Annotated in this window: 50 protein-coding genes and 2 tRNA genes; 18 read left to right on the forward strand and 34 right to left on the reverse strand. The window is 63.5% G+C overall.

All coding sequences use genetic code 11. From position 1 onward, the window contains the following. Positions 1 to 2: 2 nt before the first annotated feature. Positions 3 to 78: transfer RNA gene (locus U1E69_RS11005), tRNA-Thr, on the reverse strand. A 42-nt stretch (positions 79 to 120) separates the two neighbouring features. After that, positions 121 to 1,773, reverse strand: a complete 1,653-nt coding sequence (locus U1E69_RS11010) for an iron ABC transporter permease (RefSeq protein ID WP_322244424.1) — start codon at positions 1,771 to 1,773, stop codon at positions 121 to 123. Between the two features lie 99 nt (positions 1,774 to 1,872). Here U1E69_RS11010 and U1E69_RS11015 point away from each other — a divergent pair, with 99 nt between their 5' ends. Beyond that, positions 1,873 to 2,745, forward strand: a complete 873-nt coding sequence (locus U1E69_RS11015; protein WP_322244425.1) for a hypothetical protein — start codon at positions 1,873 to 1,875, stop codon at positions 2,743 to 2,745. Here the strand turns inward: U1E69_RS11015 and U1E69_RS11020 are convergent, their stop codons facing one another. Further along, complete coding sequence (locus tag U1E69_RS11020; protein WP_322244426.1) at positions 2,746 to 3,000, reverse strand: DUF2312 domain-containing protein; 255 nt, start codon at positions 2,998 to 3,000, stop codon at positions 2,746 to 2,748. It abuts the gene before it with no gap. 145 nt (positions 3,001 to 3,145) lie between these two features. Between U1E69_RS11020 and U1E69_RS11025 the strand changes: the two genes are divergently transcribed. Then, on the forward strand, positions 3,146 to 3,361 hold the full coding sequence (locus U1E69_RS11025; protein ID WP_322244427.1) for a hypothetical protein: 216 nt from the start codon (positions 3,146 to 3,148) through the stop codon (positions 3,359 to 3,361). A gap of 12 nt (positions 3,362 to 3,373) precedes the next feature. Here U1E69_RS11025 and U1E69_RS11030 read toward each other — a convergent pair whose 3' ends face one another. Beyond that, positions 3,374 to 3,586 (reverse strand): hypothetical protein, encoded by a 213-nt coding sequence (locus U1E69_RS11030; RefSeq protein WP_322244428.1) that lies wholly within the window; start codon positions 3,584 to 3,586, stop codon positions 3,374 to 3,376. Then, on the reverse strand, positions 3,583 to 3,915 hold the full coding sequence (locus tag U1E69_RS11035; RefSeq protein WP_322244429.1) for a TraR/DksA family transcriptional regulator: 333 nt from the start codon (positions 3,913 to 3,915) through the stop codon (positions 3,583 to 3,585). The genes U1E69_RS11030 and U1E69_RS11035 overlap by 4 nt, the downstream gene beginning before the upstream one ends. Before the next feature lie 137 nt (positions 3,916 to 4,052). On the opposite strand from U1E69_RS11035, the gene U1E69_RS11040 reads away from it, so the two are divergent. Next, positions 4,053 to 4,478 carry a TIGR01244 family sulfur transferase gene (locus U1E69_RS11040; RefSeq protein ID WP_322244430.1) on the forward strand — a complete coding sequence of 142 codons (426 nt, stop codon included), beginning with the start codon at positions 4,053 to 4,055 and terminating at the stop codon, positions 4,476 to 4,478. Positions 4,479 to 4,481: 3 nt separating this feature from the next. Here the strand turns inward: U1E69_RS11040 and U1E69_RS11045 are convergent, their stop codons facing one another. From U1E69_RS11045 to U1E69_RS11100, 12 genes are all read right to left on the reverse strand, one after another. Then, positions 4,482 to 5,432, reverse strand: coding sequence for a FliM/FliN family flagellar motor switch protein (locus U1E69_RS11045; protein ID WP_322244431.1), 951 nt, complete (start codon positions 5,430 to 5,432; stop codon positions 4,482 to 4,484). Between the two features lie 68 nt (positions 5,433 to 5,500). Next, positions 5,501 to 8,182: an ATP-binding protein gene (locus U1E69_RS11050; protein WP_322244432.1), complete on the reverse strand. Its 2,682-nt coding sequence runs from the start codon at positions 8,180 to 8,182 to the stop codon at positions 5,501 to 5,503. Position 8,183: 1 nt separating this feature from the next. Then, positions 8,184 to 8,444, reverse strand: coding sequence for a hypothetical protein (locus U1E69_RS11055; RefSeq protein ID WP_322244433.1), 261 nt, complete (start codon positions 8,442 to 8,444; stop codon positions 8,184 to 8,186). Next, positions 8,444 to 8,821, reverse strand: a complete 378-nt coding sequence (locus tag U1E69_RS11060; RefSeq protein ID WP_322244434.1) for a response regulator transcription factor — start codon at positions 8,819 to 8,821, stop codon at positions 8,444 to 8,446. Before U1E69_RS11060 ends, U1E69_RS11055 begins: the two co-directional genes overlap by 1 nt. Before the next feature lie 97 nt (positions 8,822 to 8,918). After that, positions 8,919 to 10,196 carry a short-chain fatty acyl-CoA regulator family protein gene (locus U1E69_RS11065; RefSeq protein WP_322244435.1) on the reverse strand — a complete coding sequence of 426 codons (1,278 nt, stop codon included), beginning with the start codon at positions 10,194 to 10,196 and terminating at the stop codon, positions 8,919 to 8,921. Positions 10,197 to 10,276: 80 nt separating this feature from the next. After that, positions 10,277 to 10,660: a hypothetical protein gene (locus U1E69_RS11070; protein WP_322244436.1), complete on the reverse strand. Its 384-nt coding sequence runs from the start codon at positions 10,658 to 10,660 to the stop codon at positions 10,277 to 10,279. Between the two features lie 204 nt (positions 10,661 to 10,864). Beyond that, a complete protein-coding gene (locus tag U1E69_RS11075; RefSeq protein ID WP_322244437.1) occupies positions 10,865 to 11,302 on the reverse strand; it encodes an outer membrane protein in 438 nt (145 codons plus the stop codon). A 284-nt stretch (positions 11,303 to 11,586) separates the two neighbouring features. Beyond that, complete coding sequence (locus U1E69_RS11080; protein WP_322244438.1) at positions 11,587 to 12,567, reverse strand: ABC transporter substrate-binding protein; 981 nt, start codon at positions 12,565 to 12,567, stop codon at positions 11,587 to 11,589. Between the two features lie 41 nt (positions 12,568 to 12,608). Continuing rightward, positions 12,609 to 13,454, reverse strand: coding sequence for an ABC transporter permease (locus U1E69_RS11085; RefSeq protein WP_322244439.1), 846 nt, complete (start codon positions 13,452 to 13,454; stop codon positions 12,609 to 12,611). Then, positions 13,451 to 14,317 carry an ABC transporter permease gene (locus U1E69_RS11090; protein ID WP_322244440.1) on the reverse strand — a complete coding sequence of 289 codons (867 nt, stop codon included), beginning with the start codon at positions 14,315 to 14,317 and terminating at the stop codon, positions 13,451 to 13,453. The genes U1E69_RS11085 and U1E69_RS11090 overlap by 4 nt, the downstream gene beginning before the upstream one ends. Beyond that, positions 14,314 to 14,649 carry a hypothetical protein gene (locus tag U1E69_RS11095; protein WP_322244441.1) on the reverse strand — a complete coding sequence of 112 codons (336 nt, stop codon included), beginning with the start codon at positions 14,647 to 14,649 and terminating at the stop codon, positions 14,314 to 14,316. The genes U1E69_RS11090 and U1E69_RS11095 overlap by 4 nt, the downstream gene beginning before the upstream one ends. A gap of 69 nt (positions 14,650 to 14,718) precedes the next feature. Then, on the reverse strand, positions 14,719 to 15,498 hold the full coding sequence (locus U1E69_RS11100; protein ID WP_322244442.1) for an ABC transporter ATP-binding protein: 780 nt from the start codon (positions 15,496 to 15,498) through the stop codon (positions 14,719 to 14,721). 104 nt (positions 15,499 to 15,602) lie between these two features. Between U1E69_RS11100 and U1E69_RS11105 the strand changes: the two genes are divergently transcribed. Then, a complete protein-coding gene (locus U1E69_RS11105) occupies positions 15,603 to 15,743 on the forward strand; it encodes a hypothetical protein (RefSeq protein WP_322244443.1) in 141 nt (46 codons plus the stop codon). Between the two features lie 5 nt (positions 15,744 to 15,748). On the opposite strand, the gene hydA is transcribed toward U1E69_RS11105, so the two are convergent. Together hydA and U1E69_RS11115 are read right to left on the reverse strand one after the other, a co-directional pair. Continuing rightward, positions 15,749 to 17,200 carry a dihydropyrimidinase gene (hydA, locus tag U1E69_RS11110; protein ID WP_322244444.1) on the reverse strand — a complete coding sequence of 484 codons (1,452 nt, stop codon included), beginning with the start codon at positions 17,198 to 17,200 and terminating at the stop codon, positions 15,749 to 15,751. 408 nt (positions 17,201 to 17,608) lie between these two features. Then, on the reverse strand, positions 17,609 to 18,859 hold the full coding sequence (locus tag U1E69_RS11115; RefSeq protein WP_322244445.1) for a Zn-dependent hydrolase: 1,251 nt from the start codon (positions 18,857 to 18,859) through the stop codon (positions 17,609 to 17,611). Between the two features lie 123 nt (positions 18,860 to 18,982). Between U1E69_RS11115 and U1E69_RS11120 the strand changes: the two genes are divergently transcribed. From U1E69_RS11120 to U1E69_RS11135, 4 genes are all read left to right on the forward strand, one after another. Next, positions 18,983 to 19,630 (forward strand): TetR/AcrR family transcriptional regulator, encoded by a 648-nt coding sequence (locus U1E69_RS11120; RefSeq protein ID WP_322244446.1) that lies wholly within the window; start codon positions 18,983 to 18,985, stop codon positions 19,628 to 19,630. 9 nt (positions 19,631 to 19,639) lie between these two features. Further along, complete coding sequence (locus U1E69_RS11125) at positions 19,640 to 20,092, forward strand: heme-binding protein (RefSeq protein ID WP_322244447.1); 453 nt, start codon at positions 19,640 to 19,642, stop codon at positions 20,090 to 20,092. A gap of 331 nt (positions 20,093 to 20,423) precedes the next feature. Then, on the forward strand, positions 20,424 to 21,038 hold the full coding sequence (locus tag U1E69_RS11130; protein ID WP_322244448.1) for a TetR family transcriptional regulator C-terminal domain-containing protein: 615 nt from the start codon (positions 20,424 to 20,426) through the stop codon (positions 21,036 to 21,038). Positions 21,039 to 21,208: 170 nt separating this feature from the next. Continuing rightward, a complete protein-coding gene (locus tag U1E69_RS11135) occupies positions 21,209 to 21,511 on the forward strand; it encodes a hypothetical protein (RefSeq protein WP_322244449.1) in 303 nt (100 codons plus the stop codon). Between the two features lie 7 nt (positions 21,512 to 21,518). On the opposite strand, the gene U1E69_RS11140 is transcribed toward U1E69_RS11135, so the two are convergent. From U1E69_RS11140 to U1E69_RS11155, 4 genes are all read right to left on the reverse strand, one after another. Next, positions 21,519 to 22,106, reverse strand: coding sequence for an AAA family ATPase (locus U1E69_RS11140; RefSeq protein ID WP_322244450.1), 588 nt, complete (start codon positions 22,104 to 22,106; stop codon positions 21,519 to 21,521). Continuing rightward, positions 22,103 to 23,401 (reverse strand): NAD-dependent dihydropyrimidine dehydrogenase subunit PreA, encoded by a 1,299-nt coding sequence (gene preA / locus U1E69_RS11145; protein WP_322244451.1) that lies wholly within the window; start codon positions 23,399 to 23,401, stop codon positions 22,103 to 22,105. The genes U1E69_RS11140 and preA overlap by 4 nt, the downstream gene beginning before the upstream one ends. A gap of 87 nt (positions 23,402 to 23,488) precedes the next feature. After that, on the reverse strand, positions 23,489 to 23,911 hold the full coding sequence (locus tag U1E69_RS11150) for a DedA family protein (RefSeq protein ID WP_322244452.1): 423 nt from the start codon (positions 23,909 to 23,911) through the stop codon (positions 23,489 to 23,491). Positions 23,912 to 24,085: 174 nt separating this feature from the next. Next, positions 24,086 to 25,405: an NAD(P)-dependent oxidoreductase gene (locus tag U1E69_RS11155; RefSeq protein ID WP_322244453.1), complete on the reverse strand. Its 1,320-nt coding sequence runs from the start codon at positions 25,403 to 25,405 to the stop codon at positions 24,086 to 24,088. Between the two features lie 252 nt (positions 25,406 to 25,657). Between U1E69_RS11155 and accB the strand changes: the two genes are divergently transcribed. The 3 genes from accB to aat are packed head-to-tail and all read left to right on the forward strand — an operon-like array spanning position 25,658 to position 28,251. Further along, the gene (accB, locus tag U1E69_RS11160) at positions 25,658 to 26,146 is read left to right on the forward strand and encodes an acetyl-CoA carboxylase biotin carboxyl carrier protein (protein WP_322244454.1); all 489 of its coding nucleotides are present in this window, start codon (positions 25,658 to 25,660) and stop codon (positions 26,144 to 26,146) included. A 12-nt stretch (positions 26,147 to 26,158) separates the two neighbouring features. Beyond that, positions 26,159 to 27,505 carry an acetyl-CoA carboxylase biotin carboxylase subunit gene (gene accC, locus U1E69_RS11165; protein WP_322244455.1) on the forward strand — a complete coding sequence of 449 codons (1,347 nt, stop codon included), beginning with the start codon at positions 26,159 to 26,161 and terminating at the stop codon, positions 27,503 to 27,505. A gap of 50 nt (positions 27,506 to 27,555) precedes the next feature. Next, entirely contained in the window at positions 27,556 to 28,251 is a 696-nt protein-coding gene (aat, locus tag U1E69_RS11170) for a leucyl/phenylalanyl-tRNA--protein transferase (RefSeq protein ID WP_322244456.1), read from the forward strand. On the opposite strand, the gene U1E69_RS11175 is transcribed toward aat, so the two are convergent. The 5 genes from U1E69_RS11175 to U1E69_RS11195 form a co-directional block, all read right to left on the reverse strand. Next, on the reverse strand, positions 28,161 to 28,592 hold the full coding sequence (locus tag U1E69_RS11175) for a DUF2155 domain-containing protein (protein ID WP_322244457.1): 432 nt from the start codon (positions 28,590 to 28,592) through the stop codon (positions 28,161 to 28,163). The two genes, aat and U1E69_RS11175, sit on opposite strands and share 91 nt — an antisense overlap. Further along, the gene (gene mlaD, locus U1E69_RS11180; protein ID WP_322244458.1) at positions 28,589 to 29,068 is read right to left on the reverse strand and encodes an outer membrane lipid asymmetry maintenance protein MlaD; all 480 of its coding nucleotides are present in this window, start codon (positions 29,066 to 29,068) and stop codon (positions 28,589 to 28,591) included. Before mlaD ends, U1E69_RS11175 begins: the two co-directional genes overlap by 4 nt. Beyond that, a complete protein-coding gene (locus U1E69_RS11185) occupies positions 29,068 to 29,442 on the reverse strand; it encodes an NADH:ubiquinone oxidoreductase subunit NDUFA12 (protein WP_305544072.1) in 375 nt (124 codons plus the stop codon). The genes mlaD and U1E69_RS11185 overlap by 1 nt, the downstream gene beginning before the upstream one ends. Positions 29,443 to 29,591: 149 nt before the next feature. Then, positions 29,592 to 30,854, reverse strand: a complete 1,263-nt coding sequence (gene clpX / locus U1E69_RS11190) for an ATP-dependent Clp protease ATP-binding subunit ClpX (RefSeq protein WP_322244459.1) — start codon at positions 30,852 to 30,854, stop codon at positions 29,592 to 29,594. Positions 30,855 to 30,973: 119 nt separating this feature from the next. Beyond that, entirely contained in the window at positions 30,974 to 31,606 is a 633-nt protein-coding gene (locus U1E69_RS11195; RefSeq protein WP_295078817.1) for an ATP-dependent Clp protease proteolytic subunit, read from the reverse strand. Positions 31,607 to 31,763: 157 nt separating this feature from the next. Here U1E69_RS11195 and U1E69_RS11200 point away from each other — a divergent pair, with 157 nt between their 5' ends. Both U1E69_RS11200 and U1E69_RS11205 read left to right on the forward strand, forming a co-directional pair. After that, positions 31,764 to 32,147, forward strand: a complete 384-nt coding sequence (locus tag U1E69_RS11200) for a hypothetical protein (RefSeq protein WP_322244460.1) — start codon at positions 31,764 to 31,766, stop codon at positions 32,145 to 32,147. After that, positions 32,116 to 32,928: an FAD-binding domain-containing protein gene (locus U1E69_RS11205; protein WP_322244461.1), complete on the forward strand. Its 813-nt coding sequence runs from the start codon at positions 32,116 to 32,118 to the stop codon at positions 32,926 to 32,928. Before U1E69_RS11200 ends, U1E69_RS11205 begins: the two co-directional genes overlap by 32 nt. On the opposite strand, the gene U1E69_RS11210 is transcribed toward U1E69_RS11205, so the two are convergent. After that, positions 32,925 to 33,533: a CDP-alcohol phosphatidyltransferase family protein gene (locus U1E69_RS11210; protein ID WP_322244462.1), complete on the reverse strand. Its 609-nt coding sequence runs from the start codon at positions 33,531 to 33,533 to the stop codon at positions 32,925 to 32,927. The two genes, U1E69_RS11205 and U1E69_RS11210, sit on opposite strands and share 4 nt — an antisense overlap. A gap of 210 nt (positions 33,534 to 33,743) precedes the next feature. Here U1E69_RS11210 and U1E69_RS11215 point away from each other — a divergent pair, with 210 nt between their 5' ends. Next, the gene (locus U1E69_RS11215; protein ID WP_322244463.1) at positions 33,744 to 34,232 is read left to right on the forward strand and encodes a CAP domain-containing protein; all 489 of its coding nucleotides are present in this window, start codon (positions 33,744 to 33,746) and stop codon (positions 34,230 to 34,232) included. A gap of 1 nt (position 34,233) precedes the next feature. Here the strand turns inward: U1E69_RS11215 and U1E69_RS11220 are convergent, their stop codons facing one another. Further along, positions 34,234 to 35,547 (reverse strand): ATP-binding protein, encoded by a 1,314-nt coding sequence (locus U1E69_RS11220; RefSeq protein WP_322244464.1) that lies wholly within the window; start codon positions 35,545 to 35,547, stop codon positions 34,234 to 34,236. Between the two features lie 47 nt (positions 35,548 to 35,594). Between U1E69_RS11220 and U1E69_RS11225 the strand changes: the two genes are divergently transcribed. Together U1E69_RS11225 and U1E69_RS11230 are read left to right on the forward strand one after the other, a co-directional pair. Beyond that, the gene (locus tag U1E69_RS11225) at positions 35,595 to 36,461 is read left to right on the forward strand and encodes an MBL fold metallo-hydrolase (RefSeq protein WP_322244465.1); all 867 of its coding nucleotides are present in this window, start codon (positions 35,595 to 35,597) and stop codon (positions 36,459 to 36,461) included. Between the two features lie 70 nt (positions 36,462 to 36,531). Beyond that, positions 36,532 to 36,606: transfer RNA gene (locus tag U1E69_RS11230), tRNA-Asn, on the forward strand. Positions 36,607 to 37,053: 447 nt separating this feature from the next. On the opposite strand, the gene U1E69_RS11235 is transcribed toward U1E69_RS11230, so the two are convergent. The 4 genes from U1E69_RS11235 to U1E69_RS11250 form a co-directional block, all read right to left on the reverse strand. Next, the gene (locus U1E69_RS11235) at positions 37,054 to 40,881 is read right to left on the reverse strand and encodes a hypothetical protein (protein ID WP_322244466.1); all 3,828 of its coding nucleotides are present in this window, start codon (positions 40,879 to 40,881) and stop codon (positions 37,054 to 37,056) included. Between the two features lie 197 nt (positions 40,882 to 41,078). Next, positions 41,079 to 42,059 carry a tyrosine-type recombinase/integrase gene (locus U1E69_RS11240; protein ID WP_322244467.1) on the reverse strand — a complete coding sequence of 327 codons (981 nt, stop codon included), beginning with the start codon at positions 42,057 to 42,059 and terminating at the stop codon, positions 41,079 to 41,081. A 341-nt stretch (positions 42,060 to 42,400) separates the two neighbouring features. After that, positions 42,401 to 42,958, reverse strand: coding sequence for a DUF488 domain-containing protein (locus U1E69_RS11245; protein ID WP_322244468.1), 558 nt, complete (start codon positions 42,956 to 42,958; stop codon positions 42,401 to 42,403). Positions 42,959 to 43,134: 176 nt separating this feature from the next. After that, positions 43,135 to 43,884 carry a nuclease-related domain-containing protein gene (locus U1E69_RS11250; RefSeq protein ID WP_322244469.1) on the reverse strand — a complete coding sequence of 250 codons (750 nt, stop codon included), beginning with the start codon at positions 43,882 to 43,884 and terminating at the stop codon, positions 43,135 to 43,137. A 380-nt stretch (positions 43,885 to 44,264) separates the two neighbouring features. Here U1E69_RS11250 and U1E69_RS11255 point away from each other — a divergent pair, with 380 nt between their 5' ends. Together U1E69_RS11255 and U1E69_RS11260 are read left to right on the forward strand one after the other, a co-directional pair. After that, positions 44,265 to 44,966: a tetratricopeptide repeat protein gene (locus tag U1E69_RS11255; protein ID WP_322244470.1), complete on the forward strand. Its 702-nt coding sequence runs from the start codon at positions 44,265 to 44,267 to the stop codon at positions 44,964 to 44,966. A 42-nt stretch (positions 44,967 to 45,008) separates the two neighbouring features. Continuing rightward, positions 45,009 to 45,470: an HNH endonuclease signature motif containing protein gene (locus U1E69_RS11260; protein WP_322244471.1), complete on the forward strand. Its 462-nt coding sequence runs from the start codon at positions 45,009 to 45,011 to the stop codon at positions 45,468 to 45,470. Positions 45,471 to 46,097: the final 627 nt, after the last annotated feature.

The following is a 46,097-nucleotide window of genomic DNA, read 5'->3' on the forward strand; positions in this document are numbered from 1 at the left end:
TGTGGTGCCCCCAGAGAGACTCGAACTCCCGACCCTCTGATTACAAATCAGATGCTCTACCAGCTGAGCTATAGGGGCCACGCCCTTCAGATACCCTTGCCGTCCGCCCCGCGCAAGGGTTCAGTCCTGGCGGCGGGCGACGACGACCACGGCCAGAAGCCCCACGGCCATCACCAGCAGGGCTGCCGGGGCGGCTTCGGACAGACGTTCAAGGCTGGCAAGCTCGAAGACGCGGGTGGACAGCGTGTTGTAGTTGAACGGGCGCAAGAGCAGCGTCGCGGGCAGCTCCTTGACGCAATCGACGAAGACCACCAGAAGTGCGGTCAGGATCGACCCGCGCATCAGGGGCAGATAGACCGAACCCAGCGTCCCCGAAGCCGAGCGGCCAAGCGACCGCGCCGCCATCGACAGCGAGGGCGAGACCCGCCCGAAGGCCGCATCGACCGCGCCCTGCGCGATGCCGAAAAAACGCACCACATAGGCCAGACCCAGCGCAAAGGCCGTTCCAGTGATCATCAGGCCGGGGTCCCAGCCGGTCAGCGCCAGCACGCCGTCCGCCAGCCGGTGATCCAGCGCGGCCAGCGGCAACAGAAGCCCCAGCGCCAGCACGGCCCCGGGTGCCGCGTAGCCGATCAGCGTCATGGGCAGCAGCCACTGCGCCGCGCGTGAGCCTTTCATCCGCAGCGCATAGACCAGGAAGATGGCGGCCCCGACCGTGGCCAGCGCCGCCAGCCCTCCGACGACCAGCGTGTTCACCAGCGCCTGCAGAAGTCCGGGCGCCAGCCAGCCCTGGGGTGCCGCGGCGGAATGGACCAGCATCACGCCGACGGGCAAAAGGAAGCCTCCGGCAAAGGGGATCAGGCACAGAACCGTGGCATACCAGCGTTTGGCCCCGACAATCTGGGTCGGCTCATGCGGCTGCGCGCTCCGGCCCAGGCGGTGGAAGCGCGCGCCGCCGCGCCCTGCCCTCTCGAAACCGACCAGCAGCAGGATCAGCAGCAGGATCACTCCGGCGATCTGCGCCGCCCCCCCGGCATTGCCGCCGTTCAGCCAGGTGGAAAAGACCCCCGTGGTCAGCGTCTGCACCCCGAAATGCAGGACCGTGCCATAATCGGCCACCGTCTCCATCAGCGCCAGCGCCACGCCCGCGGCGATGGCCGGACGGGCCAGCGGCCAGCCGATCCGCTGGAACATGCTCCAGGGCCCGCAGCCAAGCGCGCGGGCGACCTCATAGGCGCGGCCCGATTGCTCGCGATAGGCCGACCGTGCGAGGAGGTAGACGTAAGGATAAAGCGCAAAGGACAGGACCAGAATCGCCATCGGCAGCGACCGCGTCTCGGGGAACCAGTAGTCGCGGGCCGTGGTCCAGCCGAAGGTTGCGCGCAGGGCCGATTGCAGCGGACCGGCATAGTCCAGGAGGTCAACCAGCGCATAGGCCCCGACATAGGCCGGGATCGCCAGCGGAAAGAGCAGCGCGTGGGCCAGCCAGTCGCGGCCGGGAAAGCGGTACTGGCTGACCAGCCAGGCCGCCCCGGTGCCCATCGCGGCGGTCAGAACAGCGACTCCGCCCATCAGCAGCAGCGTCGTCACCAGATAGCGCGGCAGGACGGTCGCCATCAGGTGCGGCCAGATATTCTCGGTCGGATTGAACGCGATCCAGGCGATCGACACGATCGGCGCAAGCACCACAACCGCGATCAGCACAGCACCGATCGTCCAGAGATCGGGCCGGAACTGGGGGCGGCGGGCAAGTTGAGTGAAACGGTCGGACATCCTGCGCCCCGGTTACAGGAAACCGGTTTAACTGTCCAGAAAAGCCCGTATAGTCGCGCCGCCGGGCCAGGGGATGCCCGCGCCGAAAAGTCAGGCCCGATGCGCATCGTCTACCACCTGGGTGTTCATTGCACCGACGAGGACCGGCTGGTCCGCTGCTTGCTGAAGAACCGCGCGATCCTTGCCGACCAGGGCATTTCCGTCCCCTCGCCCACCCGCTACCGCAATCTGCTGCGCGCCACTGCGACGCAGTTGCGGGGTCGTCGCGCCTCGGATGATACGGCGACGATGATCCTGGACCAGATCACCGACGATCCGCAGGCCGAGCGGATGATCCTGTCCTGGAACAGTTTCATGAGCTTTCCCGCCTATGCGGTCAGCGACATGCTGTATGGCCAGGGCGGCGAGCGGATGCAGGGCTTCACCCAGATCTTTCCCGACCATGAGGCCGAGTTCCACATGGCGATCCGCAACCCCGCGTCCTTCCTGCCGGACCTGCGGCTGCGGGCGCAAGGCAAGGGGCACGAGGATATCCTGCGCGGCGTCAATCCCACGGGTTTGCGCTGGTCCGACACGATCCGCGCCATCAAGGCGGCCGTCCCAGGGGTGCCGCTGACCGTCTGGTGCGACGAAGACACGCCCCTGATATGGCCCGAGGTGCTGCAGGCCATTTCGGGCCATGCAGTCGAGACGGTGCTTGAGGATGACGAGGAACTGCTGTCCGATCTGATCACCGAAGCCGGGTTCGTCCGGTATCAGACCTACTGCCGCGAGCATCCGCCGCAAAGCGTCTCGCAGCGGCGGCGTATCGTCACGGCCTTCCTGGAAAAGTTCGGCCGCCCCGAAAAGCTGGTGGCCGACGCCGGTGTACCGGGCTGGTCCGAGGATCTGGTCGAAGATCTGACCCGGTCCTACCTGCGCGATCTTGACCGCATCGCCAGAACCCCTGGCGTGCGGATCATCGAGCCCTGATCAGCTCATCCCCAGCGCGGCCTTGTACAGCTCCAGCACGGCTTCTTCTTCGGCGATCTCGTCGGGCTTGCGCTTGCGCAGCGCGATCACCTTGCGCATGACCTTGGTGTCGTAACCCCGGCCCTTCGCCTCGGCCATCAGCTCTTTCTGCTGTTCGGTCACGTCCTTCTTTTCGGACTCCAGCTGCTCGTAGCGTTCGATGAACTGGCGAAGCTCGTCGGCAGTGACGGCATAGGGATCGTTCGCATCGGGCATGGCGGTCCTCCGGGCTGGCGGGTGATCCGGGTTCCTACCCCGCCGGGGCCGTCGGGTTCAAGGCAGGATCGGCGGGGTGGTGGCGTTTGCTTGCGCGGAGGCACAAGACGGGCTAGCAGAACGCCAACCATAGGGAGAGGCAGTGATGCAGCCAGTGATCTGGGCAGGGGCGGCGCTGACCGTCGCGGGACTGGCGGGCCTGATCTATTGCATCCTGCGCGCCACCAAGGCCAAGCGCTTGGGGCTGGACGACGCCGCGATGCGGGCAGAATTGCAGCGCGTGGTCATGATCAACCTTGCGGCGGTCGGCGTGTCCGCCCTGGGCCTTGGGGTCGTGGTGACGGGTATCGTGCTGGGCTGACCGCGGGCCGATCTAGACCGGCATGTTGTCGAAGCCGGCTTCCACCTCGGCGTCGGTCGGCGTGTGCGGGTCCTCGCCCGGCAACAGCGCGGCCAGAGCCTGCATTTCTGCCAGCAAAAGCGCGATACCCTGCTGCTGCAGGTCCATGCCGGCGGCCAGAAGCCTGGCCTCTTCCTGGATCAGGTCAGCGGGGAGGATGGGTGCGGCGGGTGTCCGGGCGGTCATTGGGCGCAGCTCCTGCAAAGGGGGGTCCAGGGAAGAAGATCAAGCCGGGCTTCGGCGATGGGCTCGCCACAGCGGGCGCAGGTGCCGTAGCTGCCGTCGGCAATCCGGGCCAAGGCAATGCGGATCTGGGTGATCTCGGCCTTGCCCGCGTTGCCGGTGGCTTCCAGCACTTCGTCGCCCTCCCGCTCGGTCGCAAGCTCCTCCCAGTCGCGGTTCTGGTGCGAATCAAGCTCTTCCTCGATGGCTTCCAGCCTGGCGCCAAGTTCGATCAGCCGCTTTTCCAGTGTGGCCTTGCGGGTGGCGTGCGGTGTGGTCAGATTGGCCTGCATCAGGTCCCTCCTTGTTCAGCCCAAGTCTAGGCAGTCGCGGTGGGGGCCACCTTGACCCAAGTCAACGGCTTTGCGCTTTTCGTGCAAGCTGGCTATGGTCGGGCGGATTTCCTGCAGGCGCTGAACTGGAGAGACAGATGGATATCCGCGCGATCACCCCCGACTACGCCGTCTCGCCACAGATCGAGCCGGGCGATCTGCCCGCGATCAAGGCGGCAGGCTATGTGACGGTGATCGACAACCGCCCCGACGGCGAGATCCCGCCGCATCTGCACACCGCCCAGATGCGCGCAGCAGCCGAGGCCTTGGGGCTGACTTTCGTCGCCAACCCCGTGATCGGCGGGGCGATGACGATGGACAACGTGACGGCGCAGGGTGCGGCCATCGCGGCCTCGTCCGGGCCGGTCTTCGCCTATTGCGCCAGTGGCAACCGGTCCTCGGTGGTCTGGGCGCTGGCGCATGCGGGCAAGCGTCCGGCGGATGAGTTGATCGGCCTGCCCGCCCGCTTTGGCTACCAGCTGGAGCATTTGCGGCCACAGATCGAAGCCCTGGCCCGCGGCTAGGGCCTATCCGGCGGCGCGCAGTTCGGTCGGTTGCGCGTCGCCCGTCGGGGCGGGCCTTGGGGAAAAGGATGCCTCGTCCCGCGTCGTCATTGCCTCGTTCAGTTTCAGGGCCCGCATGCCGCGGTGCTGGCCAAGCCGCGCCCTGGCGACGCGCTGCCCCTCGATCGTTTCCAGCGAGACGGCATCAAGGGCGGCCCTGGGCAGGGCCAGCGTCTCGCCCACCTGCAGCGTCATGACCTGCTTCAATGACAGGGTCAGCCGCCCGATCACCGCGTCCAACCGGCAATCGGCCTGCATCACCTGGGCCGAAAGCGCCGCCGTGAAATGCGGCGCCTCGGCTTCGACGGGGTTTTGGGGGACAGCTGGCGCTTCGCCCCTGCCGATGGCAGGCAGCACCAGAAGCACCTGCCCTGTCCTGCCATCGACCCCCAGCGCCACCTCGGCAGACAGGACGCGGTAGGCGTCCTCCTCCAGCAGAAGGCCAAGCGGGCGCACATCTTCAAGATAGCTGGCATAGCGAAAACCGCCGGCCCAGCTGAAATCAGCCTCCTCGGCCAGGGTTTCGTCCAGACCGACCAGAGCGCGGTCGATCACGCCGGCCACCATGGCGGCATCAATCCGGCTGGCGCGGCGCGGCGGGGGCGTCTGGGACCCAAGCCGACCCAGCGTCTGCTTTTCGATGAACGAGGCGGTCACGGTCGGGGCCAGCATGATGACACCCAGCCCGCCGCGGGGCCCATCCAGAAGCGCGATCAGCGCCAGGTCTGGGGCCTGTTCCAGGATTTCGGCCAGGCTTTGCCGGGAAATGGTCAGACTGCGGAATTCAAGGTCCAGCCCCATCGCATCGCGCGCCGCACGGGCAAGCGCCAGCCGCCAGCCCCGGTCGGCACCCGGGGCCCCTTCCGCCTGGGTCGGGCGGGCGCGGTCGATCTTGCGGCGGATCACGTCGGTCATGGCGGCCCTGTCCCTCGCCCGCAACCCTAGCGCAGGCTTCCCTTACAAAGGATTAACGCCTGCCGGGCTTATGCTGCCTGACGCTCCAGCCGCAAGGGGACCGACACGCGGAATGCGGCCCCTTTCTGGCCGGGAAGGTAGGCCACCGCCCCCCCGAGGTTGGTCATGATCTCGCGGCAGATCGCCAGGCCCAGACCCGCCCCGCCTGCCCGGTTGGCGTCCGTCAGACGGGCGAACTTCTCGAAGATCAGGGTCTGGCTGTCCTTCGGGATGCCCTTGCCATTGTCGATGAAGTCCACCGTCACCCGCCCCGCCCGCTGGCGGACCACGATCCGCAATTCGGGCCGGGCGGCGTCGCAATATTTCCGGGCGTTCGAGATCAGGTTGATGAAGACCTGGGTCAGCCGGTCGGCATCGGTCTTCAGATAGATCGCCTCGGACGGCAGGTCGCGGATCACCAGGAACTCGCGGTCCGGCCTTGTCTGGCGCGCGGCCGTCAGCGCCGTGTCGATCATCCCCTGCAGGCTGGCCAGCCCCAGGTTCAGCTGCACCGAGCCGTTTTCCAGCACCGACAGGTCCAGAAGATCATCCAGAAGCCGCGTCAGCCGCTTGGCCTCGTCATGGATGATCTTGCCATAGCGCATCACCTGGTCAGGCGGCAGGTCGCCCTCGGTCAGGATCTCGGAGAAGGCGCGGATCGAGGTCATCGGCGTGCGCAACTCGTGGCTGATCTGGGACAGGAAGGCATCCTTTTGCAGCGACAGCTGGGTCAGCTTTTCATTGGCCTCGCGCAGCGCCCCGGCAGTGCGGGTCAGTTCCGCCTCGCGCGCTTCCAGCTGGGTGGAATACTCCAGAAGCTGCGCGGATTCCGAGGCGACCGCCATCAGATCCTCGACCGTCACCGTCGCGCGCCCGACCAGCTGGCTGATCATCGCATGGGCCGTTGCCGCCCCGACGGACCCCGAAAGGCGCGTCTCAAGCTGGTCAAGGAACGTCGGGGTCGGATCGGGCAGGAAGCCTTCCTTGCCCTGGGCCCGGGCGGCACTCTGAAAGAGGCTGAGCGCTGGCTCTTCGCCCAGGATGCGCTGCGCCATGCCGAGAAGGTCTTCGGGGTCCACCTGCCCCCGCGCCCAGCGTTGCGGCCCGACGGCCCCTTCGAAGACGTTGACGAAGGCCGCGCCCTGCAGCCGTTCCACCGGGCCGGGAAAGGTGAAGAGCGAGCCCAGGCAGAAGGCCAGCACGTTCAGCGCCAGCGACCAGAAAAGCGCATGGGTGATCGGGTCCATCGCCGTGCCGAACAGCGCCTGGGGTCGCAGCCAGCTAAGGCCGAACAGCCCGTTGGCAAAGACCGCCTCGGAAAGGGCCGCTCCGGGTCCGAAGGACGGCAGGAACGAGGTGTAGGCCCAGACCACCAGCCCGGTGACCAGACCAAGCAGCGCGCCGGTCCGCGTGGCACCGCGCCAGAAGATGCCACCCAGCATAGCCGGCAGCACCTGCGCCACGCCGAGAAAGGCGATAAGCCCGATGGCCGCCAGCGCCGCCGATCCGCCCGAGACATGGTAATAGCCATAGCCCAGGGCCAGGACGACCGCGATGGCCAGCCGGCGCGCCATCAGGACGACCGACCGCAGGTCATCCGCCGCCGCCGCCCCCGGCCGCAGCCGCAGCCAAAGCGGGATCATCACATGGTTCGAGATCATCGTCGCCAGCGCGATGGATTCGACGATCACCATCGAGGTCGCCGACGAGAACCCGCCCAGAAACACCAGCATCGCAAGCGCCCCCTGCCCCTCGGCCAAAGGCAGGGTCAGGACGAACATGTCAGGGTTCGATCCTGCGGGCATCCGCTCCAGCCCGACGACGGCGATGGGCACTATGAAGAGGCTCATCGCCAGAAGGTACAGCGGGAACGCCCAGCTTGCGCGGGCCAGGTGGCCCTCGTCCTCGTTCTCGACGACCATGACCTGGAACATGCGCGGCAGCGTGATGACGGCGGCGGCGGACAGGAAGATCAGGCCGGTCCAGCGCCCCGGCTCGACCTGCCAGGCTGAAAGGTCGGCCGCATCTATCTTGGCGATCACGTCGGCGACGCCCCCCGCGATGCCCCAGACGACGAAGCTGCCGACGGCGAGAAGGGCCACCAGCTTGACCACCGCCTCGACTGCAATCGCCGTGACGATGCCGTGGTGCTGCTCGCGCGCATCCAGGTTGCGCGTGCCAAAAAGGATGGTGAAGAACGCCAGCCCAACCGCCACCCAGACCGCCGTCTGCCCGGGGTCCAGCGGGCGCGATCCGTCGGGGGCAGCGCTGGCGAAGACGCCAAAGGACAGGACCACCGATTGCAGCTGCAAGGCGATGTAGGGCGTCGCGGCGATCACCGCGATCAGGGTCACGATCACGCCAAGGAGGTTGGACTTGCCATAGCGCGACGAGATCAGATCCGCGATCGAGGTGACATGATACTGCCGACCGATCCGCACCAGCTTGCGCAGCAGCCACCACCAGCCGATGAAGACCAGCGTCGGGCCGAAGTAGATCGTCAGAAACTCCAGCCCCGAGCGCGCGGCATAGCCGACGGCTCCGTAGAAGGTCCAGGCGGTGCAGTAGATCGACAGCGACAAGGTATAGACCAGGGGCGAGCGCAGCCAGCCCAGGCGCCCCCGCGCGGCCCGCCGTTCGACCACAAAGGCCACGGCGAAAAGGAAGGCCACGTAAAGCAGGCAGGACAGGACCAGAAGGTTGAAGGGCACCTTAGTCCTCCTCGTCGTCCGTGCCGTCCCCGCCCCGCAGACCGGGGGCGAAGGCAGCGGCGACGCCGATCAGCCCCAGCCAGACCAGGAAGAAGTAGATCACGTCGCCCGACCGCAGCGCCACGCGCGTATCGGCCGTCCACAGGAGCGGCAAGAGAAGAAGGAAGATGCCGACCACCGGCAAAAGCCGTGCCGCGTCACGCAGCCTGCGGCGGCGATAGGGCGCGCGGGCCAGGAACAGCGGCTGCTTCGGGCGGCGCATCAGCCGGCCCGTCGCGGCTGGCTCAGCATGGCCCGGACCTCGGCCAGGATCTCGGCGTTGGAAAAGGGCTTGGTCATGAAGCAGTCCGCCCCGGCCTTTTCAGCCATCTCGCGGTCGCGGCCGCGCGCGGTCAGCATCATCACCGGCACGTCGCGGCTTTTGGGGTCGGCCCGGACCGCCGTCAGGATCTCCAGTCCCGACATCCCGGGCAGCATGTGGTCAAGGATCATCAGGTCCGGTGGGTCCTGCCGGACCATCCTTAGGGCCGAGGCCCCCTCGGCGGCATGGCTGACCCGCAACCCGTCACGGGTCAGCAGGAAGCGGATCGCCTCGGCGATGTTGGGTTCGTCCTCGATGAGGAGCACATGCTGTGTCAATGGTTTCCCCGGGGGTCTCGCGCCCCTTGGGGTTAGTATCGGCGCAAAGGCGGTCGCCTGTCAAAGCCTAGGGAGGGCTTGGGTGCAGCGGATGCGGCTAGGCGACGACCTCGGCCGCAAGGATCGAGGGTTCGCGCCGGGCCGGACAGTCGCCCCGGGCACAGACCCGGCAGCTTGACCCCACGGGCAGGACCGGCCCTGCCCCGTCGTCCGGCAGGATCAGCATCGCCGCCTCGCGCAGTTCGGGCCCGCGCAGCCCCTGCGGGTGCCGGGTCTCGGCCCAGGCGATGACCCGGTGGCGACGGTCGTTCTGCCCGGCCATCTGCACCCGCGCCTCGAAAGGCTGCATCGGTCGGCCAAGGGCTGCATAAAGCGGCCAAAGCGGACAGGCAGACCCAAAGCGTGGCAGCGGAAAGCCGGTGGCGGGCTTGCGAAAGGTCAAGGTGCCCGAGCCGTCGCAGCTGACCAGCCCGGTCTGCAGGCCAGCCACCCCGGCCAGCCGCCGCATCACCACCAGTGGCGAGGTGCCAAAGCGGTCGGCCAGGGCGATGGGGTCCGGGCCGATGCTGGACAGGGCCTCGGCGAAGGCGGTCTCTGGCAAAAGTGCCGCATCACTGCGGGCCCGCGCCACATGCGCCCGTGTCAGGCTGCGGGCGGCGGTCGAGGCGAGGCGACCGATCTCATCCTCGAGCCCCCCCGCCAACTCGGCGTCGGTCAGGACCCAGGACCTGTTGCGCAACCAGTCTTCGACCTCTTCCTGCGGGGCGGCGATGCCCTGTTCCTCGATGGCCTGCCCCGCGTCGAGGAAACCCACCAGCGCCTCGGCCCCCGCGGCCAAGCGTTCGCTGTCCTGGTGCAGGTTGTGGTGAAAGCGCCGCGCCCATTCCGGTTCCAGATCCGGCGTCTCGGCCAGGATCGCCGCCGTCGCCCGCACCGCCGACAGCGAGGACAACAGCTCATGCAGCGACTGGGACAGGTGGGGGTCGTGGGTCATCCGGTCGTTCAGCGCCTCGACCGCACGTTCCAGCGCCCGACCCCGCGCATCCAGCGCCGCGATCAACGCTGCCCATCCCGGAAAGCGGTCGACGAAATCCTCGACCCGTTCGACTTCGGCGTCGGTGTCGCCCCGGGCGGCCGCGGCGCGCAGATCCTCGACCAGAACGGCCTCGCGCCCCTCGGTCAGTGCTGCGCGGTCGATCTGCAAGGCGTCGGCCAGCCGCTCCATCACTTCGGGGGTAACCTTGCGGCGATTGTGTTCGATGAGGTTGAGGTAGCTGGCGGAAATCCCGGCCGAGGCCGCCACCTCCGATTGTCGCAGCCCGGCTGCCAGACGGCGTTCGCGCAGTTTGGTGCCGGAAAGGGCTGCAAGCGGCATGGCGGCGCATCCGGGAAAATTGCTTTACCGCAGGAGGTCGGATTTACAGAACCTTGTCAATCGGCAAGGCGGCCGATGCTCTACTCGAAACTGGGGAAGCGGTGTCCGTAGAAGCTGACCGCCCGCAGCGCGCAGTCCTGGACGGCAAGATGCAGATGCGCGCCTTCGTTCACCCCGGGGGCCGAGCTGTCGCGTGCCAGCGCCACCCGCCCGGCGCCGCCGCTTTGTCCCACGCGGGGACGCCAGAAGGCAACCTGTTCATCCAGATGGGCTTCCAGACGCGGATCGCCCTGCCCCCAGGTGATTTCGGAAATCCGTTCGGCCACGGCCAGGCAATAGCCCGCCTCGCCCTCGGCCGACGTGGCGGCGTAAAGGTACCCGGTCGGCCCGGCCCGGCCCTGCCACCAGACAATCGCGAAGAGCCCAAGGGCCAAGGTCACAAGGCCCGCCACGATCCAACGCATACCTGTCCCCTTTCGGCCGACAGGATGCCCCGCAACAGTAAAGAAAAGGCGGACGCGCCCCCGTGGCTGCGCCCGCCAAATCCGGACAAATCGAAGGAATACTGCGCCGGTGGCCTTGTCGGTGATTGCGCTGATCCAGGCGCAGTCCAAGGATTTACGGACAGGATGGGCCGCCCCTGCCGGCGCGGCCGCGTCCTGCAGCGATCAGAACTTCATCGCGGCGCGCAGCGTGAAGGTGGAAATGTCCGGCTCAAGTTCACGGATGGCGACGGTTTCGTCGTTCTGCATCTTGCGGCTCAGGTACTCGCCGCCGATCGTGAAAGCGTCATTCATCTGGTAATCGTAGCCGACGCCGAACGAGACGCCGCTTCCATCGGACGTGCCGGACGTCACGAAGGCCCGGTTGGTGCTGTATCCCAACACGCCGTAGACCATCCCAGGGCCTGCCGCATAGCCCAGGCGACCCTTCAGATCCATAAGACGATCAACCCCTTGCGAGGGGAATGCGGCGCTGTTGATTTCGCCGGAATGGAAGGCAAGTTCCGCACCGTAAACCTGGCTGTTCCGCTGCAGGTTATACCCCGCGAAGAGACCGTAAAGCGTGCCGCTGTCCAAGGTATCCGTCGCGGATATTGCTGGCACCCCGACTTCACCCGAGCCCGATGCAGCGCTTGTGCCAAGCTAGGCACCCGACCAGTCCTGTGCAGAGGCCACCGAACCGCAGAGCAGCATCGCAATGGTAACCAGAGTCTTTTTCATTTTTCACTCCATGATAAAAACTGCCTCCCACACCCTGTAAAATAATCTGAATCCGCTTGCGAAAGCTGGCAGCAGGCCGGGGCAAACGCCAAATGCGGACGTTGCAAAATGCAAAAAGGGTGCCGCCTTTCCGGCGACACCCCAATTTCCAAAGACCAAACTGGGTATTACTGCGCCAGCGCCTTGTCGGTGATGGCACTGGTCCAGGCCCCTTCCGGCGCCTTGGTGATCACCGGGTCCGACCCGCCCGACAGAAGCGACGCCACAGTGCGTTCCGCCGCCGCCACGTCCAGCGCGCCGTTCGAGCCCGCGGTCAGCTTGGCAACCTCGCTCATCATCCGCTTCTGGTGCGCTTCGGTCTGCGCGCCGGTCTGGTCGTTCTCCAGCACGATCATCGCCGCTTCGTCCGAGTTCGCCTCGGCGTACTTCCACCCCTTCATCGAGGCGCGGACGAACTTGACCATCGTCTCCTGGAAGGCCGGGTCGGCAAGCTTGTCCTCCAGCACATAAAGCCCGTCTTCCAGCGTGGCGACGCCCTGCTCTTCGTACTTGAAGGTCACCAGCTGATCCTCGGTGATCCCGGAGTCGATAACCTGCCAGTATTCGTTGTAGGTCATGGTCGAGATGCAGGCGGCCTGCTTTTGCAGCAGCGGATCGACGTTGAAGCCCTGCTTCAGGACCGTGACACCCCCGGCCGAGCCGTCGGTTTTCAGGCCAAGCTGCGACATCCAGGACAGGAACGGATATTCGTTGCCGAAGAACCAGACGCCCAGGGTCTTGTCGGCGAAGTCGGCCGGCGAGGTGATCCCGGTTTCCTTCAGGCAGGTCAGCATCATGCCCGAGCTTGCGAACGGCTGGGCGATGTTCACCAGCGGCAGGCCCTTTTCGCGCGCAGCCAGTGCGGCCGGCATCCATTCCACGATCACATCGGCCCCGCCGCCCGCGATGACCTGGGTCGGCGCGATGTCCGGGCCGCCCGGCAGGATGGTGACGTTCAGGCCCTCTTCTTCATAGAAGCCCTTGGCCTGGGCGACATAATAGCCTGCGAACTGCGCCTGGGTGACCCATTTCAGCTGCAGCTTCACATCCTCGGCGCTGGCGCTGGTGGCCAGTGCCGCCACGAAGGCCGCCGTCATAAGTTTCTTCATCTTCGTTTCTCCCGTGTTGGGCCCCTTTCACGGAGCCTTTGTTAATGCCGTTGCGACGGGTGCCAGAAGGTCACCCCCCGTTCGATCAGCGTGATCAGCCCGTAGAAGACCGACCCCGCCAGAGCCGCGACCGCAATCGTGGCCCAAACCATGTCAAGGCCAAGCCGCCCCACCTCGGTCGAGATGCGGAAGCCCATGCCATAGATCGGACTGCCGAAAAACTCGGCAACAATCGCCCCGATCAGGGCCAGTGTCGATGCAATTTTAAGCCCGTTGAAGATGAAGGGCATCGCCGAGGGCAGCCGCAACTTCCACAGAGATTGCCAGTACGAGGCCCCCCAGGTCGCCATCAGATCGCGCTGCATCCTTTCGCTGGCCTGCAAGCCCGCGACCATGTTCACAAGGATCGGGAAGAAGACCATGACGACGACAACGGCGGCCTTGGACTGCCAGTCGAAGCCGAACCACATGACCAGAATGGGCGCCAGGCCGACGATGGGCAGGGCCGCGACGAAGTTGCCGACCGGCAGTAGCCCGCGCTGCAGAAAGGGCGATCGGTCAATGGCGATGGCGGTCAGGAAGGCCGCCCCAGCCCCGATCAGGAAGCCGGGGATGGCCCCCTTCAGGATCGTCTGGGCGAAGTCCTGCCAGAGTGTCGGCAGTTCCACCGCGATCTTGGCCGCGATGACGCTGGGGGCTGGCAGGATCACCGGAGCGACGCCAAGGCCGCGCACCAGACCCTCCCACAGGACCAGCACGGTTGCTCCGAAGATCAGCGGCACCAGTGCTCGGCCCGGTCCGGTCTTGGATAGACGGCTTCCCGCCAGCCAGACGTTCAGCGCCCAGGCCGCCAGCCAGAACCCCACTGCAAGCCAGAGCGCGGTCACAGCGGCACCCCCATCCGCTTGCGGGCAGCGCGTTCGACGAAACCCACGACAAGGATCAGAAGCCCCGCCAGGATCGCCGCCGCGAACAGCGCCGACCACATGATCAGAGGCTCGCCGAACTGCGACCCGATCAGCATCCGCGCGCCGAGGCCCTCGATCGCCCCGGTCGGCAGCTCGCCCACGATGGTCCCCACCAGGCTTGCCGCCACCGCCACCTTCAGCGAGGCGAAGAAATAGGGCATCGAGGCTGGCAGGCGCAGTTTCAGGAACGTCGCCGTTTCGCTGGCGCCGTAGGTGCGAAGGAGGTCAAGCTGCATCTGATCGGGGCTGCGCAAGCCCTTCACCATGCTGACCAGGACCGGGAAGAACGACAGATATGCCGCGATGATCGCCTTCGGCAGATCGCGCCCCTCCAGCCCCAGCTGGCTGGAGACGGTGATGATCATCGGGGCCAGCGCCACGATGGGGATGGTCTGGCTGATGATCGCCCAGGGCATCACCGACATGTCCATCACCCGGAACCGGACGATGGCCATCGCCAGAAGGACCCCACTGATGATCCCCAGACCGAAGCCCATCATCGTGCCCTTGAAGGTCACATAGGCGTGGTAGACAAGGCTGCGTTTCGAGGTGATGGCCTGCCCGAACAACCCCTGCCACAGCTCCGCCCCCACCTGATGTGGGGGAGGCAGCAGCGGGCGGTCCTGGCTCATCGTCTGCGGGATCACCTCGGCCCAGGTCACGGTTGTCCCTGCCCGCTCGGCCTGGTCAAAGACCCAGGTGGCGTTCATCCAGACCGCGGCGACGTACCAAAGGACGACGATCCCGGCGAGGACAGTCAGGACGGGAAGCGCGCGGCTCATGCCTTTCCCCCCGTCGGCCAGGCAATCATCGCGACAGCGACGATCCCAAGCGCCATGCCGGCCATCTGCAGACCTGTGGGCCGCTCACCGAAAACGAAGATCGCCATGACCGAGATCGCGACCAGCTGGAAAATCGCGGACAGCGCGATGGCAAGGCCCAGGCCGTTGGCCTTCATGACCTGCACCATCAGCCAGTTGCCGACGCAGAACATGGCCAGCGCCCCGAACAGGATCGGCAGCTGCCCCTTGGTCGCATAGATTTTCAGGACGGCGTTGGCGGCGACAAAGACCGCCGTGGCCGCAGAAAGCCAGACGAAGGACATCGCGTTCATCGCACCCCTCCAGTCCGGCGGACAGAGGCCGAACGGATAGGCGCTGGCACGACGATCGCGGTGTCCAGCCTAGTCCTCATGATGCCCGGCGCGCAGCCCCTCCCGCACCCGGTGGGCGATTTCGATGAACGCGCGGCTGTCGCGGATATCCAGGGGACGCTCCTTCGGCAAAGGCGAGTCGATCACATCGGTGATCCGCCCCGGACGCGGGGACATCACGACGATCTTGGTGGAAAGATACACCGCCTCAGGGATGGAATGGGTCACGAAACCGATGGTCTTGCCGGTGCGCGCCCAAAGCTTCAGCACCTCTTCGTTCAACCGGTCGCGCACGATTTCATCCAGCGCGCCAAAGGGTTCGTCCATCAGCAGGATATCCGCATCGAAGGCCAAGGCTCGCGCGATGCTGGCCCGCTGCTGCATGCCCCCCGACAGCTGCCAGGGAAACTTCTTGCCGAAGCCCTTCAGCTCTACCAGCTCTAGCACCCGATCAACACGCTCTTCCTGAGCTTTGCGGTCAAAGCCCATGATTTCCAATGGCAATCTGATATTGCCCGAGATCGTCCGCCACGGATACAGCCCCGCCGCCTGGAAAACATAGCCATAGGCCCGACGCCTCCGCGCCTCGTCCGGGGTCATGCCGTTGACAGTCAGCGAGCCAGAGGTCGGATGCTCCAACGCTGCAATGGCGCGCAGGAACGTCGTCTTCCCGCAGCCCGACGGCCCGATGAAACTGACAAAATCGCCCTGGTTGATCACCAGGTTCACATCCTTCAACGCCTGCACCGGCCCGTCGGCGGTCTGGAACACCAGGTTCAGCCCCTTCGCCTCGATCACCGGCTGGCTCATTCCGTCCCTCACGCCGCCTTCCCTTCACATTCCCGTTGCCTGGCCCTGCGATACTTGTGCCGGGCGGGGCGCGTCCCCACCTCGTCCCGATACGGAGGACCGCCATGCTTATCAACGCCTTGCAGACGACCCTCGCCTTCTCCCCCGCGCCCGAGGACCTGGACGAAGTGTTTTTCGACGCCCCTGTCATCGCTTTCGCCCCCACCCAGCGGGACGACGAGGAAAGCGAACAAGGCGAGCCCTGACACCTTTACACCCCCGTCGCCGGGATACCTGTCCGCTCCACCGGGCGGGGCGCGGTCAGGTCCTTCCACTGGGTCAACGCGCGGTTGACGGCGGGGCGGGCCTCGCGGGCGACGAACTTGCCGTGGCCCTCTTGGGTGCGCACCTCGCCATCGTGGATCGCGACATGGCCGCGGGTCAGGGTAAAGCGCGGCAGGCCCTTGACCGTATGGCCCTCGAAGACGTTGTAGTCGATCGCCGACTGCTGCTTGCCCGCCGTGATGGTCTTCGTCTTCTCGGGGTCCCAGACCACCAGGTCCGCATCCGCCCCCACCAGAACCGCGCCCTTCTTCGGGTAGCAGTTCAGGATTTTCGCGATATTGGTTGAGGTTACGGCGACAAATTCATTCGGCGTCAGACGGCCGGTCGCAACCCCGTGGGTCCAGAGCATCGGCATCCGGTCCTCCAAGCCCCCCGTCCCGTTCGGGATCTTGGCGAAGTTGCCCAGGCCGAAGCGCTTTTGCTCCGTGGTGAAGGCGCAGTGGTCGGTGGCGACCACCGAAAGGCTCCCGCTCATCAGCCCCGCCCAAAGGCTGTCCTGATGCTGCTTGTTGCGGAAGGGCGGCGACATGACGCGACGGGCGGCGTGGTCCCAGTCGGGGTGGAAGTATTCGGACTCATCAAGCGTCAGGTGCTGGATCAAGGGTTCACCCCAGACCCGCTTGCCTTGGCTCCGCGCCCGGCGGATCGCCTCATGCGCGTCCTCGCAGCTTACGTGGACCACGTAAAGCGGCACCCCCGCCATGTCGGCAATCATGATCGCACGGTTGGTGGCCTCACCCTCCACCTGCGGCGGGCGGGAATAGGCGTGGCCTTCGGGGCCGGTATTCCCCTCGGCCAAGAGCTTCGCCGTCAGTTCCGCCACCACATCGCCGTTCTCGGCATGGACCATCGCAAGGCCGCCGACGTCCCCCACCCGGCGGAAGCTGTTGAACAACTCGTCGTCGTTCACCATCAGCGCGCCCTTGTAGGCCATGAAGTGCTTGAAGCTGGTGATCCCGGCTTTGGCGGACTCCTCGATCCCGGTCCAGACCTTCTCGCCCCACCAGGTGACGGCCATGTGGTAGGAGTAATCACACGTCGCGCGGGTGGACTTGTTCGACCAGACCTTGGCCGCATCCATCAGGTCCTGGCCCTGGCCGGGCAGGATGAAGTCGACGACCATCGTCGTCCCGCCACTCAGCGCCGCTCGCGTGCCGCTCTCGAAATCATCCGCCGAGTAGGTGCCCATGAAGGGCATCTCCAGATGCGTATGCGGATCAATCCCGCCGGGCATCACATAGCAGCCCGTCGCGTCGAGTTCGGTGCCGCCCTTGAGGCCCTGCCCGATCTCGGTGATCACCCCGTTCTCAACCCGCACATCGGCCTTGTAGGTCAGGTCGGCGGTGACGACGGTGCCGTTCTTGATGATGGTGGTCATGTTGGTTCCTCAGAAGATGGCGGTCTTGGGGAAACGAAGAGAGCGAGGACGAACTGAATGACGGCGAAGGGAACAAGCGCGCTTGTCGCAAACAATACCGCCTGCCCTGCGTGAAGTGGCACGGCGGCCCAGGTCGAGGGTATTGACGACAACGCTAAGACCAAAATGGTGCAAGCCGACAAAAGCCCGAATGAGACGAAGCTGAATGGCTTAAGGCGCCTAAGTCCAACAGCCAGAAGGAAAACTAACGAAACGACAATCAAGAGGAAGAACGGCGGAAACTGCAACGCAACGACCCAGCCAAAAGCCAAGTCCGGCCAACCGACCAGCGCCAGCAAGGCCGGAATGGCGAGGAAGACCCCCGAAGTCTTTAGCGCCGAGATCATCACCTTGCGTGAGCCTTGCTAATCACCCCACCACCTCCGCCACTTCCAAAACCGCGTGCAGCAGCACATCCGTCCCTGCAGCCGCCCATTCCGGCGAAATCTCCTCCGCCTCGTTGTGGCTCAGCCCCCCCACACAAGGGCACATCACCATCACCGTGGGGGCGACGCGGTTGATCCAGCAGGCGTCGTGGCCCGCGCCGCTGACGATGTCCATGTGGGAATAGCCCAGCTTTTCAGCGGACTGGCGGACGATCGTCACAAGGCCGGGGTCGAAGGTGACGGGGTCGAAGTGGCCCACATCCTCGATCTCGCAGCCTAAGCCCAGCTCTTTCGACACCGCATGGGCGGCACGGATGACCTCTCCCTTCATCGCGTCAAGCTTCGCCTGTTCGGGCGACCGGATATCCACCGTGAACACCACCCGCCCCGGGATCACGTTGCGCGAGTTCGGGAAGACCTTCACCTGCCCCACCGCGCCCACGGCGTTCGGCTGGTGGCACATCGCGATCTGGTGGACGCGTTCGGTGATCCGCGCCATGCCAAGGCCCGCATTGACCCGCATGTTCATGGGGGTGCTGCCGGTATGGGCGTCCTTGCCCGTCAGCGTGATTTCCAGCCACCAGAGGCCCTGGCCGTGGGTCACGACGCCAATCGACTTCGCCTCAGCCTCCAGGATCGGGCCCTGTTCGATGTGGAGTTCCAGCATCGCGTGCATTTTCCGCGCGCCGACCTTTTCGTCGCCAACCCAGCCGATGCGCTGAAGCTCATCGCCGAAAAGCTTGCCGTCGGGGTCCTTGCGCGACTTCGCATAGTCCTCGGTATGGATGCCCGCGAAGACGCCCGAGGCGAGCATGGCGGGCGCAAACCGCGCGCCTTCCTCGTTGGTCCAGTTCGTCACCACGATCGGGTGCCTGGTCTTCACGCCCATGTCGTTCAGCGTCCGCACGACCTCCAAGGCACCCAGAACCCCAAGCACCCCGTCATACTTCCCCCCCGTCGGCTGGGTATCGAGATGCGAGCCCATGTAGACCGGCAGCGCCGCAGGGTCCGTCCCGGCCCGCGTCGCGAACATGTTGCCCATCGTGTCGACGCCCATCGACATCCCCGCCGCCTTGCACCAGGACGCAAAGAGATGCCGCCCCTCGCTGTCGGCATCGGTCAGGGTCTGCCGGTTGCAGCCGCCCGCGACGCCGGGGCCGATCTTCGCCATTTCCTCAAGCGAGTCCCACAGGCGCGCAGGATCGATCCGCAGGTTGTCCCCGGTTTTCGGCATCGGCGTAGCTCCCCGAAACGGCGGGGCCATGCTGCCCCTTGCCGCGACTCGTTTCCTGACCGTATGGTCAAGGTGAAGCGCAGCACAACCTGACCAACCGGTCAACAAGAATGTGGGAACAGGATGAGCGGTGATGCCCAGATTTCGCGCCTGAAACCGGGCCGTCGCACAGATATCCGGCGCGAGAATGAACGGGCCATTCTGGAGGCCGCCGAGAAGGTCTTTGCCGAGGCCGGGTTCGGGGGGGCCACGATGCAACTGATCGCCGATATGGCGGGGCTGCCGAAGGCAAACCTGCATTACTACTTCGCCACCAAGGAGGACCTCTACCGCCGCGTGGTGCAGCAGATCTTCGAAATCTGGCTGGATGCGGCGTCAAGTTTCGACGATGCGCCCGGCCCCGTGGAAGGGATCGGCGCCTATATCGACGCCAAGATGGACATCAGCCGGACGCATCCGCATGGCTCCAAGGTCTGGGCCAGCGAGGTGATGCACGGCGCGCCGGTGATCCAGGACTATCTGGAGACGACGCTGCGCGACTGGACCAATGGTCGGATCGCGGTGATCCAGCGATGGATCGACGAGGGCAAGATGAAGCCGGTGAACCCGCGGCATCTGTTGTACATGCTTTGGGCCACGACGCAGCATTATGCGGATTTCGGCCACCAGATTCAGACGCTGAACGAGGGCAAGCCCCTGAACGACACGCAGTGGCGCGAGGCAAAGGCCAGCGTGCGCGACATGGTCCTGCGCGGGATCGGGGCGATCTAGGGGATGAAGATGGATGTAGCCGAGCTGGAAGCCGAGTTTGCCACTCTGGACCTGCCGCGTTTCGATGAGGCGACGGCCCTGCGCCTGGGGCAAATCCTGGTTGATCTTGCACTGGCCGATCACTTGCCGGTGGTGATTGACATCCGCACGGCGGACCGGGTGCTGTTTCACGCGGGCCTGCCGGGGTCGGCGCCGCTGAACGACCTCTGGGCGCGGCGAAAGTCGAACACGGCGCTGATGTTCCAGCTGCCGTCGCTGCTGGTTGCAGCGCGGAATCGGGCGAAGAATGAGGCTCTGGACAAGCACGGGCTGCCCGGGGCGGACTATGCCGAGAGTGGCGGTGCGGTGCCCGTCCGGGTCACGGGCGTGGGTGTGGTGGCGGTGGCGACCGTCTCGGGCCTGCCGCAGGTCGAGGATCACAGGCTGGTCGTGCGGGGGCTAAGGGCTTTGGCAGCGGGCTGATCGACCTGCGTCCCTTTACCGCAGGGTGTTGCAGCGCCCGTGGTTTTCCCCAGGTCTTTGGGACATGACCCAGGGAGAAGTTCCATGTTTTCAGGCCTCAAGCGCGCACTTCTTATCATAACCGCGATGTTCACGGTGCTGCCGTGGGGCATCATGCAGGCCGTGCAGTGACCTGAGGTCCTTGCGGCGCGGGGTGGCGTCGCACCCGTGGTGCGGTCGCCTCCTGCAGCCTGACATCCCAATCGCCACGTGACCGCCGCACCGGCGAACCATTTGACGTTGCGCGCGCCGTCGCGCTATCCAAGGGGTCCGCAACGGCGTTCATGGACCCATGTCACCCACCGCTCGACCCCGATCCCGTATCCAGCAACGCAATCGCGAGGTGATCCTGGACGCGGCGCTGGAGGTGTTTTCGCTGCACGGGTTCCGCGGCGCGACGCTGGATCAGATTGCCGAGGTTGCGGGGCTGTCGAAGCCCAATCTGCTGTATTACTTCCCCTCGAAGGAAGAGGTGCACACAGCGCTTCTGACCGGCCTGCTGGACACCTGGCTGGACCCCTTGCGCGCGATGAACCCGGCAGGGCAACCGCTTCAGGAAATCCTGGCCTATGTCCGCCGCAAGCTGGATCTCGCGCGGGACTTCCCGCGGGAAAGTCGGCTCTTTGCCGGCGAGATCCTGCAGGGCGCGCCCCGGATGCGCGCCGCGATCGAGGGTGACCTGCGGCGGCTGGTCGAAGAGAAGGCAGCGGTCCTGACCCGCTGGATGGACGAGGGGCGCATTGCCCGGGTCGATCCGGTGCATCTGGTGTTCTCGATCTGGGCCCTGACCCAGCATTACGCCGACTTCGAGGTGCAGGTCCGGGCCGTCCTTGGGTCCGAGCACGACCCGTTTTCCGAAGCCGGCGGGTTTCTCGAGACCCTTTTCACCCGGCTTCTGACCCCGTGATGTCCCGGGTGGACAGCCTCATTAGTGGCTTTTTTCAACGCTTTACGTGATCTCTCTCACTTTCGGAAAAGGCCTGCGCGGCTGATCCCCGGCATTTTAGGCACTTCGCGGATGCCCGTTAGCAAAGTCTGAGGTATTGTGCTTGCAGGGGGTCAACATGGGGGTCGATCATGGACCTGGTTTCATCCATCCGGTCGCTGACGCCGGTTCTGCCAGCCACCTCGCAGCAGGTCCCGGACCGGGCGATCAGCGCGGCGGCTGCGCAAAGTGTGCGCCCGGTCACCGATACCTTGCAGCGTGGGGCGGTGCATCAGCCGTCGGGCCTGGCCGCGCAGATCGCGGTCGACCTGGCCGAGCGGGATGAGGATTACCATCCCGCCGCCGAGGCCCGGGCCGTCGCCGCCCAGGCCGCCCGCGACGCCTATATCAAGGCCAGCATTGCGGCGGGTCTCAGCCCCCTGCCCCTCCCATAAGTCTCGGTCAAGGCTGGTCCAGGTCCAGCACGAGGTCAAATGCCGACAGGGGGGCGGCGTGGGCAAAGTACCAGTCTTCGGCCTCGTGCCATTGCACGTCCCACGGTCCCGGCGCGCCCTCTCGTGCGGTCAGACGCGCCAGGCGCAGGGCAACGGGGACCCGGACCAGGATGCTCAAGTCGATCAAGTCGCGCAGCTCGGGTCGGGCGGTGTAGACGCCTTCCAAAATGATGATCGGCGCGGGTGCGATGGTGGTCGCGTCCGGGCAGGTTGATCCGTCGAAGGCCTCCCAGTCGAAGGCATGATAGCGCGCTGGATGACGCTGCCGCAAAACGGACAACACCCGGCGCTGCGCCTGCCAGTCGATGCAGCGGGCAGCGCGTGCCTGGGGCGGGTCACCCTTGATCCCGGTGCCCCCGGCATAGAAGTCGTCCCCCTCGATCACCGCTGCAGGCAGCCGCTTGGCCAGGGCTTCGGCCAGCGTCGACTTCCCCGTGCCACTGCGGCCGTCGATGGCAACGATCAGCGGCCCGGCCTGAAGCCGGGCTGCCTCTTCGATCCGGGCTGCGGCCTGATCGACCGCAGCGGAGTTCATTCAGCCGCCTGGGCCATCGGGTTGTTTGGGTGCGTCGTCCAGTCGGCAAAATCGCCGACCACCTTGCCGGTGCGCGGGTCAACGGCGCCCTTCGGCAGTTCGCGCATGGTGATGCAGTTGTCCACCGGGCAGACATCGACGCACAGATTGCAGGCCACACATTCGTCGTCCTTCACCGTGAAGACGCGGTCCGGCGACATGGCGATGGCCTGGTGGCTGGTGTCCTCGCAGGCCGCATAGCAGCGCCCGCACGAGATACACAGATCCTGGTCAATCTGGGCCTTGGTGACGTAGTTCAGGTTCAGGTGCTGCCATTCGACGAAGTTCGGCACGGCGCGGCCCACCAGGTCGGACATCGCCATCTCTTTTTCGTCCAGGTACTGCGACAGGCCCGAGATCATCTCTTGCACGATCTTGAAGCCATAGGTCATCGCGGCGGTGCAGACCTGCACGTTGCCCGCGCCAAGCGCCATGAACTCTGCCGCGTCGCGCCAGGTGGTGACACCGCCGATGCCGCTGATCGGCAGACCGCGGGTTTCCTGATGCCGGGCGATCTCGGCCACCATGTTCAAGGCGATGGGTTTCACCGCCGGGCCGCAATAGCCGCCGTGGCTGCCCTTGCCGTCGATCATCGGGAAGGGCGAGAAGTGGTCAAGATCGACGTTGGTGATCGACTTCACCGTGTTGATCAGGCTGACCGCATCCGCCCCGCCCCGGTTCGCCGCCAGCGCGGGCGGCAGGATCGAGGTGACGTTTGGCGTCAGTTTCACGATGCAGGGCATGCGGCTGTATTGCTTGACCCAGCGCGTCACCATCTCGATGTATTCCGGCACCTGACCCACGGCCGAGCCCATGCCGCGTTCGGCCATGCCATGCGGGCAGCCGAAGTTCAGTTCGACCCCGTCGGCCTCGGTATCCTCGATCTGTTTCAGGATCGCTTTCCAGCTTTCCTCGTCGCAGGGCACCATCAAGGAGATGACCAGCGCGCGGTCGCGCCACTTGCGCTTGACCTCCTTGATCTCTTGCAGGTTCACTTCCAGCGGACGGTCGGTGATCAGTTCGATGTTGTTCAGCCCCAGAAGACGGCGGTCCGCCCCCCAGATCGCGCCATAGCGCGGGCCGTTCACGTTGACGATGGGCGGGCCTTCCGCGCCCAGGGTCTTCCAGACCACCCCGCCCCATCCCGCTTCAAACGCGCGTTCGACGTTGTATTTCTTGTCCGTCGGCGGGGCCGAGGCCAGCCAGAACGGGTTCGGCGACTTGATGCCAATGAAATTCGAGCTGAGGTCAGCCATGAGAAGCCTCCTTGCGACGGGCGGAGAGGGATGCGGGGGATGTAGGGTGGGCGATCCGCCCACCATGCCGGAAAGGCGGGCGCGCCGTCAGAACAGCGACCAGATCCAGCCGATGAGATCGCCGCCGACCTGGCCGAGTTTCGGCACGATGAAGGCCCAGGCCACGCAACCAAGCGTGTTCCAGAACATGAAGCGCGGCAGGGACATGCCGCTTATCCCGGCCATCAGAAAGACCACTGGCCGGAAGATCGTGGTGAAGTGGCCGATGAAGATCGTCACCGGGCCGTATTTGTCGAAGGTGGCCTGCGCCTTTGCCACCCAGTCCGGATGATCGCGCAAGGGCCGCATCGTCAGGATATGCGTGCCGTAGCGCCGCCCCAGCCAGTAGCTGAAGGTCGAGCCGATCAGTGCCCCGATGGTGGCGCCGATCCAGAGCGCGGTAAAGGACAGCGCCCCGGTCGCAGCCAGCGCGCCGACCGCTGCCAGAACCGGCGTCGAAGGGATGAGCAAAGACAGAAAGGCCGTTGTCTCGGCTGCCGCGAAAGCCACCATGATGAACGGAAACCAGGTCTGGTTCTGTTCGATGAAGACGATGATACTTTGCGCGAACTCTTCCAGGGCACACCTCTTTCGCGGCCCCTTCTGGCCCGGCCCCCGCAATAAAGCAAGAGAGGAGCGCCGCCATTACAACGCCATAAGCTGGATGTGCATCGCCTCGGCGGCATCGCGGCCCTCGGCGACGGCAGTGACGGTCAGATCCTCGCCCCCCGCCGCGCAATCGCCGCCGACCCAGACCTTGCCCGACGCTCCTGCCAGCTTGCCACCCGCGACGGGCAGCGTCTCGGGCGCGCCGGTCAGGGTCTGACCGATGGCCTTGAAGACCTGGTCGGCCTTCAGGATGAAGGTCTCGGATGACAGGGTCAGGCCGGTTGGGCCGTCGGAGGTATAGGCGAACTCCACCGCTTCGGCACTGCCATTGCCAAGGACGCGCACCGGGGCGGCGTTGTGGATGATCCGCACCCCGGCCTGGGCGGCGTGGTCCTGCTCGTAGCCCGAGGCTGACATCTTTTCCTGGCCGCGGCGGTAGACGATGGTGACGTTCTCGGCGCCCAGGAGTTTGGACTGGACGGCAGCGTCCACGGCAGTCATGCCACCACCGATCACCACGACGTCGCGACCGATGGGCAGCGTCGCGACATCGGCGGCCTGGCGCAGCTCGGCAATGAAGTCGACGGCGTTGCGGACGCCCGAGAGATCCTCACCCGTGGCCCGCAGGGCGTTGACGCCTGCAAGGCCGATGCCAAGGAAGACCGCATCGAAGTCGGAGGCCAGCTGGTCCAGCGTCAGGTCGCGGCCAAGCTCGACACCCGTGCGGATTTCGATCCCGCCAATCTGGAGAAGCCAGTCGACCTCACGCTGCGCAAAGCCGCCGGTCGCCTTGTAGCTGGCGATGCCGTATTCATTGAGGCCCCCCGCCTTGGGGCGACGTTCGAAGACCACGACGTCGTGGCCGTGCATGGCCAGCCGGTGCGCGCAGGCAAGGCCCGCTGGGCCCGCCCCGACGACTGCAATGCGCTTGCCCGTGGCGGCTGCGCGGGTGAAAGGGTGCAGGCCCTTGGCCATCGCAACGTCGGTGGCAAAGCGCTGAAGGCGGCCGATCTCGACCGGCTTGCCCTCGGCGGCCTCGCGGACGCAGGCTTCCTCGCACAGGGTTTCCGTAGGGCAGACCCGGGCGCAGATGCCGCCCAGGATGTTCTGGCTCCAGATCGTCTTCGCGGCGGCCTCGGGCGTGCCGGTTCCGATCTGGCGGATGAAAAGCGGGATGTCGATCGAGGTCGGGCAGGCCGTGATGCAGGGCGCATCGTGGCAGAAGTAGCAGCGGTCGGCAGCGACCCTGGCCTCGTGCGCATCAAGCGGCGGCTCGTGGTCGGCGAAGTTCTGGCAATAGGCTGCGGCTGGCAGGCGACCCGGAACAATGCCGGGCGTCAGCGGGCTGTTCGTCATGGGACGTCTGGTCCTCCCTTGTGCTTGTTTCGGGAAAGGCTGGCACAGGTCATATTTTTTATCAAACGGTAAATTTTCCAGGATCGCAGTTTTCCCGACCTTTGCCTGATTTTCAGGCAGTCCCGGTTGGTAGCGCCAACGCTTTCGCGGCTTTTCAGCCCCGGCCCGGTCGCGTATAAGCGCCGGATACCAGACTGCGGGGGGCCACGGCCAACCCGCGCGCGCCCAGGGCAGAGAAGAACAGAGGACCCGATGAGCAAGCAGAACACCGACACCGACGTTGCCTTCATCTCGGCGCTTGCCGAGCTTCTGAACAAGAACGATCTGACCGAACTGTCGGTGAAGCGGGAATATGGCGAAGATGACAGCCTGGAGGTTCGGGTCGTCAAGCAGTCGAACGTGGTGACGGTCGCCGCCGCTGCCCCGGCCCCCGTGATGCAGCATACCCCCGTTGCGGCTGCGGCTGCCCCGGCCGCCGCCGTGGTCAACGAAGACCCGGCCCAGCACCCCGGTGCCGTGACCTCGCCGATGGTCGGCACGGTCTACCTTGCCGCCGAACCCGGAGCCGCGCCCTTCGCAGTGATCGGTGCCCAGGTGGCCGAGGGTCAGACCGTCCTGATCATCGAGGCGATGAAGACGATGAACCACATCCCCGCCCCGCGTGCAGGCACGGTGAAGCGCATCCTGGTCGAGGATGGCCACCCGGTCGAATACGGCGCCCCCCTGATGATCATCGAATAAGGGAACACACCCATGTTCGATAAGATCCTGATCGCCAACCGGGGTGAGATTGCGCTGCGCGTGATCCGCGCCTGCCAGGAAATGGGGATCAAGTCGGTCGCCGTGCACTCCACCGCCGACGCCGACGCGATGCATGTGCGCATGGCCGATGAGAGCGTCTGCATCGGCCCGGCCCCGTCCTCGGAAAGCTACCTGTCCAAAGCCGCAATCATCTCGGCCTGCGAGATCACGGGCGCACAGGCGGTGCATCCCGGCGATGGCTTCCTGTCCGAAAACGCCGCCTTTGCGCAGGCACTGGAAGACCACGGCCTGACCTTCATCGGCCCTTCGGCGGAACATATCCGCATCATGGGCGACAAGATCACCGCCAAAGTGACCGCCAAAGAGCTTGGCATCCCGGTCGTTCCCGGTTCAGACGGCGGGGTTCCCGACTTCGAGACGGCCAAGACCGTCGCCGAAGAGATCGGCTATCCGGTCATCATCAAAGCCACCGCCGGCGGCGGCGGGCGCGGGATGAAGGTTGCCACCAATGCGACCGAGCTGGAAATCGCCTTCCGCACCGCGCGGTCCGAAGCGAAGAACGCCTTTGGCAACGACGAAGTCTATATGGAGAAATACCTCCAGCGTCCGCGCCATATCGAGATCCAGGTCTTCGGTGACGGCAAGGGCGACGCGGTGCATTTGGGCGAGCGTGATTGTTCCTTGCAGCGCCGCCACCAGAAGGTGTTCGAGGAAGCCCCCGGCCCGGCGATCACGCCGAAGTTGCGGTCCGAGATCGGCATGATCTGCGCCAACGCGATGAAGAAGCTGAAGTACATCGGCGCGGGTACGATCGAGTTCCTGTACGAAGACGGCAACTTCTACTTCATCGAGATGAACACCCGGCTGCAGGTCGAACATCCCGTGACCGAGGGCATCTTCGGCGTGGACCTCGTGCGCGAACAGATCCGTGTCGCTTCCGGCATGGGCCTGTCGTTCCGCCAGGACGAGCTGGAGATCAACGGTCACTGCATCGAAGTACGGATCAACGCCGAGAAGATCCCGAACTTCTCGCCCTGCCCCGGCCGGATCACGCAGTTCCACGCTCCCGGCGGGCTTGGGGTGCGGATGGACAGCGCGATCTATGACGGCTACCGCATCCCGCCCTATTACGACAGTCTGATCGGCAAGCTGATCGTCCACGGCCGCGACCGGCCCGAGGCTTTGGCGCGGCTGAAGCGGGCCTTGTCCGAGTTGATCATCGACGGCATCGACACCTCGATCCCGCTGTTCCACCTTCTGCTGGCGGAACCTGACATCCAGAACGGCGAGTACAACATCCACTGGCTGGAAAAGTGGCTGGCCGAGAAGTTCGCCTGAATTGACGGGGCGCTCCGACAGGGTCGCCCCGCCGTCGAAGGATTTGGTACGTGACCGAGACGTCTTCCTTCGAGGAGCTAACGCCCGATATCCTGCTTCGCGCCTATGCGATGGGTATCTTTCCGATGTCGGATGGACGCGACGACCCGCAGATCCACTGGATTGACCCGCGCCGCCGCGGCGTGTTGCCGCTGGACGGGTTTCACCTTTCACGATCCCTGGCCAAGCGGATCCGGTCAGGGTGCTACCGCGTCACCCATGACACGGCGTTCGACGCGGTGGTCGAGGCCTGTGCGGCGCGGGACGAAACCTGGATCAGTCACCGGATCCAGGGGCTTTACGCACAGCTGCACCGGCTTGGCTTTGCCCACAGCATCGAGGTCTGGGCGGGTCAGGACCTGGTCGGCGGGGTGTACGGCGTCACGCTGGGCAGCGCCTTCTTCGGGGAAAGCATGTTCAGCCGTGCCACGGATGCCTCGAAGGTCGCGCTGGCCTTCGCCGTCCACCGCCTGCGCGCCGGGGGGTTCCGGCTTTTTGACACGCAGTTTCTGACGCCGCATCTGGCAAGTCTTGGCGGGACCGAAATCCCGCGGGCAGAGTACCACCGGCAGCTTGCCGAGGCGCTGGCCCAGCCCGCAACTTTCGAGCCGGAGGGTTACTCGCCTTCGCCGGTGTCGGTCGCAGGGTCGGTTGCGGCTTCGGCGGACGCTTCCGGCAGGACGCAGTTCAGCACCCAGACGTCATAGCGGGGGTGATCCAGCGCGGACAACGCGGGGGACGAGGCCAGCATCCAGCCCGCGAACAGCTGGGTGTCCGTCGTCTCTTCCAGGATCGTCAGATGCGCCTCGGCGTCCGAGGCGGGGTTGCCGGTCGGATAGCGGCAGCTGTCCAGCTGGACAACCAGACGGCCGAACTTTGCGCCCTGCCCGACGCCCAGTTCGACATCGCCCGTCTCGCTGGTCAGCTTGTCAAGGAAGCGCAGCTTGGCCCCTTGCGAGTCAGTGAACTCGGGCCCGGCCTGTTGCCCGGGGTCGTCCTGCGCGGACGCCGGAAGCGCCAGCGCCAGGATCAAAGCCAGCGCTCTCATGGCGTGGCCGTCGCGTCCGGGGCGGCGTCGCCTTCGCTGCCGCCACCGGCGAACTTCATCAAGAGGGTGATCAGGCTGACCGCGCCCTGGGTGTCCTCGATCTCGCCACCCGGCTCCAGCACATCAAGCGCGCCGCCGGGTTGGACCTCGACGAAGGTGCCACCCAGCAGCCCCTCGGACGAGACGAGAAGCGTGGAATCGACCGGGACCGCCACGTCGTTGCGCATCGAGATGGTGGCGTCGGCGAAATAGGTTTCGGGGTTCAGCGACAGGGCCGTCACCGTGCCGACCTTGACCCCGGCCAGGCGCACATCGGTGCCGACGCTGACCCCTTCGACCGAACGGAAGCTGGCGGTCAGCGGATAGCTGGACGGCTGGCTGACCACGCCAGAGCCCTGCACCGCGTAAAGCGCAAAGCCGACTGCGACGGCCAGAACTGCCGCCCCGGCCACGATTTCTGCGCGTTCATAAGCCATCACTCGGGCTGCCAGGCCTCGTAGTCGCGGCGCGCGACGGGTTCCACACGGCGGATCGAGCCGGGCGGGGCATAGGCTGCCTCGGTGCCGGTCAGGTTCTCCTGATGCGGCTTTTCCCAGGCCTTGTGTTTCAGGGGCTGCTTGGTCGGCGGCTCGTCCCAGGTGTAATGCAGCCAGCCGTGCCAGTCGGGCGACACGCGCGAGGCTTCCATGTCGCCGTTGTAGATGACCCAGCGCCGCTTGGCGTCGGCGGTCTGGTAGAAGATGTTGCCCGCGTCATCCTCGCCCACGCGCACGCCCTTGCGGGCAGTGAACAGCTGGGTGCCGATAGTCTGGCTGTTCCACCAGGTCAGCAGGCGTTTGAGGAAGTACATCGGAGCCTCCAGGTTCGTTTCCCCCCATATGGCGGAAAGCCCGGCCAAGGTCTAGGGTCAAGCGCCAAGCCGAAGCGGCGTCACGGCAAAACCCGCTCAAATGGAAAAGGCGGGCACAGGGCCCGCCTTCGATCCATCATCCTGAAAGCTCAGGCCTTGACCGGCTCTTTCTTCTTGGTCTCGGTATAGACCAGCATCGGCTTGGCGCCGTTGTTCACGGCCTCGTCCTTGACGACGACTTCTTCGACCGAATCCATGCCGGGCAGTTCGAACATGGTGTCCAGAAGGATATCCTCCATGATCGACCGCAGCCCGCGCGCGCCGGTCTTGCGCTTGATCGCGCGCTTTGCGATGGCAATAAGCGCGTCAGGGGTGAAGGTCAGCTTCACGCCCTCGATCTCGAACAGGCGCTGGTATTGCTTGACCAGAGCGTTCTTCGGCTCGGTGAGGATCGTGACCAAGGCGGCTTCGTCCAGGTCGGTCAGAGTGGCGATGACCGGAAGGCGGCCGACAAATTCAGGGATCAGGCCGAACTTGAGCAGATCTTCAGGTTCCAGTTCCTTGAAAAGCTCGCCCACGCCGCGTTCTTCCGGGCCCTTCACCTCGGCCCCGAAGCCGATGCCGCTGCCCTTGTTGCGCTGCGCGATGATCTTTTCCAGCCCCGCGAAAGCACCGCCACAGATGAAAAGGATGTTCGTCGTGTCGACCTGCAGGAATTCCTGCTGCGGATGCTTGCGGCCACCCTGCGGGGGCACGCTTGCGACAGTGCCTTCCATGATCTTCAGAAGCGCCTGTTGCACACCCTCACCGGACACGTCGCGGGTGATCGAGGGGTTGTCCGACTTGCGCGTTATTTTATCCACTTCGTCGATGTAGACGATACCGCGCTGCGCCCGTTCGACGTTGTATTCCGACGCCTGCAGCAGCTTGAGGATGATGTTTTCCACATCCTCGCCCACGTATCCGGCTTCGGTCAGCGTGGTCGCATCCGCCATCGTGAAGGGCACGTCCAGGATGCGCGCCAAGGTTTGCGCCAGAAGCGTCTTGCCGCAGCCCGTCGGGCCGATCAGCAGGATGTTGGATTTCGACAGCTCGATGTCGTTCTTCGAGGAATGGTTCAGCCGCTTGTAGTGGTTGTGCACCGCCACAGACAGCACGCGCTTGGCGTGGATCTGGCCGATCACGTAGTCGTCCAGCACCTTGCAGATTTCGCGCGGGGTCGGCACGCCGTCGGAAGATTTCAGACCGGTGGTCTTCGTCTCTTCACGGATGATGTCCATGCACAATTCGACGCATTCGTCGCAGATGAAGACCGTGGGCCCCGCGATCAGCTTGCGCACCTCATGCTGGCTTTTGCCGCAGAACGAGCAATAGAGAGTGTTCTTGCTGTCGCCGCCGGTGTTGTTCGCCATCCGCAGTCCTCTAAGCTTGTCCCCGGTTCGCGGGGTCGGTGCCGTGGTGGAAGTTTAGGCCAACCCCCAAGGCACCACAATCCGAAAAACCCGCCGGACCATCCGGCGGGAATGGGGCGTCACTTCGACGTATCGTCGGCCTTTCCGCGGCTTTCCAGGATCTGGTCGATCAGACCCCAGGCCTTGGCATCTTCGGCCGACATGAAGTTGTCGCGCTCCAGCGCGGCTTCCACGGTGTCGTAGTCGTTGCCGGTGTGCTTCACGTAAATCTCGTTCAACCGGCGCTTCAGCTTTTCGGTTTCCCGCGCGTGGATCATGATGTCCGTCGCCTGGCCCTGATACCCGCCCGAGGGCTGGTGCACCATGACGCGGCTGTTCGGCAGGCTGAAGCGCATGCCCTTTTCGCCCGCGGTCAGCAACAGCGAGCCCATCGAGGCCGCCTGCCCGATCACCAGCGTCGAAATCTTCGGCCGGATGTACTGCATCGTGTCATAGATCGACAGGCCCGCGGTCACGACGCCGCCGGGGCTGTTGATGTACATGCTGATTTCCTTGGACGGATTTTCCGATTCAAGGAACAGAAGCTGGGCGCAGATCAGGCTGGACATGCCATCATGGACCGGACCGCCCAGGAAGATGATCCGTTCTTTCAGCAACCGGCTGAAGATGTCGTAGGCGCGTTCCCCGCGGCTCGTCTGTTCGACGACCATGGGGACGAGCGTGTTCATGTAGTGATCAACGGGATCGCGCATCGGTGCCTGCCTCTTCTGTCTTTTCCGAGGAATATCGTCGAATGTATTGCCAGAGTCTTAGTGGGGTGACACGGGGGCTGCAAGGGCGGGTCAAAGCGATTTGCCAATGCGGTGATGCAGGCTTGAAACGCTTGCGGGCCGGGCTAGACCCCGCAGCATGTTCAAAGCGTCCCGCATGGCCGGTCTTGACCGCCTGACCGCCTTCCTGCCCCGCGCGGGCCGCGACTATGCGGCCTTGCGCAACCTGGACCTGGCCGGCCACCCGCATGTCTCGACGCTGTCGCCCTGGCTGCGGCATCGCCTTGTGACCGAGGCCGAGGTGATCGACGCCACCTTGCGCGCCCATCCGCAGGGGGCGGAAAAGTTCCTGGCCGAGGTCTGGTGGCGCACCTACTGGAAGGGCTGGCCGGAGCTGCGGCCCGGCATCTGGACAAGATCGGCGGGGCGTTCAGGCGGCGCTGAACCGGCTGGCGGTCGAGCCGGGACTTGCCGCCCGCGCCGAGGCGGCCATGCTGGGCGAGACCGGGATCGACGGTTTTGACACCTGGGCGCGGGAATTGGTCGCCACGGGCTACCTGCACAACCACGCCCGGATGTGGTTCGCCTCGATCTGGATCTTCACCCTGCGCCTGCCGTGGGAGCTGGGGGCGGACTTCTTCCTGCGCCACCTGATCGACGGCGATCCGGCCTCGAATACCTTAAGCTGGCGCTGGGTGGGCGGCCTGCACACGCCGGGGAAGACCTACCTTGCCACGGCCGAGAACATCGCCCTGAACACCAGGGGCCGCTTCCGGCCCGAGGGGCTGGCGGCCGAGGCCCCGCCCCTGCCGATGCAGCCAGTCCCGGACCCCCGCCCCGCGCCCTTGGGTGATGCGCTGGACCTGACCGCGCCCAGCCTTCTTCTGGTGACCGAAGACGACCTGAGCCCGGAGTATCTCTTGGACCAGGGCCTGCGGTCGCGCGCCGTGGCGGTCCTGACCGATGTCGCCGGACGCTCGCCGCTGGCCGTGGCCGACCACGTCCATCGCTTCACCAACGCTGCCGTCACGGATGCCCTTGGCCGGATCGGCGCCCCCGACGCCCCCCGGTTCGGACGCGGAGATCTGGCAGCGCTCCTTGACCTCGCCGACCGCGAAGGCGCAACCCGGATCGTCACGCCTTACGCCCCGACCGGCCCTGTCGCCTCGACCCTGACCGAGCTTTCGCGCCACGCCACCCCACGCGGCATCACCGTGACCCGCATCCTGCGCGACCACGACAGGATGGCCTGGCCCTATGCGACGCACGGTTTCTTCCGCTTTCGCGAGGCGGTGATGGGCTAACGGAAGGTCCGCACTGCCAGCGCGACACGCGCCGCGGCGGTGACAAGGCAAAGCGCGCCAAAGACCCAGGCCGCGGGCACAAACAGTCCGGGAATCAGCACGATCAGCAGGAAGAACAGGATGGTCTCGGTCCCTTCCAGCAGACCCGCAGTGAAATATAGCGACTTCTCGCCGCGCGACCGGGTCTCCATCCCGCGCTTGGCCGCCAGGATCGCATAGCCCAGGAACGTCGCGCCGTTGACGTAGAAGGCGGCCAGCAGAAACGCCCCTGCAGCCCCGTTCAACGCCGGATCGAACAGGACAAACCCAAGCGGGATGGCCCCGTAAAAGGCAAAATCACAGACGATGTCGAGATAACCGCCGAAATCCGACTTGCCCCGCGCCCGAGCCACCGCCCCGTCAAGCCCATCGGCCAGACGGCTGGCCAGCACCAGAAGCGCCACGATCAGACCGCTGACGCCGACCGCAAGCAGCGCCGCCCCGGCCAGACCCAGCCCCAGACCGACCAGGGTCACCGCATCCGCCGACGCTCCGCGCGCCGCAAGCCAGCGCCCGCCCCGGTCAAGCGGCGCGTCGATCACATCGCGGATCATTCCATCAAGCATGCCGTCCCCCAGTCAGTGCGCACCATGACACGAACCGGCTGCAACAGTTCTCACGTTTGCGCCGGTGCAAAGCAACACTCCGCCTATGTACCCAGGGTTGAGTGGGCGCGACCCACATTCTCGCGTATTTCATGGTTTGCGCCACATTCTGCCCGATTCTGGCCCAACTGATCCTGAAACTGCAAAGGTGCCACTGACCGGGGACCAGACATGCCAAAATTCTTGACCGTTGCGGCCGCGGCCGCCTCTGCCTTCCTGTGCTTCGCCGCCGCTGCCCAGGCTGGCTGCACGGTTCCAAGCAATGCCAGCGCGATGCAGCAGGAATTGCTGAGCAATCTGAACGCCGAACGCAAGGCCCGCGGGCTGCCTGCACTGGTGCTTTCGGCCAAGCTGGACAAGGCCGCACAGGGCCATGCCTGCGACAATGCCAAACGCAAGTCGATCAGCCATACCTCGTCGGATGGCGGCACGCTGAAAACCCGGCTGCGCAAGGCCGGATACGCCTTCCGCACCGCCGCCGAGAATACCGGACGCGGCTTCGCCTCCGGGGCCCGCGCGGTCCAATGGTGGATGAATTCGCCCAAGCACAAGGACAACATCCTTTTGCGCAAGGCGCGCGAAGTCGGCGTCGGCATCGCGGTCAGCCCGGCGCCGGACAACAAGCTGCACTGGATCATCGTGGTCGGCGCGTCGAAGTAGACTACCGCGCGATCACAAGCTCGGCCTTCAAGCCGCCCAGCGTGGCGCTTTGCGACAGCCGCAAGGCGCCACCATGACTAAGCGCGATGTCCGAGGCGATGGACAGCCCAAGCCCCACACCCGCCCCCTTGTTGGGATCGCGTGACGCGTCAAGCCGCGTGAAGGGCCGCAAGGCCTCGTCGCGCCGATCGGCCGGAATGCCGGGGCCGTCATCCTCGACCACGATCCGCAGATTGCGTTCCAGAAACAGCAGCCGCACCTCGACCCGCTTGCCGTAGCGCTGAGCGTTCGAGACCAGGTTCTCCACCGCCCGGACGACCGCTTGCGGCCGCATCGTGACCGGCTCTGGCACGCCGTCGACCCCGGCGAAGGTGACGCCCTGCCCCGTCTGTTCGACCAGGCCACGGATCAGCGCGACGGGATCGGTGACCTCGGACCCCTCCATCGCGTCGCCGCGGACAAAGGCCAGGAACTCGTCCACCATCCGCTCCATCTGGACGACATCAGCCTGCAGCGCCGCGACTTCCGCGTCCTCGGGCATCAGCGACAGCGCCAGGCGCATCCGCGTCAGGGGAGTGCGCAGGTCGTGGCTGACGCCCGACAGCATCAGGGTGCGCTGCTCGATCTGTCGTTCGATCCGGCCGCGCATGTCCAGAAAGGCGCGCCCCGCCGCGCGCACCTCTTGCGCCCCGCGCGGGCGATAGTCGACCATGCGGCCCTTGCCGAACTCGGCAGCCGCCTCGGCCAGCTTGGTGATGGGGCGCAGCTGGCGGCGCAGGAAAACGTAGGCGATGATCGTCAGCAGGATCGAGGCGAAGATCATCAGGACGATCAGCTGATGCGGATTGGCGGCAGACATCCGGCGCCGGCTGACTTCGGCCTGCACGGGACCGAGCTTGCTGTCAAAGCGCAGCACGACGATCCGATTCTCGCCGGTCAGATCGACGGCCACCAGGCTGGGCAGCCTCTCGCGCAGGGTCGAGATGATCGTGCCGCCGGACAGGTCGATCAGCGGAACCTTGTCTGCGACCGGCGCCGTCGGGCCTGCCGGGACCACCAGCGCGATGTCCAGCGCCTGGGCCAGCGGCACGACCTGCGACTGGACTTCGGCCAGGTCGGCACTGCCGTCGATCCGGTCCAGAAGGAAGCCAAGGTCGATCGCGACACCTTGCGTCATCTGGCTGGTCACGTCTTCATAGAAGCGCTGGATGAACTCGGTCGAGAAGACCAGCTGAAGCGCCACGATCGGCACGATCAGGATCAGCGCCGCGCGACCGTAAAGACCCCGGGGAAGGATACGTTGAAAGACCGACATCGCCGCCAGCCTATCCGCCCTGCCCCCGCTTGGAAAGCAAAAGGCCCATGACCAGCGACCCACCGATCCGACAGCTTCTGGCCCCGAACCCCTCGCCCCTGACCGGCAAGGGGACGAATACCTGGCTGGTGGGAGCCTCAGACCTTGCAGTGATCGACCCCGGCCCAAGGGACCAAAACCATCTTGACGCGATTCTCCGGGCGGTCGGACCGGGCCAGCGCATCAGCCATGTGGTGGTCACGCATGCGCATCTTGACCATTCCGCGCTGGCCCAAAGCCTGTCAGCCGCGACAGGTGCGGCAATCCACGCATTCGGCACCGCAACGGACGGTCGCAGTCCACGGATGACCCGGCTGGCCCCCAGCCTCTCGGCCCAGGGTGAGGGGCTGGACCGGGACTTCCAGCCCGACCACCGGCTTGCCGATGGCCAGCGGCTGGACGGCCCGGACTGGAGCCTGACTGCCCTGCACACGCCAGGTCATCTGGGCGGCCATCTTTGCCTGGCCCTTGGGGATGTCCTCTTCTCGGGCGATCACGTCATGGGCTGGTCGACGACCATCGTCTCGCCGCCGGATGGCGACATGGCGGATTACATGACCTCGCTCGACCGGCTGGCCGCGCGACGCTGGCGCCGCTTTCTGCCGGGTCACGGCGATCCCGTGACCGATCCCGCCGCGCGCCTGGCCGCGCTTGCCGCCCACCGTCGCCAGCGCGAAGCCCAGATCCTGCTGGCGCTGGAGGAAGGCGCAGCGCAGATCTCCGAACTGACCCGCCGCGTCTATCGCGACACGCCCGCGAACCTGCTGCCCGCCGCCGAACGCAATGTGCTCGCGCATCTCATTGATCTGGAAGCGCGAAACCTGGTTGCGGCGGTGCCGGAGCTGCGGCCTGAAGCTGTCTTTGCCCGCCGATGACACCAGCACCAGTTTCCCGCCTTTTGCCCCTTGCCGCCCCCTGACGGCCTTGCTATAGACCCGCCCGTGTTCCGGCGTAGCTCAGCGGTAGAGCAGTTGACTGTTAATCAATTGGTCGTAGGTTCGATCCCTACCGCCGGAGCCAAAATCCCCAAGAAAAGCAAGAAGTTGCCAGCCATTCTGCAAGGTTGGACTTGGGGTGTTTGGCGCGAGTAGGCATATAGTAGGCGACCCGCCCCGATTTGCCGAAAGGCTTACAGAGCGAGTGCGCGCCAGATCGGGCCGAAGTCAGGCGGCCAATGCGCGATCCCGCTCGGATGTGCTGACCCTTCCTACTCGCCGCAGGCCATCCGATAAGCCGGAGACGTCATAGACGCCCTTACAGTGCCCTTGGCCAGCTCTTGAAGGATTGTGTCGGGAAGCCTGCACCCGCGGCTGACTGCCCCTTGTGCGCATAATCGCGGGAAAATTCCGCCAAATATCCAACCAATTCCGGGCGTGTTGCGAGACCGTTCACTTGCGGCAATCTAATCACTCCGGAATTCATGAACTTACGCATCGAGACATTTACCTCAAGATACTTTCATCACTGTTATTCGAAGCGCTGCTCTTGTCGATTGTTCTCTTGCGCCTCACTTGCGCGATTTCTCAAAACGGCGCGTCCAATCTCCTTCAACTTCTCACGTACCATTTCTTGAACTATGGTGGACGGGTACTCCGACAATCTCTCAAGCGCACGGCCTCTGACTTCAAGGATATCTGCAAGTGATCCAGACCAACCAGATGGCCAGCTGCGCGCAAAAATCAACTCGACAACGCTTGCCTTATCGTCAACAGCATCAAGAAGCGAAATCATGTGGTCACTAAGCTCAACTTTCTTTGGATTTTCCAAGGGCGCCCCACCACCTTCAACAGACGTAAAGGGGCAAACCAAACCTGCAAGCTTAGTAAGCCTGTCCTGATCTCCCGCACACCAATCCAGCAGGCGATCAATTGAAGCTTCGTTAAGAGATGCTTCTTTGAAATTGTAGGAGCGATCACGAAAAACCAAATAACCTCGCAACTCCTCACTCGGCTCGCCCACGAAAATTTTGTCAAGCACAAGCTCAGGGAAATTCCGCACAAGTGGTCGAAGGACATCACCGAGATCAAAGCTGTACAAGCGATAACTCTCTATTCCGTCAAAGACTAGTTTAGCAATTTCAGCGATATCTTCCCTTGGGGCATCAACTCCGAGGCAGTATTCACAAACACGGTCAAAGCTGTGGGATAGCAGTGGCCGGACCTCATCTCTGTGCATTGCCATGAGTTTCTTGACCGCTCGTCTACCTGCCGACAGTATTTGATCGTTCGGACGGTAACTGCTATCCTTTTCGATGAAGAAGCGCATTTCTAGTATCTGCAAGACAGCGGACATGCCGTCTGGACGCATTAAGAGCGCGTCGAGCAATTCCGCGAGATCGTCATCACCTACGACCTCATGGATGCGCCCCAAGCTTATGCGAGCGAACGTCCATGCCTCAAGTTCCCCGTCCCGAGCCAGCTCAATGAGCTTTTTCACCCCCCAGGGCTCAAGTGGAGCTGCGCACAAAAGGTAGACAAAGTGCTCCCTCAACTTCGGGTGATCAAGCGAAGCCTCCTGCAGCTTTCTTGCCAGAAGCGGATCATGCGTTTGCACTTCTTGGATAAAGCCTGCCAGCAAAACGGGATTTATGCGAGCGAACGATGCCCGCTCTGCACTATTGACGAGGAACTCGAATGTGCTCTCTCGATCTTGGCTTCCACGTGCAAGGCCCCGCCCGAAAACCCAGAGCGCATCAATGTGTTTCTCCCAAAGTCGCTCGCCTAGCTTCTCCATGTACGCTGGATCAGTGCATGCCAGCTCTCCAAGCTTAATGATCTTCTCATTAACGGATTGAACAGCGTCGGAGTATTTTCCTCCCTTAACCTCAGCATGTTCCCACGTGCTAGAAAGCGCATAGGCTTCCATCTCTGAATAAGGATCGTTTGGTGCTGCCTGTTTTTCCAGAGCTAAGAGACGATCAAGAAGCTCCGGATCGTGGTCCTTTCCGTCGAAGAAAATCACATTCTTGATCGAAATCCACAAGTCCGGCCATGCGCCTGACTGTGCGTGCTTTTTCACAATGGCTTCGAGGGCATCAAAACACCCAGCAAATGTCCAGAGCCCCCTAAAGTGGCTGGACATTATCTTTTTGGCTAGCGCGATCTTCTGTTGGTCGTTTCCACTTAGTGCTTGAGCAACTATGTCAATGAACCCATTATACCAGTCAAGTTTCTCCCCGTTAGTTGACGGACGCCACCCAGAGCTGCGTCTTCTGGCCCCAAAGTCGAAGGTGGAGAAAGAGGTCCAGTGCGATGCCTCAAACGCCGAGTGAAACAGTTCAGCAGCAATCTCGTTATGCCTAGCGTTGGACGAGCGAAACAACTTTGCCAAGTAAGTTTGCCGCCGAATAGGCGTCGCCTGCGTTCCTGAAAGGTAGAGCGAGAACAGGTGCTTCATGCTCCCAACAATACTGTTGTTGCGTTCACCAGCCTCCTCTGTTTCGGCAAACATGAGGATCAAGTCAGCAGCTCTTTCAAATGAGTTATCCTCGTACGCAAGCTGGCAGAGCAAACGCACCACCTTCACAAAACTGGGATTAGCACGAGACGCAAAACCCGGTTTTTCCGCGGCAAGCTCCAATGAGGCAAGTACGGTTTCAGGAAAGACGGGCGCGATATAACTCAGGCACGCAAGCTGCTCTTCCGAGCAAGAGGATACATCTTCTAAAGGCGCACCTGCGCCGATCCAGCTGTTCGCCAGATCTCTAGCTTCGTCACAATCGTGCAAGTAGCCAAGTCGGTGAGCACATGACTTGAACAGACGCTCATTCTCAGGCTTGAACAATTCTGCATTTACTTGCTCAATAGTCAGGTTTTCGAGCGCTCGCCGTGCAAGTCTGTTTGCTAATGCGTGCGGTAGGACTGCCCGCCAATTCCCACGTTTCTGTGCGATCTGCCGTCGAAGCAGTTCAGCCTGATGTCGGTGTAACTCCCTTCGATCAATTCCGGCAATGCTTCCCAGCGCTGTGAGTTCATCACCAAACTCATCAGCGGAAGCATTGAAGGAATAAACGATGGAAAGTGCCTCTGCGCTTCTGAGTAATCCACCATCTTCCCCTTTCCGCTGACTAAACAGTCTCTGAAAAAGCTGCGTGTCTGAGAAGTTGGTCAGGGTCTCATCTATATCAACCCGACTGGCAAGCGCCAAAGCCACTCGGGCGTTGCCCCCCGAAAACTCCGCGATCTTGTTAGAATTAACCTGGCCCAGCTGAGGAAAACGTCGTTGCACCAGCTTGGAAACCGTCTCTTCACTTGCGGGTTCGAGATGGATGACATCGGTTTCCTCTGGCTTGTCATCGGAAATGTCATATTCGATCGTCAACAATCTCAGCTGGGTACCGCTTGAAGTAACTTTTTGCTGCAAAGTGCGGTGAACATCTGGCGGACAGTTGTCGAGCACGAGATAGGCTGCAACGTCATTCGCTATGAGGAATGTCACGAGCTCGGTGGCTGTGGGCGTGAGATCATCACCAAGATCTGCATAGATTGCGCTTGCCTTTGGTAACGGGTTTTCGCCAACCTTCTCTTCGAAAAGGGCTTGAGCAAATCGGGACTTCCCCACGCCAGAAAGCCCGGTAATCCGAACCACGTTACCACCAGAGGCAAGCTTCTGCCTGACCAGCTTAATACCGTCGAGCAAGGTGACTGGGTCTTTGTTGTTCGAATTTGCGTCGAAGACGCAGGGATGATCGTCTGTGAGGAGTTCGTCGTCTATGGCTTTCGGTGTAGCTGCCCAGCGACCGAATGGCTGCCAACCGGACAGAGGCTTGCCTAGCTTGTGTCGCGCCCAAAGCGATACGCCAGGATGCTTGCGCAGCCACGCTGCGACGCGATCTCGCCCATAGAAGTCAAGCTTCAAGTCGTCCTTGTCGCTAAGTGTGGCAATGGCGGATTTCATCCCGTCGATACGGTTCTGAAGCATCTTGTCCGAGCAGTCATCTCTTCCGCTGACAATGATGTACGCGCCCTTCTTACTCGCTAACTCCGAGATGATCGGTTTGATTGAACCCTTATCGAGCATTTCGTCGGTGCATGCAGCCTTGCCCATCGAATGCTTCTTCACCTGAAATCCTGTGTTGGCCCTTGGGACATATTCCGGTTTTTTCAGCCCGCTATCGGCCGTTACGCTGACATCCAGTCCACCATCGGCGGCTTCCTGTGCTCCTCCCCACAGGACACCAGATGTCGAAAGCCCTTGTTGCAAGAGTTCGGCCTCGCACAGGCGACCAACTAGTTCGCGCAGATCATCGTCACCAAGATCAGATATGTCGGAAACTGATAGCTCAAAAAACTTCATTCAATGATCTCCAATCAAGGATGTTGGTCAAAACAGGGGCTCGGTTTGAGACGCGATCTTGGGAGTGCGAGGGTTAAGCATCAGAAGCGTCACTGCTCTTGGGCGCCTCAGTATGTCTAGTCTATCAGCAGCTCATACAACTTCCAGACGAAAAGAAATCAACGTAGGCCCTTTTTCCCTAACCCCGAAGACTGCTGTCACAACAACGCAGCGGCTGCGTTGCCGTCGAACATCCCCGCATCGCGCACATAGCGCGAGAGCATCAGGTCCGAGGCGTGGCCGGTCTGTGCCCGGACCTTGTAGGTCGGCACCCCGGCCTTGATTGCGCTGGTGACGAGGCCTGCGCGCAGACTATGGCCCGAGTAGCCTTTGGCGTCGATGTTAGCCCCGGTGAGGCGGTCGCGCAGGATGGTGGAGACGGCATCGCTGCGCAGACTGTCGGGCTGCATGTTGCCGTGCCGATCCACAGGGCGGAATATCGGTCCGCCATCGCCACCACTGGCCTTGCGCCATGCGGCGAGCGCGACAACCGGGCAGTGGCGGGTGCGGCCAAGGGGGATGCCGATCTTGCGGCCTTGGCCTGTCTGGTCGGTCTTGGAACGCACCAGGTGAAGGACCAATCCCTCGCGGACCTCGTCCACATCGGACCAGTGTAGCCCCACCAGTTCCGACGACCGAAAGCCCCCAGCCCAGCCAATCAGCAGCAGCGCCCGGTCACGCTGGGCACGTGCGTCGTCGCTCAAGGCGTCGAGGATAAGGAAGAGGTCTTCGCGCAGCAGAGGGCGGGCTTGGTCTTGGGCCGTGCCCCTCACCCGCTTGATCCCGCGCAGCGTGGCGCGGACCACCTCGCTTTGGCAAGGGTTCGGCCATTCATTCGCCGCGTGGACCTTGCTCAGTGTTGCAACCCGCCGCGCAAGGCTGGCGGGGGCCAACTTGTCGGCATGATAGGCCAGATAGCGGGCGACCAGATCGGCCGTAGCGGGGACTACCCCGCCCCAACCGGTAAAGTGGGCCAGATCGGCGCGATAGGCCGCCCGCGTGTTTTCGGACAGGCTTTCGCGAATGAAATGCTCGACCGCAGCATCGGCCTCGGCGGGAGCAATCTGGGCCTTTTTGGGACGGGATAAGAAGGGATTATCCGAGGTTAGGAACGATCCCTCTCGGTCTGCTCCAGACAAGTCACGAGTTAGGCCAGCGTCCCGCAGGTGCGCCAGCAGACCTTGGTTCGGCCACTGCGTCGGGTAGGAAGTTGGTACATCGTGGGCGATAGAGGCCTTTTGGACAGCGTAGGCCGTCTTATCCGAGCCATGAGTGGCATTGGCCTGCCCAGAGTGTTCGGGTTGCCCGAAGGGCTGGATGGCACTGTGGGACGCGGTGCCGGCGCATGCACTCTCATTTGGCGACTGAAGATGTTCACTCCTACAATGACTGCAGCCAGGGCCGACCATTTCGTCAATTTCCATTGCTGGCTCAGCGAGATGAGCTGTCTCAAATTTTGGGCCTTCCCACATACCCTGGTTCATGGCTTCAGCCCCATCTTCAGAAGCTTGGACATGTAGGCTATCTCCAGGTTTTCCTCTCTTTCAAAGAACAGGTCACCGAACCGGTTCGTATGCTGAATGAGCCGGTCTTCAGTTTGCTCATGTGTTTCGGCACGACCATCTTTCAGGATGTGAAGGATCTCGACGTCGCTGCGCTGGGCAAGAAACCGGGACAGGACGAAGAACCGGTGGCAGTCCAGCACGTCCCCCTCAGAGCAGAGTAGAGCGGGTCGGCACCGAGCTGCAATTTCTAGGATACGGTCGATCCCCGCGAGAAAGCCCGGCATCGTCGTACGCCTCGTATAGGACGCTTCCTGGTCTGTAACATGCCCACCGAGCTGATCCCCGAGGTGTACATAGGCTACGCCTCTACCGTTCAGGCATGTTCTCAGCTGTGGTTGGTTGAAGTGGATGAGCCGAGAGCGTGGGAACGAACGGACATCGACGACGCACCCGATATCGAAGGTCTCTAAGCGGTCGGCGAACTGGTTCCAAGTCAAGTTGGATGAACCAACCGAGAGGATTGTGTTTTTCAAGGCGAAACTCCATATTTCACCTTAAAAACAATAACTTAATTTGCCTCCAGAGAACACAAGAAGACCAGACTTGCCGCTAGTTTTGATCCGTAATTGCTACCCATAGATCCTCTCTATTCCACCAAACTGGCCCGCGCTGGACATCTTTGATCCGGGCAGCGCATACACGCGACAAGTCATTTGGCTTGAAGCACGCCCCGACATTTAGGGTAGCGAGAACAGCCGAGGAATGTTTGCCCAGTGCTGCGATTGGAACGCTCGATCATCTTTGACCCGCAGCGTGGACATGTCCGAGTATCGTTTTCCTTTCGGGTGGCTTTTTCGCGAACATGGTCGATATGCGCGCGCCTTGTCTCGTTGTTTGCTTCTAGGGCACTGCCGCGCAGTTTGTCAGCAAAGGTGCGCACCTCATAGTCCGTGAACCGTACGACCCTGCGTGAAGCAATGTACTCCAGAAGACCTCGCCTGCTCCAAAAGACGTTTTGGGGCATTTCGGTTTTCGGCTGCGCAGAGCCTACAAAAGCGACAAGGTTCTCCATTTGATCAAGCCTGATGCCAAGCAGGTCTTGAACGACCTTTAAGTGGTGGTAGTTCTGGCGCAACGGATTTTGAAACTGCGATTTGTGTCGCCGCATGACCTGTGTCCAACGTGCCTGGCTTTCACCACCAAAAATCCAGCCGGACATATTCTTGGTCTCGATCACGAAAACTCCATAACGGGACAAAATGACGTGGTCGATCTGGGTCGTACCTTGGGCGGTTGGAAGGGTTAGGTCTGCTAGTAGGGTGTACTCCTCTTCATCGAGCTTTCCCTTGAGAATGGAATTGACACTTCGTTCACCCGCCGCACCGATGACCCCGGGGGATCTGAGATAGAAATACAGAAATACGACACCAGCTGCGAACAAAAAGAAGAGTATTTCCAAGGCAGTTCTCTTTCTCAGCTAGCGCCCAGAATGCCTGAATACTACTCGAACTGAGGTGCTGGCACAAAACGCAAAGACGGGCGACGGCTGACCTCACCGGAGAACCTGACAGCGGGAACCGGCCGGGCCGCCGCGAATGGCAGTAGGACGCGCAATCGAGGTGGTTTACGTTGCTTGCCCTAATCTCTTTGCCCAGTGCTCGCAGCACGACGCACGATGCCCGCTTCCCGACTGGCACCTGAGCGGTGTCGGCGAAGTTGCGTGCGTTGGACGTGCGGACGGAGCGAACCCGTTGCCACTTCGCACTATCGACTTTCTTGACCTAATGATGCTTGATCCTGATGTGGTAGAATACCTGTGAGTGGGTTTGGAGGCGCCTTATGAGCAGGCTATTTCGTGGTGCGGTCTTTTCGCTGATGCTTGTCCCGTCAGCTGGAACAACACAGAATTTTGAAGCAGGGCTGGCGGCCTACGAGGCCGGAGATACAGCCACGGCGTTACGTGAATGGACACCTCTCGCTGAACAGGGCAATGCAGACGCCCAGTTCTACATAGGCTTCATTTACTATGTCGGCTTGGACGTGCCGCAGGACTATGCCGAGGCTGCGAAATGGTACCGGCTGGGCGCAGAACAGGGTGATGCGGTAACGCAGTTCAGCCTAGGTGGGCTTTACGAATATGGCGACGGCGTGCCGCAGGACTATGCCGAGGCTGTGAAATGGTACCAGCTTGCCGCTGAACAGGGTTTTGCGTACGCGCAGTTTAAACTAGGCGATATGTACTTCGACGGCCAAGGCGTGCCGCAGGACTATGCCGAGGCTGTGAAATGGTACCGGCTGGCCGCTTTACAGGGTGATGCGTCCGCGCAGTTCAACTTGGGAAATATCTATTTCGACGGCAAAGGCATGCCGCAGGACTTCATGGCTGCATACATGTGGTTCAACTTAAGCGCAGCGAACGACATGGAAGAGGCTTCCAACGCCAGGGACAATGTCGCTGAGAAGATGCGCCCTGCCGACGTGATTGAGGCGCAGCGACGGGCCCGCATTTGCCTAAGCTCGGACTATCAGGATTGCGACTGAGCCAGCAAATGCTGTAGGAACAAGTGCTTGCCGCGACGAAAGTTGCAGGCCATTCTTGGAGATGCGGCAGATGGTGCGGCCTCGCAGCGCACGTCAGGCAAAAGGAAAGACGAATTGGTGGTCAGTGGCGGCGAAGTGGAAAGCTTCAATGCGGAGGTGGCATGCAGCTATCGTGGCGAAAGCTATCGTGTTCGAGACAATGGCGCGATCCTGCGCTGCACCCGCCTTGGGCAACGAAAGCGACCACTCGACGATACTTGGACCTTTGGCACTCCGAGCGCCAGTGATGGGTACATGGCGATTTCTGGCCACAAGCTGCACCGCATCGTCGCGACAGCTTTCCACGGCGAACAGCCAAGCAAGAACCATGTCGTCGACCATATCGACACCAATCGCCGCAACAACCGGCCTGACAACCTCAGGTGGGTCACGCGCCTAGAGAACATCCTTCTTAACCCCATCACGGCGAAGAGGGTCGAATTCCTGTACGGCAGCATAGAGTAGTTCCTTGCCGATCCGCGAAATCCGAAAAACGGCTCCCTAACGGCAGACTTCGAGTGGATGCGCACTGTCACACCCGCCGAGGCTGAGTATAGCCGCGAGCGCATGTTGGCCTGGGCGGCTGCCGGCAAACCGTCATATGGCGGCGGGCTCGGCGACTGGATCTTTGGACGGGCCACAACACCAGTCGAAGAGCCAAGGCCACAGTTGGTCGCCTCGAAAACCCTGGGCGCAGTACAACGCAACTGGCAGATACCAGCAGCGTTTCCACTATGCCCAGATACGAAGGATACCGCACCGCTCGCGACATACTTTGCGCGGCTACAGAAAGGGGCCGTTGCAGTCGTTTCCCCCTGGGGTGAAACGAAGGTCGGAAAGGTTGCCATGACCGATGGCGGCAACGCGGTCTACTTGCTCGGCGAACATGGCGAAGATGCCATGAAGCCGTGGTCGCTTGCGCAGATAACCTTCGAGGACGGTCAATTTGTGGTAACCATCCGGCGTAGGCCGCCGCGGACGGTGCTCAGCGCGTTCCCTTGGGGGCTTTGGGCTTGCCGGTCCGCGGCGCCCATTTCTTTGCGAGCTGATCGAAGCGTTCAACGATTCTGTCGATCCGGGCATCTTCCGGAT

It is taken from the genome of Tabrizicola sp., assembly GCF_034366665.1.
Classification (GTDB): Bacteria; Pseudomonadota; Alphaproteobacteria; order Rhodobacterales; family Rhodobacteraceae; genus Tabrizicola.

Coding starts and splice junctions, on each gene's coding strand:
- U1E69_RS11010 (WP_322244424.1), bottom strand. CDS start 1,773: ATGTCCGACCGTTTCACTCAACTTGCCCGCCGCCCCCAGTTCCGGCCC.
- U1E69_RS11015 (WP_322244425.1), top strand. CDS start 1,873: ATGCGCATCGTCTACCACCTGGGTGTTCATTGCACCGACGAGGACCGG.
- U1E69_RS11020 (WP_322244426.1), bottom strand. CDS start 3,000: ATGCCCGATGCGAACGATCCCTATGCCGTCACTGCCGACGAGCTTCGC.
- U1E69_RS11025 (WP_322244427.1), top strand. CDS start 3,146: ATGCAGCCAGTGATCTGGGCAGGGGCGGCGCTGACCGTCGCGGGACTG.
- U1E69_RS11030 (WP_322244428.1), bottom strand. CDS start 3,586: ATGACCGCCCGGACACCCGCCGCACCCATCCTCCCCGCTGACCTGATC.
- U1E69_RS11035 (WP_322244429.1), bottom strand. CDS start 3,915: ATGCAGGCCAATCTGACCACACCGCACGCCACCCGCAAGGCCACACTG.
- U1E69_RS11040 (WP_322244430.1), top strand. CDS start 4,053: ATGGATATCCGCGCGATCACCCCCGACTACGCCGTCTCGCCACAGATC.
- U1E69_RS11045 (WP_322244431.1), bottom strand. CDS start 5,432: ATGACCGACGTGATCCGCCGCAAGATCGACCGCGCCCGCCCGACCCAG.
- U1E69_RS11055 (WP_322244433.1), bottom strand. CDS start 8,444: ATGCGCCGCCCGAAGCAGCCGCTGTTCCTGGCCCGCGCGCCCTATCGC.
- U1E69_RS11065 (WP_322244435.1), bottom strand. CDS start 10,196: ATGCCGCTTGCAGCCCTTTCCGGCACCAAACTGCGCGAACGCCGTCTG.
- U1E69_RS11070 (WP_322244436.1), bottom strand. CDS start 10,660: ATGCGTTGGATCGTGGCGGGCCTTGTGACCTTGGCCCTTGGGCTCTTC.
- U1E69_RS11080 (WP_322244438.1), bottom strand. CDS start 12,567: ATGAAGAAACTTATGACGGCGGCCTTCGTGGCGGCACTGGCCACCAGC.
- U1E69_RS11090 (WP_322244440.1), bottom strand. CDS start 14,317: ATGAGCCGCGCGCTTCCCGTCCTGACTGTCCTCGCCGGGATCGTCGTC.
- U1E69_RS11095 (WP_322244441.1), bottom strand. CDS start 14,649: ATGAACGCGATGTCCTTCGTCTGGCTTTCTGCGGCCACGGCGGTCTTT.
- U1E69_RS11100 (WP_322244442.1), bottom strand. CDS start 15,498: ATGAGCCAGCCGGTGATCGAGGCGAAGGGGCTGAACCTGGTGTTCCAG.
- U1E69_RS11105 (WP_322244443.1), top strand. CDS start 15,603: ATGCTTATCAACGCCTTGCAGACGACCCTCGCCTTCTCCCCCGCGCCC.
- hydA (WP_322244444.1), bottom strand. CDS start 17,200: ATGACCACCATCATCAAGAACGGCACCGTCGTCACCGCCGACCTGACC.
- U1E69_RS11115 (WP_322244445.1), bottom strand. CDS start 18,859: ATGCCGAAAACCGGGGACAACCTGCGGATCGATCCTGCGCGCCTGTGG.
- U1E69_RS11120 (WP_322244446.1), top strand. CDS start 18,983: ATGAGCGGTGATGCCCAGATTTCGCGCCTGAAACCGGGCCGTCGCACA.
- U1E69_RS11125 (WP_322244447.1), top strand. CDS start 19,640: ATGGATGTAGCCGAGCTGGAAGCCGAGTTTGCCACTCTGGACCTGCCG.
- U1E69_RS11130 (WP_322244448.1), top strand. CDS start 20,424: ATGTCACCCACCGCTCGACCCCGATCCCGTATCCAGCAACGCAATCGC.
- U1E69_RS11135 (WP_322244449.1), top strand. CDS start 21,209: ATGGACCTGGTTTCATCCATCCGGTCGCTGACGCCGGTTCTGCCAGCC.
- U1E69_RS11140 (WP_322244450.1), bottom strand. CDS start 22,106: ATGAACTCCGCTGCGGTCGATCAGGCCGCAGCCCGGATCGAAGAGGCA.
- preA (WP_322244451.1), bottom strand. CDS start 23,401: ATGGCTGACCTCAGCTCGAATTTCATTGGCATCAAGTCGCCGAACCCG.
- U1E69_RS11155 (WP_322244453.1), bottom strand. CDS start 25,405: ATGACGAACAGCCCGCTGACGCCCGGCATTGTTCCGGGTCGCCTGCCA.
- accB (WP_322244454.1), top strand. CDS start 25,658: ATGAGCAAGCAGAACACCGACACCGACGTTGCCTTCATCTCGGCGCTT.
- accC (WP_322244455.1), top strand. CDS start 26,159: ATGTTCGATAAGATCCTGATCGCCAACCGGGGTGAGATTGCGCTGCGC.
- U1E69_RS11175 (WP_322244457.1), bottom strand. CDS start 28,592: ATGAGAGCGCTGGCTTTGATCCTGGCGCTGGCGCTTCCGGCGTCCGCG.
- mlaD (WP_322244458.1), bottom strand. CDS start 29,068: ATGGCTTATGAACGCGCAGAAATCGTGGCCGGGGCGGCAGTTCTGGCC.
- U1E69_RS11185 (WP_305544072.1), bottom strand. CDS start 29,442: ATGTACTTCCTCAAACGCCTGCTGACCTGGTGGAACAGCCAGACTATC.
- clpX (WP_322244459.1), bottom strand. CDS start 30,854: ATGGCGAACAACACCGGCGGCGACAGCAAGAACACTCTCTATTGCTCG.
- U1E69_RS11195 (WP_295078817.1), bottom strand. CDS start 31,606: ATGCGCGATCCCGTTGATCACTACATGAACACGCTCGTCCCCATGGTC.
- U1E69_RS11200 (WP_322244460.1), top strand. CDS start 31,764: ATGTTCAAAGCGTCCCGCATGGCCGGTCTTGACCGCCTGACCGCCTTC.
- U1E69_RS11205 (WP_322244461.1), top strand. CDS start 32,116: ATGCTGGGCGAGACCGGGATCGACGGTTTTGACACCTGGGCGCGGGAA.
- U1E69_RS11210 (WP_322244462.1), bottom strand. CDS start 33,533: ATGCTTGATGGAATGATCCGCGATGTGATCGACGCGCCGCTTGACCGG.
- U1E69_RS11215 (WP_322244463.1), top strand. CDS start 33,744: ATGCCAAAATTCTTGACCGTTGCGGCCGCGGCCGCCTCTGCCTTCCTG.
- U1E69_RS11220 (WP_322244464.1), bottom strand. CDS start 35,547: ATGTCGGTCTTTCAACGTATCCTTCCCCGGGGTCTTTACGGTCGCGCG.
- U1E69_RS11225 (WP_322244465.1), top strand. CDS start 35,595: ATGACCAGCGACCCACCGATCCGACAGCTTCTGGCCCCGAACCCCTCG.
- U1E69_RS11235 (WP_322244466.1), bottom strand. CDS start 40,881: ATGAAGTTTTTTGAGCTATCAGTTTCCGACATATCTGATCTTGGTGAC.
- U1E69_RS11255 (WP_322244470.1), top strand. CDS start 44,265: ATGAGCAGGCTATTTCGTGGTGCGGTCTTTTCGCTGATGCTTGTCCCG.